The following is a 55150-nucleotide window of genomic DNA, read 5'->3' on the forward strand; positions in this document are numbered from 1 at the left end:
CGTCTTCACCTCGTCAGGCTCATAACCTGAAGGTCAGAGGGTCAAAGCCTAACACCAAAACCAAACTTCTAGATCGGATATCAAACACTTAGCGCCCCAAGAGGCGCTTTCTGCGTTTGAGATGCTCGCGCCCGGTGCTACTGCGGTGCTACGCCAGAGAGCAAAGAACAGCAGCGTTAGCCCGGCGAATCCGGCGCTCCCTAAACCCGAATCTCTCCCCACAAATAAATCCACCACACCTTCACCGTCTGTGCTGTCAGCACCGTTAGCCAATTATACCGTGAGCGTTCGTTTGGCGTTCGGTTTGGCCGAGCCTTCGTTGCTGGTTCCATCGCAGTATAAAAAAGCGTTTTGTGCAGGAATGATAGTTATACTGGACGTGCGAGAATTCACGCTAGATCCAAATTAATATATTATTATCAATATAATAAAGATAATTCGTGGAGATATACCATGCGCCAAATTATGATTTTCACAGTCATTACAGCCCATTTTGTCACAACGGCTAATGCTGAAATGTCTAAAAGTGATCGTGATGAGCTTTTTGACCGCGTGGAGCAAATGTGCTCGAACGCTGACGCTGAGGTTACGCGATACGTAAAATTTGAGGGCGAGGCTGGCGCTCAAGGCATTGTTAAACTGGTAGGCGCTGAAATTTCCGGAGCTGCAACAGTCGAACAGTATGAGAACTTGGAGCAACAACTAAACGACTTCCGAACAAACCCGACGATATGTCAGTTTGAAGCGTTCGAGCTTTTAGCGCCAATCTTCGGTGGGGCGCTCAGCGACGAACAAGGAGCGCTACCAGTGGAGGAACAGTTTATTTGCGATTTTCCAGAAGACCGGCGACACGTTCTTTTTCCGGGTGAAGGCGACACTCCCGATGTACCAGCAGGATTTACTCGAGTTGAGACAAGCGGCAACGATCAAGTACTGGATCTGGAAGACTTGGTTCAAAGAGGGCAGTATGGATTCGCTATTTCGATAACAGCTAACGAGTTTAGGCACGCTGTTAAGAAGTTCGGCAAATACTCAAAGCAAGCATACTATCAAGCTGATAGGTTTTCTTTCGTTCTGAGATCGTTAGGAGATTCCGACGGCCAAGACGTGCAATACGTTCAAGGGTTTTCTGCAGAAAATGAGCTTGAAATGCTCTTGAAGGAATACGGTTCTGAAATCGGGAAGTTCAACTGTATTTCAAGCCAAGAGCCAGCATAGGTGGATTTATTCACCTAAAATAGCAATTCCGCCTTGGATCGTTACCAAAGTGCCTCACATGGACGCTTCGCCGGTTTGATCGCAAGAAATGACCGTCACTTGGTATGGCGAAGTTCGTCAGAGTTTGATGCCCAATATTCTCTCACGAAAACACTGCTTAGGACATCGGATGCGCGTGAAAAGCGAAACAACGCCGGAACTAACGATCCGAGCGCTGTCGCACCATTCACTGTGTTAGACTTCACCGAACGCTCAATTCAATCACCCGCATTCCGGCCTTCCCTTCCCGGCTGAACGCGATGTTTACCCCCTGACGCCGCAACACGGGCTGAACACGGCGCAACGCCGCCCCAAACCGCGCCTCGGACCGGGGAAAGCTCTGGCTGTCCTCTGTCAGCGCTGGAAAGCGAACCCGCAAGGTTTGCTTCAACTCGGTTGCAGTGCCGCTCCAACGCTGACGCCCATCCATCAATGACAGGATTGCCAGTGCAACCGGGTTGGCCTCAACAGCGGCTTGGTCGCTGCGGGCGCGATTGGCCGTGTAGGAGTCCAGAAACGCTCCCTGAGTCCATCTAAGGGTATCTTCGGCGGCAACCACCCATTTTGCGAAATCCGCCATCCTAGGGGCCTCTGAGAGGCTCACCGAGTCTATTCACAGTTCAGGAATGAACCCCATGACAGTTATGAGCAGGCACAACTGAAGGGTCGATGTTTCCAATTCACCGAACGCATAGGTAGAAACTTCGTGTCTCAAAGTGACAGTCGTTGGCAAGGATTTCTGACGAAGAGCGCAAAATTCTGATTCACATTGGCAACATTCTTGTGATTGCTGCAGTTCTGTCTCTTTTCCGCCGAAATTCACGCTGATAAGTGTGAGATTATGTATTGGGGTGGTAGTAAGTGCGAGTGGGCAGATGAGAGCCGGAACAAACGGTCAAATAGCTATTTCGTGGTGTCAGACAGAAATTGACGGGCTTGAGGATGCACCTCTTTCCTGTTTGGCGATCGGAGCAGCATGGTCATGGCGCGGACAGGCAATTGTCCTGAATGCCGTGGCAGAACAAAGCGTCGGGCAAATGGGCAATGCACGGGGTATTGCAACGCATACTAACAGCCACTTCCCGATTATCCGCGAGGTTTCCGGTGAAGTGACCGGTTCCGTTACCTTCACCAACGGGGCGCAGAAGTTTTCGGCCAACCTTGTTGTTGATGGTAAGGATGCCACGCCGACACTCGTGTTCGACGGCGCTTGCCCTCCGCGGGATGAAGAGTTCTGGGTCGTTGACGTGACTACGCTTGTGATGATCCAAAATCCGGCTGCAGAAAGCGGTGCGACCGTCATTTCTTTCCCGACCTGAATCCCAAGCGGCGAAGCGCTGTTAAGCGGCTTCCGATCCGTGCGGCCCCCTGTCTGCGTATCCTGACCGATATTCTGAATAGTGTTGTTTGCCGTGTTGACTCTGCCGGTTTTGCAGATATAAGCGCGGCTTCATTGGTGTTGGTGGCCCCCGCAAGGGGATGCCTGTCATGGGGGAAACCTCAAGAGGACAACGCCCTTCATAGTGGCCCGCAGGGCCTCGACCTAAACGAAGGAGATCAGCCGTGACCAAACGCACGTCTGCCAAGTACAAAATCGACCGCCGGATGGGCGAAAACATCTGGGGTCGTCCGAAATCCCCGATCAACCGTCGTGAATATGGCCCCGGCCAGCATGGTCAGCGCCGCAAGGGCAAACTGTCGGACTTCGGCCTGCAGCTGCGCGCCAAGCAGAAGCTGAAAGGCTACTACGGCGACCTGACCGAGAAGCAGTTCCGCCGCATCTATGCCGAAGCCGTGCGTGTGAACGGCGATACCGGTGAAAACCTGATCGGCCTGCTGGAACGCCGCCTGGATGCTGTCGTCTATCGCGCCAAGTTTGTTGCGACCGTGTTCGCTGCACGTCAGTTCGTGAACCATGGCCATGTCACAGTGAACGGCAAGCGGGTCAACATCCCCAGCTACCGTGTCAAAGAAGGCGACGTGATCGAAGTGCGCGACAAATCCAAGCAACTGGCTGTTGTTCTGGAAGCCGCCGCGCTGGCAGAACGTGATGTGCCTGACTACATCGACGCAGACCACTCGAAAATGACTGCGACCTTCGTACGCGCACCGGGCCTGAGCGATGTGCCGTACCCGGTCGTCATGGAACCGAACCTGGTCGTCGAATTCTACGCGAAGAACTAATCTTCGCCGACAAACAGATTTACGAGGCCGCGCAATCTGCGCGGTCTTTTTCGTTCAGGCCGCGCTCTGTGGTCCGATATCCTGCCGCGGAGACACACCGAATTTGCGCGAATACTCGCGGCTGAACTGGGTCGGGCTTTCATATCCCACATCAAAGGCCGCTTGCGACACGCTGAGCGTGCCGTGGGACAGAAGCCGACGCGCTTCGAGCAACCTGAGATCCTTTTGATATTGCAGCGGCGACTTTGCGGTCACTGATTTAAAATGCGCATGGAAGGCGGAAACGCTCATACCCGCGGTCTGTGCCAAATCGGATACGGGCAGTGGCGTTCGGAAATCAGCTCGTATCAAATCAATCACCCGCGCGATCCGGCTGGCCGCGCTGTCGCGCCACAGCATTTGCCGCAACATTCCACCGTGATCGGCTTGCAACAGTCGATAATGGACCTCGCGGCTGATCATCGGGGCCAAAACCTTTGCGTCCATCGGGTTCTGGCTGGCGCGAAACAGGCGGGTCATGGCATCGATCAGATCGGGCGCGGCCTTGGATACGGCCAGGCTCTGCGCCGCCTCTGTTTCCCCAGGTGCAGATCCAACCTCATCATAGAGGCCCCGCAGGATCGACAGGTCGAGCGAGAATACAAGGCCGACATATGGTTTCTGGCGGCTCGCTTCGGTGACTGCGGCCAGAACCGGAAGCGAATGGCTGACGATCAACGAGTCGCCCGCGCCGAAATGTACCAAGCGATTGCCGATACGTGTTTCTTTCTTCCCTTGTAGAACCAGGCAGACAACAGGTTCATAAACCTGAGCTTCAATGGACTTGGTTTTGACGTCGTGCAAAAGGCCGAACCCCTCCAGCGCAGTTGGGTAAAAAGCCGCATCTTCTGGCTGTCCGCGTACAGATTCGCAAATCTCTGTAATCAGGTCGAACTGTGTCATATCGGGCCTCTTCCTCCCGTACAGCATATTTCGTGGGGGGTGACACTGCCAGTGAAAGTCCCGAACTTCGGAGGATCAGGCAGATCTTGCAGAGAATTCGGCAAGCATGTCGCCGCGCGAGGGACTATCTGACTGTCAGGCTTTTCATAGCGGAGAAAGACTATGGCACAGACCATCCTCATCACCGGCGCGTCGTCGGGTATCGGCAAAGTCACGGCAGAGCTGTTTCAGAAACAAGGTTGGAACGTCATTGCCACCATGCGCAGTCCGGAAAAGGAAACCGAGCTATCGCAGTTGGAAAACGTTCTGGTAACGCGCCTGGACGTGACCGACGAAGCCTCGATCACGGCAGCTGTGGCTGAAGGGATTGAGCGGTTCGGCCAGATCGATGTTCTGTTGAACAATGCGGGGTATGGGGCCTATGGGCCGTTGGAGGCGTTCCCGATGGACCGCATTCGCCGTCAGTTCGACACCAACGTCATTGGTCTGTTGGCCGTGACCAAAGCCGTATTGCCACATATGCGGGCCAATGGGTCGGGCTGCATCGTCAACATCTCTTCCATTGGTGGGCAGATCACATTCCCTCTTGGGGCGCTGTATCACGGCACGAAATTCGCGGTCGAAGGAATTTCGGAATCGCTGCACTACGAACTCGCCGCGGCTGGCATCAAGGTCAAGATTGTTGAACCCGGGCTGATCGCCACTGACTTTGGCGGCCGCTCGTTCGATTTTGTCAACGATGAAAGCATGACCGAATATCAACCCGTGGTTCAGGCCCTGTTCAACACCTGGGGCTCAGAAGAGATGGCGTCCCGCACCTCGCCGCCAAGCGTTGTTGCCGACGTGATCTGGGCTGCCGTGACGGATGGCACCAACGCTTTGCGGTATCGCGCGGGCGCGGATGCGGTTGAGTATCTCGACAATCGCAAAGCTTTGGATGACGCTACCTTTATCGGTGGTATGAAAACGATGCTCGGGCTGGCCTGAGGTCTAAATCGGCAGCGGTCGCCCTTCGGCGATCGCTTCCATCGCGAAATACGACGTGACGCTGTCAAGTTCGACTTTTTCGATCAACCGCTGATAGACCTTGTCATATGACGCCATATCCTGCGTTACGACTTTCAGCTGATAGTCGTAATCCCCGCCGATCCGGTGAAAATCCACAACTTCGGGGATCGTCAGAACATGGCTTCGAAACGCCTGAAGCCACTCGGCCGAATGATGCCGTGTACGCAGCATGACAAAGACCACAAGGCTCAATCCCAGCTTCTCGCGTGCGATACGGGCCGTTGACCCAATCAGAACGCCGTCTTCATTCAAGGCCTTCAAACGCCGCCAGCACGCATTTTGCGACAAGCCGACACGATCCGCCAATTCCCGTTGGGACAGGGTGGCATCCTTTTGCAGTTCTTTCAGAATGCGCGTGTCGATTTGATCTAACTTAGAAGCCATATCTGATCATATGACACAAAAATTCTAAAATCCACGCAAAGATAGGTGAAGTTTCCGCGCTCCAGAAATATCACATTGGTAGGGCAGTTAGGAGCCAATGCCATGACCCTGTCCAAATTTCGTGCGGAACTCTGTTCCACCACTCACAATTCAAACCTGCGCGATGGGCTGATCGGAGAGAATGTTCTGATCCCGGGTCTGCATGGGGACGTGCCGCTTGTCTATGCGGATTACGTTGCCTCGGGCCGCGCCTTGCGGCAGGTCGAAGACTTTGTGGCGCAACATGTTTTGCCGTTTTATGCAAACAGCCACACCGAAGCCTCCTATTGCGGATCTTACATGACACGTCTGCGCCGCGAGGCGCGCGAAGAGATAGCCCGCCTTGTTGGCGCGAGGGGAGAAGACGCGGTGATCTTTACCGGGTCCGGTGCCACGGCGGGGCTCAACCGGTTGGTCAGTTTGTTGGGAGTGGAAGAGGCTGACCAGCCGGTTGTTTTAATCGGACCATACGAGCATCATTCAAACATTCTGCCCTGGCGTGAGAGCAAGGCGCAGGTGATAGAAATCCCCGAAGCCGAGGACGGAGGCGTCGATCTGCACGCGCTGGAAACCGCGCTTAAGGCACATGCGGATGCCGATTTGCTGATCGGTTCATTCTCGGCGGCGTCCAACGTGACCGGTATTATCACCGACCCTGATCCGGTGACTCGATTGCTCAAGTCGCACGGTGCGTTGGCCGTTTGGGATTACGCCGGGGGCGGGCCGTACTTGCCGATGGATATGGGCCCTGCGGATGCGCGCAAGGATGCCATCGTGGTGTCCCCGCACAAGTTTCCCGGTGGTCCGGGCGCGTCGGGAGTGTTGATCGTGAACCAGTTTGCCGTGCAGCGGGAATGCCCCAGCTGGCCGGGTGGCGGCACCGTCAGTTTCGTCTCGCCCTGGCGGCATGACTACAGCGCCGATCTGGCCACTCGGGAGGAGGCGGGAACGCCCAACGTGATCGGAGACATTCGCGCCGCGCTGGCCTTCATCGTCAAGGATGTTGTCGGCACGGACGAAATCGCCCGGCGCGAGGCGCAATTCAACCAGATGGCTCTGGAGGGTTTGAAAGACAACCCGAACCTGACTTTGCTTGGGGTCGATAACCCGCACCGCTTGCCGATCTATTCCTTCCTTGTCCGCGACAATTCCGGTCAGCCCGTGCATCAGCAGTTGTTTACCCGGATGCTCAGCGACATCTACGGCATTCAGGTGCGGGGCGGTTGTGCCTGCGCGGGACCTTACGCGCACCGTCTGCTGGGGATCGACCGCGCCGCGTCCGAGGCGCTTCACACAGCCCTGTCGGCTGGGGAAGAGATGAAAAAGCCCGGCTGGGTGCGGCTGAACTTCTCGTATCTGATGAGCGAGGAAACGGTTCAATTCATCATCGACAGTGTCAATGACCTGTCCCGCCGGACCGAGGAATTCGCGCCCTTCTACGATGCCGACCCGGCGACAGCACGCTTCAAAGCCGCGTGATGGAATTGCCGCTTTTCTCAACCCGTTGAGACAGGTATGAGAGGCCCATTCAACGGAGCCTCTCATGACCAAGATCACCCCACAACCCGGCATTATGGACATCGCGCTCTATCAGGGCGGCCAGTCGCATGTGGCCGGGGTGGAGCATGTGATCAAGCTGAGCTCGAACGAAAACCCGTTCGGGCCAAGCCCCAAGGCGATTGAGGCGGTGCGCAACAGTGCCGCTACTTTGCATCGTTATCCCAGCACGGATCATGCAAGCCTGCGCGCGGCCATCGGCGCGCGTCACGGTCTGGACCCGGCGCGGATCATCTGTGGTGTCGGTAGCGACGAGGTACTGCAATTCATCGCTCAGGCCTATGCGGGTCCGGGGGATGAGGTGATCTATACCGAGCACGGGTTCTCCATGTACCCGATCATCGCCCGCATGGCCGGTGCGACGCCGGTCATGGTGGCCGAGCGGGATCGCAAAGTGGATGTGGATGCCATTCTGGCCGCTGTGACGGGGCAGACGCGGATTGTCTTCGTCACCAACCCCGGCAACCCGACCTCGACCATGATCTCAAATGACGAGTTGGAACGTCTGGCTCAGGGCCTGCCTGACACCTGCCTGATGGTTCTGGACGGTGCCTATGCCGAGTTTGTGGATGGATTCGACGGCGGTGCATCGCTGGTTGATGCCCATGAGAACGTGATCATGACCCGGACCTTTTCGAAAGTGTACGGGTTGGGAGGTATGCGGGTCGGCTGGGGTTATGCGCATCAATCGATCATCGACGTGCTGAACCGGGTGCGCCAGCCGTTCAACCTGTCACTCACCGCCTTGGCCGCGGCTGAGGCTGCGGTAAACGATGTCGACTTCCTGTCCTTCTGCCAATCCGAAAACGCGCGGCTGCGTGTGTGGCTGGCCGAGGAACTGGCGAAAATCGGTGTGCCTTCGGATCCGTCCTGCACCAACTTCATCCTCGCGCGGTTTGCCGATCAGGCCGAGGCCGAGGCTTGCGATGACTACCTGAAAACGCAGGGTTTGATTGTCCGCCGGGTTGCGGGCTACAACCTGCCGAACGCCTTGCGGATTACCGTGGGCGACGAAGAAGCCTGCCGCCGTGTGGTTGCGGCAATCACTGCATTCAAAGAGGGCGCAGCATGAGCCAGATTTACGACCGGGTTGCACTGATCGGGCTGGGCCTGATCGCCTCGTCCATGTTCTGGGCGATCAAACGTGCAGGTCTGGCCGGGGAAGTGACAGGCTATGCCCGGTCCGAGGCGACCCGCGAAACGGCACGCAGGATCGGATTGTGCGATCGTGTGTGCGACACGGCCGGTGAGGCCGTCGAAGGTGCCGACCTCGTCGTCCTCTGCGTCCCCGTGGGGGCCATGGGGCCAGTCGCGGCAGAGATCGCCCCGATGTTGAAGCCCGGCGCAACCGTTTCGGATGTAGGCTCGGTCAAGCGGCACGTGATTCAGGCGGTACAACCGCACATCCCCGAAGGCGTACATTTCATTCCTGCGCACCCTCTGGCAGGGACCGAGCATTCCGGTCCGGAATCGGGTTTTGCCGAGCTGTTCGACAATCGCTGGTGTCTTGTGGTGCCGGTCGAGGGCACCGACCCGGATGCCATCGCCCGTCTGCGCGCGCTGTGGGAAGGCATGGGGTCAAACGTCGATGAAATGGACGCGGACCACCATGATCTGGTTCTGGCCGTGACCTCTCATGCGCCGCATTTGATCGCCTATACGATGGTTGGTGTGGCCGACGACCTGCGGCGGGTGACAGATACCGAGGTGATCAAATACTCGGCCGCCGGTTTCCGGGATTTCACCCGTATCGCCGCATCCGATCCGACCATGTGGCGCGATGTCTTCCTGTCCAACAAGGACGCGACGCTGGAAATCCTGGGCCGCTTCACCGAAGAGCTTTTTGCCCTGCAACGCGCGATCCGCACCGGCGATGGTGAGCATTTGTTTGACTACTTCACCCGAACCCGTGCTATTCGTCGCGGCATCATCGATGCCGGGCAGGACACGGACGCACCGGATTTTGGACGGGGACAGGCAAGTTCATGAGATTGCGCTGGGGGCATTTTCTGATCGGGGTCATGGCTTTCAGCGCCGTGACAACGCAGGCAGCACCCCTGGATCAGTCTCTGGTGCCACTTCCTCGCCCGTCGCTTTCTGAGGATGCCGGAGGCACATCTGTCGTTTCGGACATTGCCAGGCTGCGCCCCCTTTCGCGCCCCGTTTCGCCGCAGGTAACAGCCGCAGCCGCGCGCCCATCGGCATTGCCGTTGCTTGGGCCCGATACTTCGCTGATGCCGTATAAACGGCCCAAGGCTTTGGAGCAGGAGGTGCTGTTCAAAAAGCGCAGGCTGCGTAAGGGATCGGTCTGCGGCGATATCGCCATTCAGGGCAAAGCTGTAGGCAACGTGGGCAGCAAAAACTCGGCCTGTGGCGTCAAGGATGCGGTGCAAATCACGTCGGTTTCGGGCGTGGTACTCAGCCGCCCATCGACGATGGATTGTGGCACGGCCATTGCGCTGAACAAATGGGTCGACAAAACCGTCAAACCCACCTTCAAGCGTCGCGGTCCTGTGGTCGAACTGAAGGTGGCGGCGCATTATGCCTGCCGAACCCGCAACAATCGCAAGGGCGCGCGAATATCCGAGCATGGCAAGGGCCGTGCCATCGATATCTCGGGCTTCAAAATGGCCGATGGTGAGGTGGTGACGGTTCTGAATGGGTGGCGCAAGAACCCGTCCCAGAAGCAGTTGAAAAAGATCTGGCGCGGGGCATGCGGTCCGTTCGGCACCGTTCTCGGCCCAAATTCAGACCGCTACCACCGCGATCATTTCCACTTGGATACGGCCCGCTATCGCAGCGGCACATACTGCCGTTAACGCAGGATCAGGCGCGGGGCAGGGCCCAGAGGCAACGGACCAAGCGCCACAAACCCATCCCGGAAATTCAGTTGCAGGTCCAGCGCGTTGGGGTTTCCGCCCAGCCCTGCCAGAAAGTTCAGTGCACGGGTGACGGGATCTACGGCCTGATCGGGCAGGGCGCCCGCCGCATTTGCCATCGCGATCATGTCGCGCCAATTCTCGGCCTTGACGGCAATCTCTCCGGTCGGGATGCCTTGGGCGTCCACCTCCAGATCGCCGGTCGCAAACAGGCGCAACTCACCCCATTTGATTTCGGCCAGACGCAGGTCGACGGCCACGGGCTGCGGTCGGCTGTCTTCCAGCGCGGAGCGGTCCCAAACCTTGTCGAAGGTGGTAACCATATCCAGTTCCAGCGTTTCAAAGCTTTGCGGCAACGAGGTCGCTGAATGCATCAGCGCCCGCAACTTGTCCCCCGGCGTGAAACCATCCGCGCGGGCAGTGATGGCATAGGCCTCGGGCTGCGGTGTCTGTTCCATGATCAGGCTCAGCGTGTCGCCGGACGCTAAGGCGGTGGTGCTCTCGGTGACCGACCAAGCCCCGGCCGTCAAAGCCATCTTCTCGAGCACAAGCGAAACACCCGGCTGCAACTGCAATTCTGCAAGCAGCTCATCAGCCACAATTGTCGATGTCTGATCGAAGTAAGACAGGCGTTGCGGCGTATCAGCAAACCGCAGCACCTGACGACCGGGCCAGATGGCGGGGCTTTTGAATTCAATCCAATCCGCGCTCCACGCCGTGCCGTTTACCGGATCAGCCAGCGCCGGATTGTTCAGCCGGGTCATGTGGTGGGTCGGATACCCTGCCGTTGCCACATCCGAGAAATCTGCCTGCCAGCCGCGCGCCTCCTGCTGGTCGAACCAACTGGTGATCGCAGTGCGCAGGCCATAGCCGGCCACGAACCAATATGCGCTCCATGCAAGGGTAACAAAAATGAGTACTCGTATCAGACGCATCTGAAATGGCCCTTTTTCCTGCCTCGGAATTGATGTTTATAGGCCCAAACAGGCAAGGACCAGTGCAATGACGATGTGGGTTTTCGGATATGGATCGCTGCTGTGGAACCCGGGCTTTCCGGTGGCACGCAGTGAACGTGCAACGTTGCATGGCTATGCCCGATCCTTCTGCATGAGCTCGATCCACCACCGCGGGACCGAGGAAAAGCCGGGTCTGGTGCTGGCGCTGGATGAACAGGCAACCGCAATCTGCACCGGTCTGGCCCTGGCGGTTGAAGCAGGCCATGAAGACCGCACCCTGCACGAGTTGCGCGAACGTGAGTTGATTTCCTCGGCCTATGTCGAACGCATGCTGGATGTGCATCTGGAAAACGGCGACATCGTCAATGCCGTGACCTATGTGATCGACGCCGACCATGTCCAGTATTGCGGCGGGATGCCGTTAGAGGATCAGGCCCAGATCATCGCCCATGCAGTCGGCGGGCGCGGTCCCAACGACGAATACCTCTACAATACAGCCGAACATCTGGCCGAGATCGGCCTGCGTGATCACGATCTTGAGTGGTTGGCGCAACGGGTGCGCAGTATCACCGCATAAACTCTTGGCGTCACGGGCGGAATTTCGCTAGATTCGCTGCAGAGCAGGCAAATACCGGGAACCACGCGCATGGCGCAGGCACATCAGGGCGCGAGACCCCATTTCTCGCATCCAACGCGACAGATTTTGTTGATGTTGATGGCGATCGGCCTGTCCGGGCTGGGGGTGTTTCTGGCGCTGCCATATGTGATGCCGGTTTTCTTCGCCAATCCGTATTTGAACGGGTTCATCCTGCTGGTGTTCGTGATCGGTGTTCTGGCCTGTTTCTATCAGGTGACGCAGCTGATCGGCTCCGTGCGCTGGATCGAGGCCTTTGTGGGCGGCGTTGTTCGCGAAGACGCCCGTACGCCGCAACTGCTTGCACCGTTGGCCTCATTGTTGCGCGAACGGGGTGCCCGGTCGCAGATCAGTTCGACCTCAACCCGGTCCATTCTGGATTCCGTGGCCGAGCGGGTCGAGGAAGAACGGGAAATCACCCGCTATATTACCAACGTGCTGATCTATCTGGGCCTTTTGGGCACGTTCTTTGGTCTGGCGACAACCGTTCCGGCCATTGTCGACACCATCCGCAGTCTGAACCCGCAGGAAGGTGAAGAAGGGCTCGCCGTTTTCAACCGCCTGATGACCGGGCTCGAGGCGCAGTTGCAGGGGATGGGTGTTGCGTTCGGATCGTCCCTGCTTGGTCTGGCGGGATCGCTGATTGTCGGCCTGCTGGAAGTTTTTGCGGGGCATGGCCAAAACCGGTTTTATCGCGAGCTTGAGGAATGGCTGTCCTCGATCACCCGCGTGGGTTTTGCGGGCGGCGAAGAGGGCGGCGCGGAAATCGCCGTACTGACCCCTGTGCTGGATGCCATGTCTGAACAGATGGATGCATTGCAGAATCTGTTTTCGGCGCAGGAAAGCGAGCGGGCTGAGGTATCGGCCAAACTGGGGCAACTGGTCGATGTGATTGGCGAGATGAACAATCGTCAGGCCAATACCGAAAGCGTCACCTCGGCTTTGGAACGTGTGGCTCTTGGACAGGACGCGCTGCTGGATCACATGCGTGATCACGGTGCGGGTGAGGGCATCGACGCCGAAAGCCGGATGCGCCTGCGCTCGATGGACGTTCAGCTGCTGCGCATTCTCGAAGAGATTTCGGCCGGTCGACAGGAAAGCATGAACGAATTCCGCAAGGATATCGAACTGTTGGTCAAGGCCCTGACCCTACCGCGCGGCGCAGTGCGCACCACGCCGGAAGGAGAGTAACTCATGGCGCTGTCCCGCCGCACCGGTCAACGATTCCAGGGCTCGGTCTGGCCCGGATTCGTGGATGCGATGACGGGGCTTTTGATGGTGCTGACCTTCGTTCTGACCATCTTCATGGTGATCCAATTTGTGCTGCGCGAAACCATCTCGGGGCAGGAAGACGAACTGACAACGCTGGCGGACGAAGTTGCGGCGCTTGCCGGTGCGCTGGGTTTGGAAGAGCGTGAGAACAGCCGGTTGCAGGCGCGCCTCGGGGCATTGAACACAACCTTGTCAGCGGCTGAGGACGATCTGGCACAAGCACAATCACTGATTGCTTCGCTGACCACCGAACGCGACCGTCAGGCCGCCGCGCTGGATCAGGCGCAGACACGGATCACCAATTTCGAAGCGCAGGTTGCGGCTCTGTTGGCAGAACAGGAACAGGCGCTGGGCGATATCACGGCGCTTGAAACGCAGCGCGAACAATTGCTGACCGAGCAGGAGGCGCTGAACCTTGCTCTGGCCCAAAGCCGTGAAGAAATTGATGCGCAGACCGAAGCCGCCCGTTTGGCCGCCGCACGCCGCGAAGCGCTGGAAGCACTGGTGGCCGATCTGGAGCAAAGCGGTGAGGATCGGGCGGCGGAAATCACCGCCCTTGAACAGCAACTGAGTGACGAAGAGGCGGCTCGTCTTGCAGAAGCCGCCGCTGCCGAGGCATTGCGCAACCGTCTTCAGGACGCCGATGCTGAACTGACGGCGATGACATTGGCGTTGGAAGCCCAGCGCAAAGAGGCCGAAGATACGCTGACCCTTTTGGCTGCCGCCCAAGCCGCGCGGGCCGAGCTTGAGCGTCAGTTCGGTGACGTTAACCCTGATGAGTTGCGGGAGCAGCTTGAAGCCGCGTTGCAGGCGCAGACACAAGCGCAGGCAGATGCCGAGGAGCAACGCACTTTGGCTGAACAGCGCGAGGCTCTGCTGGCCCTTGCCGAGATAACGCTGTCGGATGAGAAAGAAATATCTGCCGAGGCACAGCGCGAAGCTGCGCTGTTGAATCAGCAAATCGCCGCCCTGCGCGGGCAGTTGGGATCGTTGCAGGCGCTGCTGGATGATTTTGAGGAACGCAACGAAGCCGCCGAGATTCAAATCCAGACTTTGGGTCAGGACCTGAATGCCGCGCTGGCTCGCGCCGCCTCGGAAGAACGCCGCCGCCGCTTGCTGGAAGAAGCCGAACGCCTGCGTCTTGAGGCCGAAGCCGAAGCACTGGCCGGTCAGAATGAGGAACTGGCGGCGCAGGCAGAAGACCTGCAACGCTATCGCTCGGAATTCTTTGGGCGTCTGCGGGATGTGCTGGGTGATCAGGAAGGCGTGCGGATTGAAGGCGACCGGTTCGTGTTCTCTTCCGAAGTCCTGTTCCCGACAGGTTCCGCCGTTCTGTCCGCGGAAGGTCGGCAAGAGGTCGCCAAGGTCGCCAGCATCCTGCGCAGCGTTGCGGCTGAGATCCCAAGCGGTCTGAACTGGGTGATCCGGGTCGACGGTCACACCGACAACGTCCCGCTGGCCGGAAGTGGCCGGTATCGCGACAACTGGGAACTCAGCCAGGGCCGCGCGCTGTCGGTCGTGCGCTATATGGTCGACGCGCTGGGCATCCCGCCCAACCGCCTTGCGGCCAACGGGTTTGGTGAGTTCCAGCCGGTCAATCCGGCCGACACACCAGAGGCCCGGGCGCAAAACCGCCGGATTGAGCTGAAACTGACCGAGCGGTGATCCTACAATCTGTGATCTAAGCGGTTTTGTTTTAACGGATTTTAATGTTCTGCCTGATGAAATGCAGCAGCCGAACCCTATGTCATAACCATAGGTTGATTGGAGCTGTGCGTGAGAGACAGGACAACGGAAGTAAAGATTGCAGTCGATAACGCTCTGCAAGCACCGCACCAGCGTGTTACGTTGTGCCAGACCGGGCAAGGAGACAGGTTTTGGCTGAAACGTGTCGAACGTTTCGCGCCCCATCTCTGGTTGGTGAAGGGCAAGCCGGAACACGCGTTTGAACGTGAACGATCATCTAACCGTTTTCTGTGGAGTTACGGCGCGCCGGTCCCCAGAATTGTGGCAGAAGGCAAAGAGTATATCGCCATCGAAGACGCCGGGGTCAGCCTGACCAGATTATGCGCAGACAAATCCGTCTCCATGGCGGAAAAGCTCAGGGCGTGCCGTACAGCTGGCCAAGCGCTGGCGCGGTTTCATGCGATGGATCTGGCCCACGGACGCCCGGCGTTTCGGGATATGTGCTGGGATGGACGCCAGATTCGGTTCATCGATTTTGAGTATTTCGTGCCCAAGAAAGCTGGGCGACGTCGCAAGGCACGCGATCTGACCATTGCGATCCTGTCCGCACTGTCTCAGGGCGGTTCCGGACCTCGTTTTGCCTATCGCATTCTGTCCTCCTACTATGCGGCGTGGGGCAGGAAACCAAAGGTCCTGCCGGTGCCATACGCCGTGAGAGTGCGGAAGAGCTAACCTCGTTTCCAACAAAAGAAATAAGAGAACGCGTTGCACACGCGTAAACACACCAAAGGTCCAATCAGCTTAGCGCCTGCCAAATCGAAAACTCTGATCCGGAGTTCCCATGAAACATCGGGGCACCACAGGGTAATCCTCGGTCAGGAAATAGGCATAGGTTCCAGCGGGATACTCGGCTGAAACGGTGAAGGCGCCGTTGCATTGGTCCAGATTGCCGTGACCCTGCACATATGCGTAGTCCTCGTTGAATGTCCCGTCATGCCGCCCGTTCGGTGCGCTGCCACCCGGGCGGTTCCCGGATTTCAAACGAAAAGAGGACGTCATTTCAGTGACTTTGCCGTCTACTACGCCCGTCATCGCGTAGATCGGAAAGCCATCTGCGGCGTACCCGATCAGCGGTGAATGATCAGTCGGGGACCACCCCAGCAACTCGATCAAACCTGTCGGTACACCGTGGTAGTGATACTTCCCGTTGGGCTGCACATGGGCAAAATTGGCATCCAACCCCAGAGAAATAGCCCCACCCAACGCATTGTAGGACCACCCGGATTCTGGATCACCGTGCCAGAACTCGGCAGCCAGCGGGTCAAACACAACCCCGTTGAGAGACACGCCAAAGTTCCAACCCATGCTAAGCGGCGTGATTGCGCCAGTGGCAACGGGTTTCGCGGATACTTTCAGCTTCACCTTCTGCCGTTCGATCTGATGCGGGTTGCCGCGATTGGGAAACTGCCCGACCAGATGATCGGGAATACCATTACCCGTGACCCTGATTGTGCGGCCCTTTTCCTTTACCGAGGCGCGGCTCTTCCCGGGGTCCACGGTAGCGGGCACCAGCTTCAGAGGTTCTGTGGTCGTTTCGTCGTGATAGCGGAACCTGTGCTGCGCCGTTGCAACCGCTGCGATGGTCGAAAGGGCGAAAGTTGCGCCCCAGATGATTGAAATCTTGCTCACGTTCCAGTCCTTGTCCTGTGTTCATCATTGAAGATTACACGCGGCTGAAACCGGGTTCCGTCGCAATTACCCGTATCAGAACTGGAAAAGCCCGACGATGGGGATCGCCGGGCTTTGAAAATATACTGTTTCCAGATCAGTCCGCTGTCAACAACGGAGGCTTGTCGCCCGGAATGCGACGTTGATCCGGACCCAGAATTTCAAGGTCCAGCTCGCCCTTCTTGACCGAGACACGGACCACACCGCCCTTGGCCAGTTTGCCGAACAGCAACTCCTCGGCCAGAGGTTTCTTGATGTGCTCCTGAATGACACGGCCCAGCGGACGCGCACCCATCTTGTCGTCATAGCCTTTATCGGCCAGCCACTCGGCGGCTTTGGGCGTCAGATCGATGGTCACGCCGCGATCCAGCAGTTGTGCTTCAAGCTGCAGAACGAATTTCTCGACCACTTGCAGGATGACCTCCTTCGGCAGCGGCGCGAAGGAAATCACAGCATCCAGACGGTTGCGGAATTCCGGAGTGAACATACGTTCAATCGCGGCGGTGTCCTCACCTTCACGACGGTCGCGGGCAAAGCCGATGGCGGCCTTGGCCTGTTCCTGCGCGCCCGCGTTCGAGGTCATGATCAGCACCACGTTGCGGAAGTTTACTGTGCGGCCGTTGTGATCGGTCAGTTCCCCGTGATCCATCACCTGCAACAGAATGTTGAACACGTCCGGGTGGGCCTTTTCGATCTCGTCCAGCAGCAACACACAATGCGGATGCTGGTCGACACCGTCGGTCAGCAAACCACCCTGGTCAAACCCGACATAACCCGGAGGCGCGCCGATCAGACGGGAAACCGCGTGTTTCTCCATGTATTCCGACATGTCAAAGCGCAGCAGTTCCACGCCCAGCGTATCCGCCAGCTGTTTCGCCACCTCGGTCTTGCCTACACCGGTCGGACCGGCGAACAGGTAGTTGCCGATGGGCTTTTCAGGCTCACGCAGACCGGCACGGGCCAGTTTGATCGCGCTGGACAGCGCCTCGATGGCCAGATTTTGACCAAACACCACCCGTTTCAGCGAGGCCTCGAGGTCTTTCAACACCTCGGCATCGTCCTTGGTGACGTTCTTGGGCGGGATGCGGGCGATCTTGGCGACAACGGCCTCGATCTCTTTCACGCCGATGGTCTTGCGCCGCTTGCTTTCCGCGACCAGATGCTGCGCCGCGCCGGCCTCATCGATCACGTCGATGGCCTTGTCGGGCAGTTTGCGGTCGTTGATATAGCGCGCCGAAAGTTCAACGGCGGTCTTGATCGCATCGGCGGTGTATTTGATGTCGTGATGCTCTTCGAAATAGGGCTTCAAACCACGCAGGATTTTCACGCTGTCCTCGACCGAAGGTTCATTCACGTCGATCTTCTGGAACCGGCGGCTCAGCGCGCGGTCCTTCTCGAAATGCTGACGGAATTCTTTGTAAGTGGTCGAACCCATTGTACGCAGCTTGCCACCCTGAAGTGCAGGCTTCAGCAGGTTCGAGGCGTCCATCGCCCCGCCCGAGGTCGCACCGGCACCGATCACGGTGTGAATCTCGTCGATGAACAGCACCGCGTCGGGGTGATCTTCCAGCTCGGTCACAACCGCTTTCAGGCGCTCTTCGAAATCACCGCGATAGCGGGTTCCGGCCAGCAGTGCGCCCATGTCCAGCGAATAGATCGTGGTGTTGGCCAGCACATCGGGGGCCTCGCCGCCGACGATCTTATGCGCCAGACCTTCTGCGATGGCAGTTTTGCCCACGCCCGGATCACCCACCAACAGCGGGTTGTTCTTGCGGCGGCGGCACAGCACCTGAATGCAGCGCTCCACCTCGTCCGAACGCCCGATCAGCGGATCAACATCGCCCGCGCGCGATTTCGCGTTCAGATCGATGCAATATTTTCCAAGCGCGCTTTCCTTCTGTTCGGCTTCGCCAGACGTGGTCTGGGCGTCTTCTTCCACCTGATCCGCGCCCGAAACCGAGCGGCTCTCGCCATAAGCCGGGTCCTTGGCCACGCCATGGGCGATGAAATTGACCGCGTCGTAACGGGTCATGTCCTGTTCCTGCAGGAAATAGGCGGCATTGCTTTCGCGTTCGGCGAAAATTGCGACCAGTACGTTGGCGCCGGTCACTTCGGTCCGGCCCGAGCTTTGTACGTGGATCGCGGCGCGCTGAATGACGCGCTGGAACGCGGCCGTTGGAACGGCTTCGGACCCGTCGATATCCGTGACCAGGTTCGAAAGATCCTCGTCGATGAATTCCACCAGAGTGCTGCGCAGTTCGTCCAGATCGACACTGCACGCTTTCATGACGCGCACCGCATCGGGTTCTTCCAGAAGTGCCAGCAGCAAATGCTCCAGCGTTGCGAATTCATGGCGCCGTTCATTCGCAGCCGCCAGGGCCGCGTGGATGGCTTGTTCCAATGTGCTCGAGAATGAAGGCACGCGGGTGCTCCTCTGTCTTGGGTCAGAAGGGGGCGGGCTTTCGGCCGGATCCCCATCCCAACCATGTCCTCATACTATTAGAGTTTGGTTGATCGTGGCCCGGCTTCAAGGGTTTTCTTTCACTTGACAGTCACATTTGTTGTAACCGTGTCCGTGAAGAGGGGCAAATAAGCATCAGAACCGGTCTTTTCTAGCCCGAATTTCGGCAAAAACGGCCACGGGTTCTGCGCCTGTCATGTCAAGATGTGCCTGAATCGCGGGGTCCGTGGCCCTCAGGAACGGGTTTGTGGCCTTTTCGAGGGCCAGAGTCGACGGAACGGTGGCTTTTCCAGCGGCGCGCGCGCGCTCGATATCAGCCATGCGATCTTTCAGGGCCTGGTTGTCAGGATCGACGGTAATGGCGAATTTGGCGTTGGATTGTGTATATTCATGGCCGGAACAGACCAATGTGTCGTCCGGCAGAGCGGTCAGTTTGTTCAAAGACCCCCACATTTGCGCCGGAGTGCCCTCGAACAGACGCCCGCAACCAAGCGCCATCAGACTGTCGGCGGTGAACACGGCGGCGCTCTGCGGCATGTAAAAGGCAATATGCCCGTCCGTGTGCCCCGAGACGTCCAGAACCTGAACAGGCTCGCCGCCGATTTCAAAACTGTCGCCCTCTTTGACTTGCTGATCCAATGGCGGCAGGCGATGCGCGTCTGCGGCGGCCCCGATGACTTTCGCCGGGTGTTTGGCCAGTATGTCCGCCAAGCCGTCCACGTGATCCCAGTGATGGTGGGTCAGCAGCACGTGCGACAATGTCCATCCCCTATCGTCCAGCGCTTTCAGAATCGGCGCAGCCTCGGGCGCGTCGATCAGGGCGGTCTGGCCATTGACGGCGTCATGCGCCAGAAAGGCGTAATTGTCGCTGAGGCATGGGATTGTAACGATTTCAAGAGGCATGGCCTTTTGCCCTTTCATTGCTAGACTGCGCCCAGCTAAGCCGATTGACCGGATGTCCGCAATGCATCTTGATGTGCAGGATCTGAGGAATTTCTACTACCGCAGCACCCTGGGGCGTGCCGCGCAAGCGGCTATTCGCGGGCGTCTGACCGAGCTTTGGCCCGAAGCAAAGGGCCAGACGGTCGCGGGATTCGGTTTCGCCGTACCTTTGCTGCGCCCTTACCTGTCAGATGCGCGCCGGGTCATCGGGCTGATGCCGGGCCCGCAAGGCGTGATGCCATGGCCAGCGGGGATGCCCAATGTTTCGGTTCTGACCGAAGAAACTCTTTGGCCGATTGAAACCGGTCACGTGGACAAGCTTGTGGTGATGCACGGTCTGGAAACGTCGGAACGGCCGGCACAGTTGCTGGATGAGTGCTGGCGGGTGCTGGGGCCGGGCGGACGGGCCGTTTTCGTTGTCCCCAACCGCGCGGGTCTTTGGTCGCGCTCGGACAAAACGCCGTTTGGATTCGGCCGCCCGTATTCTGCCACTCAGCTGGAAAACCAGCTCAAGGCGCATCATTTCCTGCCCGAGACACATTGTTCGGCGTTGTACATGCCACCGTCATTTCGGCGGTTCTGGCTGAAATCCGGCAGTCTGATCGAAAAAACCGGGCAGCGGATGCCGACCGTCATGGCGGGCGGTGTGCTGATGGTCGAAGTCAGCAAACATATCCAACCGCCCAGCGGCAGCGTGACCAAGGATGCGGTCAAAAAACCAATCAAGGCGCTGGATGGTTTGTTGAAGCCTGCATGACAATCACGTGCATTCTCATGCGGTATAAATGCGGGAAATAAGTCACAGGAATCGCAAAAACCTGCATATTCGTAACATTTTTCAACCGGGTCGATGGGTTCAAACCGTCGCACTTGTCGTAAGTGTATGAAAACGCACACTTTGTGGATAATTCTGTTACCGCTATAGCGTATTGCTTGGTTGGAACACCTCTGCTACATCCCCGGTGATTTTGATCCCCGCCCTAAATGGACGGGGTTTCCTCACGCCCCAAGGTAGCGGCCGCTACTCAAAATCGGGGCCTCAAATATCGGAAGGGTGGACGTGTCCGAACCAGCTTCGATTTCCACAGGCATCGCCGAGCGCTATGCCACCGCGATCTTCGAGATCGCCAAAGAGAATAATGACCTTGCAGGTCTGGAATCCGGCATCAACGATCTGGCAGCCGCACTGGGCGACAGTGCCGAGCTGCGCGACCTGATCGCATCTCCGCTGGTTTCGCGCGCCGAACAGGAAGGCGCGATCACTGCGATTGCCGACAAGATGGGCCTGAACGCCATCCTGCGCAACACGCTGGGTCTGATGGCGCAAAAACGCCGCTTGTTCGTCGTGCCGCAGCTGGTGCAGGTTCTGCGCGACATGCTGGCAGATGAGCGCGGCGAAGTGACTGCCGATGTCGCGTCGGCCAAGGCGCTGACCAAGACCCAGATGGAAAAACTGTCCAAAACGCTGTCCGAGCGTGTGGGCAAGACCGTGACAATCAATGCGACCGTTGATGAAAGCCTCATCGGCGGTCTTGTCGTTAAAGTGGGCTCGAAAATGATCGATAGCTCGATCCGTTCGAAGCTCAACTCCCTACAGAATGCAATGAAAGAGGTCGGATAAATGGGAATCCAAGCCGCAGAGATTTCTGCAATCCTGAAGGACCAGATCAAGAATTTTGGTCAGGAAGCCGAAGTGGCCGAGATCGGCCGCGTGCTGAGCGTCGGTGACGGGATTGCCCGTGTATACGGCCTGGACAACGTGCAAGCGGGTGAGATGGTCGAATTCCCCGGTGGCATCATGGGCATGGCGCTGAACCTGGAAAGCGACAACGTCGGTGTCGTTATCTTCGGTTCCGACCGTGACATCAAAGAAGGTGACACCGTCAAGCGCACCAACTCGATCGTGGACGTTCCGATCGGTGACGAACTGCTGGGCCGCGTTGTTGACGGTCTGGGCAACCCGCTGGACGGCAAAGGTCCGATCAACGCAACCAAGCGTGGCGTTGCAGACGTTAAAGCACCGGGCATCATTCCGCGTAAATCGGTTCACGAACCGATGGCAACCGGCCTGAAGTCGGTTGACGCGATGATCCCGATCGGCCGTGGCCAGCGTGAGCTGATCATTGGTGACCGTCAGACCGGTAAAACCGCCGTTGCTCTGGACACCATCCTGAACCAGAAAGTTTACAACGACGCAGCAGGCGACGACGAGTCGAAGAAACTGTACTGCGTCTACGTTGCGGTTGGCCAAAAGCGTTCGACCGTTGCGCAGCTGGTGAAGAAACTGGAAGAGTCCGGCGCGATTGACTACTCGATCGTTGTTGCTGCGACCGCGTCCGACCCGGCGCCGATGCAGTTCCTGGCACCCTACGCCGCGACCGCGATGGCCGAGTACTTCCGTGACAACGGCCGCCACGCTCTGATCATCTATGATGACCTGTCGAAGCAGGCTGTTTCGTATCGTCAGATGTCGCTGCTGCTGCGCCGTCCGCCGGGCCGCGAAGCGTATCCGGGTGACGTTTTCTACCTCCACTCCCGTCTGCTGGAACGTTCGGCGAAGCTGAACGAAGATTTCGGTGCAGGCTCGCTGACCGCTCTGCCGGTTATCGAAACTCAGGGTGGTGACGTTTCGGCGTTTATTCCGACCAACGTGATCTCGATCACCGACGGTCAGATCTTCCTGGAAACCGAACTGTTCTATCAGGGCATCCGTCCTGCCGTGAACACCGGTCTGTCGGTTTCGCGTGTGGGCTCCTCGGCTCAGACCAACGCGATGAAATCGGTTGCCGGTCCGGTGAAACTAGAACTGGCTCAGTACCGCGAAATGGCTGCGTTTGCGCAGTTCGGTTCAGACCTCGACGCCGCGACCCAGCAGCTGCTGAACCGTGGTGCCCGTCTGACCGAGCTGATGAAACAGCCGCAGTACTCGCCGCTGACCAACGCGGAAATCGTCTGCGTCATCTTCGCGGGTACCAACGGCTACCTCGACAAGATCGACGTATCGGATGTTGGCCGCTATGAGGCCGGTCTGCTGGCGCACTTGCGTGGCAAACACGCGGACTTGCTGAAGTGGCTCACCGACGAAGATCCGAAGATCAAAGGTGAAGCGTCCGACAAGATCAAGGCAGCGATCGACGAATACGCCGCGACCTTCGCTTGATAGGAGGTTCCGATGCCTAGTCTGAAGGACCTTAAAAACAGGATCGAGTCGGTCAAATCGACCCGCAAGATCACCAAGGCCATGCAGATGGTCGCGGCCGCAAAACTGCGCCGCGCCCAGGAATCTGCCGAAGCCTCGCGCCCCTATGCCGAACGGTTCAATGCCGTGATGGCGGGGCTGGCGGCTTCGGTCGGGGGCAGCGACAGCGCCCCCAAGCTGCTCCGTGGTACGGGCAGTGATGATGTCCATCTGCTGGTTGTCATGACAGCTGAACGCGGCCTCTGCGGCGGCTTCAACTCGAACATCGCAAAGCTGGCCCGTCAAAAGGCGGAAGAGCTGCGCGGCAAGGGCAAGACGGTCAAGGTTCTGACCGTTGGCAAGAAAGGCCGCGACGCGCTCAAGCGCGATTTGGGCGATCTGTTCGTCGGGCATGTTGACCTGAGCGAAGTCAAACGCATTGGTTACACCAACGCGCAAGATATCGCGAAGGACATCCTGTCTCGCTTCGACGGGGGCGAGTTCGACGTTGCAACGATCTTCTACTCGAAGTTCGTCAACGTTGTGACTCAGGTCCCGACGGCACAGCAGATCATTCCTGCCTCGTTCGAGGACGAAGCAGCGGGTGACGACAGCGGTGCCATTTTCGACTACGAGCCCAGCGAAGAAGCCATTCTGGCCGACCTGCTGCCTAAGGGGGTTGCGACTGCGATCTTCTCGGCTCTGCTCGAAAACGGAGCGTCTGAACAGGGTGCACGGATGTCCGCGATGGACAACGCGACACGCAACGCGGGTGAGATGATCGACAAGCTGACGATCCAGTTCAACCGCTCACGTCAGGCCGTGATCACCAACGAGCTGATTGAAATTATTTCCGGCGCCGAAGCGCTGTAAGAAAACCGGAGACGAAACATGGCGAATGCAAAAGGCAAAGTCACACAGATCATCGGGGCCGTCGTTGACGTGCAGTTCGAAGATCAGCTGCCTGAAATTCTGAACGCGCTGGAAACCACCAACAACGGCAAGCGCCTGGTGTTGGAAGTTGCTCAGCACCTGGGAGAAAACACTGTCCGCACCATCGCGATGGACGCGACCGAAGGTCTGGTCCGTGGCGAGGTTGTAACCGACACCGGCGCACCGATCTCGGTTCCGGTTGGTAACGCAACTCTGGGCCGCATCCTGAACGTTGTTGGCGAGCCGATCGACGAAAAAGGCCCGGTTGAAGCAACCGAAGCCCGCGCGATCCACCAGCCCGCACCCGAGTTCGACGAACAGTCGACCGAGTCGGAAATCCTGGTGACCGGCATCAAGGTTGTTGACCTGCTGGCCCCCTACGCCAAAGGCGGTAAGATCGGTCTGTTCGGCGGCGCCGGCGTTGGTAAAACCGTTCTGATCATGGAACTGATCAACAACATCGCAAAAGTGCACTCGGGCTTCTCGGTGTTCGCGGGTGTTGGTGAACGGACCCGTGAAGGCAACGACCTGTACCACGAGATGATCGAATCGAACGTTATTAAGCCTGACAACCTGTCTGAATCGCAGGTTGCGCTGGTTTACGGTCAGATGAACGAACCTCCGGGTGCGCGTGCGCGTGTTGCTCTGACCGGTCTGACCCTGGCCGAGCAGTTCCGCGACCAGTCCGGTACCGACGTTCTGTTCTTCGTCGACAACATCTTCCGCTTTACGCAGGCGGGTTCCGAGGTTTCGGCTCTGCTGGGTCGTATTCCGTCAGCCGTGGGCTACCAGCCGACACTGGCCACCGACATGGGCGCCTTGCAGGAACGCATCACCTCGACCAAGTCGGGCTCGATCACATCCGTGCAGGCGATCTACGTGCCTGCGGACGACCTTACCGACCCCGCGCCGGCAACATCGTTTGCTCACCTGGATGCGACCACCGTTCTTAACCGTGCGATCTCGGAAAAGGGTATCTACCCTGCGGTTGACCCGCTCGACTCGTCGTCGCGTCTGCTGGACCCGGCCATCGTCGGTGAAGAGCACTACGGCGTTGCAACCGACGTTCAGCAGATCCTCCAGCGCTACAAGTCGCTGCAGGACATCATCGCCATCCTCGGCATGGACGAACTGTCGGAAGAAGACAAACTGACCGTGGCCCGTGCCCGTAAGATCGAGCGCTTCCTGTCGCAGCCGTTCGACGTTGCCGAAGTCTTCACCGGTTCGCCGGGCGTTCAGGTTCCTCTGGACGTGACCATCGCATCGTTCAAGGCCGTTGTGGCTGGCGAATACGATCACCTGCCCGAAGCGGCCTTCCTGATGGTTGGCGGCATCGACGAAGTGATCGCCAAAGCGGAGAAGATGGCCGCAGAAGCCGCCTAAGGAGTATCCCTGATGGCAAACACGATGCAATTCGACCTCGTCAGCCCCGAGCGGAGCCTTGCTTCGCTCAGCGCGACAGCGGTCCAGATTCCCGGCGCGGACGGGGACATGACGGCAATGCCTGATCATGCCCCCACCATCACCACGCTGCGCCCGGGCATCCTGAAGGTCGAGGCACCCGAAGGGTCCAGCGAATACCTGGTCACCGGCGGGTTTGCCCAGATCAACGGCGATGGCCTGTCGGTTCTGGCCGAAAAGGCCATTCCGGTGGCGGAAGTGACCCGGTCGCATCTGGACGACCTGATCGCCGAGGCTCGCGCCTCGCACGAGGCCGCCAAGGCCGGTGACGATCAGACCATCGTCGACGATGCCGCCAAGCTGCTGGCCGACATGGAAGCCCTTGGAACGCATATGAGCCTGTAACCGGCTTATCGACGAAAGATTTGAACGGCCTCGCATTTGCGGGGCCGTTTTTTTTTGTCGTGCTTTTGCCGGCAAGCCGGGATAAGTTGCGGGAATTGAAGAATAATGATGATAAAATGAAAAAGTTCCTAACCCATCCGATTGGAATCGATCAGGGCGAAGATGTGCTGTTTTCGGAATTTGCCGAAGGCGGAGAGATGTGGACAGGGCAGGGCCCGCGCGAACGTCGCACCCCCATCCGGTTCAAAGAACCGTTTCGCACCCCTCCAATGGTTCAGATCGGAATATCGCTCTGGGATGTCGACACATCCTCGGCGCTGCGGGCCGAAGTGCAGGCCGAAAACATCACCACCGAAGGGTTCGACGCGGTGTTTCGCACATGGTCCGACACGCGGATCGCCCGCATCCGGGCAAGCTGGACCGCGATAGGAGAGGTGGCGCATACGGATGATTGGAATATTTCCTGATCCGGGTTGAACGCTTCCGGCTCTGAAGAAGCGGAGCCTTTAGTTGTCCTGCGCTTCGATCATATCCACCCGCGTGGCGTGGCGGCCGCCTTCGAACTCGGCGCCCAGAAACGCGTCCACGATATCCAGCGCCTGACCTTCACCGACAACGCGCGCGCCGATGGACAGCATGTTGGCGTCGTTGTGCTGGCGGATCATGCGGGCCGAGAACGCGTCTGAGCAAACGCCGCAGCGAATGCCCGGCACTTTGTTTGCCGCCATCATGATACCCTGACCGGTGCCGCACAGGATGATGCCCAAACCGCAATCGCCCGAGGCGACAGCCTGCGCCGCAGCCTTGCCGTGCTTGGGGTAATGGGTGCTCTCAGGCGTTGTCGGGCCAATATCCACCACGTCCCAGCCCTGCTGGGCAATGTGTTTGGCCACGGCCTGACGCAGCTCGATCGCGGCGTGGTCACTGGACAGAACAATGCGTTTGTTTGCGGTCATTGAGGTCGTTCCCCTCTTTCGCGGATCCACGCGCAGGCCGTTAAGAGGCAATCAGCGCGGATCGGTGGTTCGAAACGTAAAAGGGCGGCTTGTTTGGCCGCCCTGACAAACTCAGTCCATCTGGTACATGGATTCGTAGATCGGCGTCAGCGTCTTGTCTTCGAACAGCGACGACACGCTGGTGCCGTTCCAGATGTTCAGGATCGCCTGGGTAAAGATCGGCGCGGTTGGCACGATGCGGATGTTCTTGGCGTTCAGAATCTCTTTGGTCGGCTGGATCGTATCGGTCAGAACCAACGACTTCATCACCGAGTTCGTGACGCGCTCAACCGCAGGGCCGCTCATGACGCCATGCGTGATGTAGGAATGAACCTCTTTCGCGCCGTTATCCAGCAGAACCTGCGCCGCCTTGCACAGCGTTCCGGCGGTGTCGCACATATCGTCCACGATCAGGCAGATCTTGTCTTTGACGTCACCGATCACGGTCATCTCGGCCACTTCGCCCGCTTTTTCGCGGCGTTTGTCGACGATCGAAAGCGGGGCGTTGATGCGTTTGGCCAGCTCGCGCGCACGGGCCACGCCGCCCACGTCGGGCGACACCACCATGATCTCATCCAGATTGTCCTTGAACTGGTTTTTCACATCCAGCGCAAAGATCGGCGAGGCATAGAGGTTGTCTACCGGGATATCGAAAAAGCCCTGAATCTGGGCTGCGTGCAGGTCCATGGTCAGAACCCGCTCGATCCCGGCGCCGGTCAGCATATTGGCCACCAGTTTTGCAGAGATCGGCGTGCGCGCCTTGGTGCGGCGGTCCTGACGGGCATAGCCGAAATAGGGGATCACAGCGGTGATCCGCTGGGCCGAAGACCGGCGCAGCGCGTCGGCGATGATCAGAAGTTCCATCAGGTTGTCATTGGCCGGATTCGAGGTCGGCTGGACAATGAACATATCCTCACCGCGGACATTTTCGAACACTTCGACAAAGATCTCGCCGTCATTGAACCGTTCGACCCGCGCATCGACCAGACCCTGGTCAACGCCGCGATACAGGCTCATGCGGCGAGAGATGGCTTCGGCTAGCGGACGGTTGGCGTTCCCAGCGATGAGCTTGGGTTCGTGGAGTGTTGGCATCGGCTGATTATCCCCGGGCAGCAATGGCAATGTGACAGATTCGTGATGTTGACACCGCTTAGCATGGCCTTACCGTCCCGCAAAGATAACGCAGCGGAGAAAGTGAACATGACCCAGATTGACTACTATTTTGCGACAATTTCGCCTTACAGCTATCTGGCTGGCACCCGGTTGGAGGAGGTCGCCGCGAAACACGGCGCAACGATCAACTACAAGCCGCTGGACATTATGGCACTGTTCGCGCGCACCGGGGGAACCCCGCCGAAGGATCGCCACATCTCGCGCATTGAATACCGCGCTCAGGAACTGTTGCGCCAATCCAAAAATCTGGGGATGGAGTTCAATCTGCAGCCCGCGCATTGGCCCACCAACATGGCCCCTTCCTCTTACGCTGTCATTGCTGCGATCAAGGATGGTTCGGGTGATGTTGGCAAGCTGAGCCATTCCATTCTGCGTGCCTGCTGGGCCGAAGAAAAGGATGTGGCACAGGACGATGTAATCCGCGACTGTCTGGCCAATGCCGGGTTTGATCCCGATCTGGCCAACAGCGGCCTGCTGGTCGGGGCGGAAACCTATGCCGCCAATCTGGAAGAGGCCGTGGATCGCGGCGTGTTCGGCGCGCCGTTCTACATCACGCCTGACGGTCAGAGGTTCTGGGGGCAGGACAGGCTGGACGATCTGGACCGCCATCTGGCGGCGATGAACGGGTGACTGCTTTGGCTGCCACACCGCAATCCGCCTTCGTCAGACGGTTGGCAGAGGGTGGGCGCAAACTGCTCGCCCTTCACTGCACGATTGCGCATTCCGGGGCGTGGTCTGGTCTGGCCACGGCGCTGGAGGGCCGCGCGTCTCTTGTCGCCCCGGACATGCTTTCGCATGGGCGCAGCCCGGATTGGGACGGGCAGAGCGATTTCTTCGACGCGGTGACAGGGCAGGCGGCGGCCCAGTTGACCGAACCAATGGACCTGATCGGTCATTCCTTTGGGGCGATTGTCGCGCTCAGGCTCGCCATTGAGACCCCGGAACGCGTACGCAGTCTGACCCTGATCGAGCCTGTTTTCCTTGCTGTTGCAAAACAGGATGCGCCCCAGGTGTTCGATCGGCACCTACAAGAGACCCAACCGATTGACGCTGCCTTTAACGCAGGTGACACGGCCTTGGCCGCGCGACTGTTCAACCGGATGTGGAGCACTGGCATCAGCCCGAAATGGCCCGATTTGCCCGAACGGACCCGCACCAGCATGGTGCGGGGGATACATGTGGTACCTGCGTCGCATCCCGTGCTGTACGCTGACAGGGCCGGGCTTCTTGACCCCGCGAAGCTCAAACGCGTGTCGATGCCAACCCTGTTGCTGAGCGGATCAGAAACCAACCCGACGGTACCGGTTATTTGCCAGGGCTTACAACGCCGCTTGCCATGCGCGTGGCATGAAGTGGTGCGCGGCGCGGGGCACATGCTGCCCATTTCGCACCCCGACGAAACCAGCGCGCTGCTTCAGGAGTTCTGGAAAGCCAACCCCGCGACGGGCATCACAACAGGTTGAGGAACTGATCGATTTCAGCCGCGCCGATGGACCAGTCGCAGACCAGCCGGCAGGCAAGGTTCTCGTTGTCATCCTCGCCTTCCAGTTCAGCGCCCCAGAGGTGATAGATCGCCCCGGCCTCATGCAGTTGCTTGTGCTTGGCGCGCGAGAACGAGGCAAAGATCATATTGGCCTGCGGCTCATGCAGGAACTCCGCACCCTTGTCGCGCAAACCATCGGCCAGCCGGGCACAGTTGTCGTTCGCCTGACGCGCCAATCGCAGCCACAGATCGTCTTCCAGATACGCAGCCATCTGCGCGGACAGATAGCGGTGCTTGGAAAACAGATGCGCCCCGCGTTTGCGCCGCAGCTCGAATTCCCAGGCTTTGCTTTCGTCAAAGAACACCACCGCCTCAACGCCCATCAGGCCGTTCTTAGTGCCGCCAAAGCTGACAGCATCCACGCCCGCTTTCCACGTCATGTCAGCCGGAGAGCAATTCAACGCAACCAGCGCATTGGTGAACCGTGCTCCGTCCAAATGCACAGGCAGGTCAAATTCCTTGGCCACGCCACACAGTGCCTGCAACTCTTCCAGAGAATAGACCGACCCGCGCTCGGTGACCTGAGTGATCGACACCGGCCCGCGCTGCGGCCCATGCACCCCGCGGGTTTCTTCACCCAGGATTGATCCGCGCAAAGCCTTGGGGGTCATCTTGTCGCCGCCGGGCACCAAAGTCAGCTTGGCACCGCTGTAGAACTCGGGCGCATTGCATTCATCCTCGTGGATATGCGCGACCGGAGAACAGAAGATCGTCTCCCAAGGGTTCGACAGCGTCGCAAGTGCCAGCGAATTCGCCGCCGTCCCCGTCGCCACCAGATAGACCGCCGCGCCCGGTGCCTCAAAGATGCTGCGGATACGGTCGCGCACCTCGTTCATCAACGTGTCGGCACCATAGGCCATCTGATAGCCCTGATTGGCCTCGGCCAGCTTGGCCATCACCTGCGGGTGCACCGGCCCGGAATTGTCAGAGGCGAAATACATCAGCTTGGCTCCTCGATAATGTAGTCTTCCCACTCTTCCATGGGGGTTTCGAACTCGGACACCGTGCGCCCCTGAATTGACACACCTGCCGCGTGCACGCTGTTCGGCGTACCGGATATCAACGGATGCCAGTCGTAAAGGGGTTTGCCTTCCCACAACAGACGATAGGCGCAGGTTTGCGGCAGCCAATAGGCATGTTCGTCAATGTTATCGGGGGTCATGACGATGCATTCAGGCACGAATTGGTGCCGAATGTCGTATTGCGTGCAGCGGCAGCTTTCATCGTCCAGCAAGCGGCAGGCAACGCAGGTCAGGGCAACCTCGCCCGAGTCTTCGTCTTCCAGCTTGTTCAGGCAGCATTTGCCGCAACCGTCGCACAACGCCTCCCACTCGCGCTGGTTCATCTTGCGCAGGGGTTTACGTTCCCAAAACCGGGCGGGCAGGCCGGTGCGTTCAATCGGGTCAGCGCTCATAGTGCGGCCAGAATGCCTCGGGCTTTTTCGCAATCGGCATCCATCTGTGCGATCAGACCGCCCAGCCCGTCAAATGTCAGTTCCGGGCGCAGGAAATCGATCAGGCCCACCGACAGGGTCGCGCCGTAAAGGTCGCCGGAAAAATCGAACAGGAAGGTTTCAATATTTGGCACTTCGCCCTGGAACATCGGGCGCACCCCGACCGAGGCCGCGCCATGGTAACTGCCCTTATGTGGCCCATCCAGCACGTCGACCAGAACGGCATAGACCCCGAACTTGGGCGGGTGCAGCCCTTCGATGGACATGTTCGCGGTCGGAAAGCCCAGTTCCCGCCCGCGCTGCTCGCCGCCGACCACTTCGCCTTCGATTCTGTGCCAATGGCCCAGCATCGCCGCGGCGTCCCGGGGGCGGCCCTCGCTCAATGCGGTTCGGATGGCGGTGGAAGAAACCACATTCTCGGACCGTTCCATCAAAGGTGCAATTGTCACGCCAAACCCCATTTCCTGCCCGAACCGAACCAGATCGTCGGCGGTTCCGCTGCGGCCTTTGCCAAAACAGAAATCGGCCCCCACCACAATATGCGACAGGCCCAACCCGTCACAGATCACATTGCGCGCAAACTCTTCCGGGGAAAGTCCGGCCAGCCCCGCGTTGAACGGCAGCTCATACAGTTTCTCTACGCCCAGCTTTTCCAGCCGATGCGCCCGCGCATTCCCCCGCATCAGCCGGAACGGAGGGGACTCCGGCGCAAAATACTCACGTGGATGCGGCTCGAATGTCATAACACCCAGCGGCGCGTCGGGCGCTGCCTTGCAGGCCAGTTCGATGACCGACTGGTGCCCGACATGGACGCCGTCAAAATTCCCGATCGCCACGCTGGCGCCGCGATCTTCTGGCTCGACAAACTGGAAATCCCGGATGATGTGCATAGGCGATTGCGTAGCGTTGCGCCGCGATTTGTTCAAGCCGCAGTTTGAAGCCCGCGACCGTGCCCCTCTGATTTAGCCCGAAATCGATCACGAGGCGTCAAAAACACGCAAGACCCTCCACCGCATATCACGTCGCGCACAGCCAACCGCTTGATTCAAAAAAAATCCTGAGTGTAGACTGAACATCCGGCCCTCAGGACTTACTGCGAACCGGATGACGGCCCGGTCAGGTTCAAATGAACCCAGCACAGGAGGCAGACCCATGTATCGATTGCGACTGTTCGCGATTCGTCATGCCCGCACGTTCGAATGGATATACAAATGTGTCGAACGCGGCATGGTCGCGATGGACCCTGTCTTTGCAAAGATCGGTTACAACCGCGTCGAACGCCCCATCGCACTGGTCGAAAAAGGCGTCAAAACCCTGTTGTTCGACTGCAAGATGTGCGGGCAATGCGTGTTGTCATCGACCGGCATGTCCTGCCCGATGAACTGCCCGAAACAGCTGCGCAACGGTCCGTGTGGCGGTGTGCGCCCCGGCGAGTTCTGCGAGGTGAAGCCTGACATGAAATGTGTCTGGGCTCTGGCCTGGAACGGAGCCAGCCGTATGAAGCACGGGGGTGACAAGATAAAAGAGGTTCTGCCGCCGGTGGAACACACGTTGAAAGGATCGTCCTCCTGGCTGCGGGTCAGCCGCGAGATCGCCACGCAGGAACGCGAGGCCCGCGACGCCGCCCGCGCAACTTTGGCAGAGGCCTTCCCGGAGGCGCGCGAAAATGAACCCTCGGCGGCACCCCTTGCTGCCGAGCCCCCCAACGCGGTCAACCGGGAACTGAAGAAATGAACGATGCTCATCGTAACGAGGTCGAGCCGATCGGCTATGTTCCGGTTCGCGAAGGGTACGTGTCGCACAGCCGGTTAGAGAGGGTGTTACGCTCGGGCCGTTTTGCCGTGACGGCCGAGTTGAACCCGCCAGACAGCGCCGACCCCGAGGATGTTTTTCAGGCCGCGCAGCCGCTGGGTGAAGTGGCGGATGCGATCAACGCAACTGATGCGTCGGGCGCGAATTGCCATATGTCCTCGATCGGAATCTGTGCCCTGCTGACCCGCGCGGGATATTCGCCCGTCTATCAGATCTCGTGCAGAGACCGGAACCGGATCGCCATTCAGGGCGATGTTTTGGGGGCTGCGGCGCTGGGCGTCAGCAATGTGCTGTGCCTGACCGGTGATGGTGTCGGGGTTGGGGATCAACCGGGTGCAAAACCGGTGTTCGACTTCGATTCTCTGACTTTGCTGCGCACGATCCGTACGATGCGCGATCAGGGAAAGTTCCTTTCGGGCCGCAAGATCACGCGCCCGCCCCAGCTTTTTTTGGGCGCGGCCGAGAACCCCTGCATACCGCCATACGACTGGCGTCCGGATCGTCTGGCCAAAAAGGTCGAGGCCGGGGCCGAATATATTCAGACCAATTACATCTACGACATTCCACTGTTCGAAAAATTCATGAACCGGGTGCGGGATTCCGGTCTGGACAAGAAAGTTTTCATTATCGCAGGCGTAGGCCCCATCGCCTCGGCACGCGCGGCGCGTTGGATGCGCAGCAATGTGCCCGGAATTCACATCCCCGATCAGGTGATCGAGCGGATGGAAAAAGCGGAAAAACCTGCCGAAGAGGGCAAAAAGATCTGCATCGAACTGATCCAGCAGATCCGCGATATCGCCGGGGTTTCCGGGGTTCACGTGATGGCCTACAGGCGCGAACATGTGGTGTCCGAGATCATTCTGGAATCCGGCGCATTGAAGGGCCGTAAACGCGCCCGATCTTACTGACGGCCACGGGCAAAATCACTGTCCAAACAAAAAAAGGCGCCGGCCGGGCGCCTTTTACGTGGATGTAATTGCCAATCAGTCGAACTTGCGCGACGGGGCCAGCACCATGGCCTCGCCAATCAGCACCTTCTTGCCATCGACCGAGCAATGGCAGTCCAGCTTGACCCGGCGCTTGGCAAAGTCGATGTCGGTCACCTTCACCTCGGCATAGACCATGTCGCCCGGGCGCACGGGGGCCAGGAACTTCAGCGACTGCCCCATGTAAACTGTGCCATGACCCGGCAGTTGCTCACCAATCACGGCCGAGATCAGACCCGCCGTCAGCATCCCGTGGGCAATGCGGCCTTCGAAGATCGTATCGCGGGCATAATCATCATCCAGATGCACCGGATTCCGGTCGGTTGAAACCTGCGCGAACATCTCGATGTCTTCATCCGTCACCACTTTGCGCAGGTGGCGGGACATGCCCATTTCGATGTCTTCGATACAGATCGTTCCGCGTGGAAGATTGTCCAACATGTTGCCCTCACTCGAAATCGGCCGTGAAAGAAAAAACCATCATCAGGCCAAGGTTGGCAACTTTATTACTTCGCAACTGCAGAAAATCAAGTCTTTTCTTGCTACCTCAAGCGGCCGATTGTGAAGGTTGGATTGATCTTTTCCCTTTTAATATAGTCGGTTAGGGATTCGTGGTGCGGATGATGCGACGTTTTTGTCTCTGCGGCCGCAAGCCCGCCCGAGATGAACAGAGAATCAATGCCCTCTCCCATGCCGCCCAGAATGTCCGTATGGGGGCCGTCACCGATCACCAGAATGTCGCTGTCGGGGATATCGTGACCCAGTTCCTGCAACCTGCGGCGGGCCAGATCATAGATCGGCGGGTGCGGTTTGCCGAAATACAGGCTCTCTCCTCCCATTTCGGTATACAGCCTGGCCAAAGCACCGGCGCACCATTCGCGCACCTCTCCGCGATCCACAACAATATCGGGGTTCGCACAGAGCAGTTTCATGCCCATCTGCTTGGCGTAAAGGAAATCGGGCCGGTTCACATCCGGGTCAGCCATCGGGTCGAACGGGCCGCAGCAGACAATACCTTCGGCCTCCTTCAGCGGTACGCGTTCGATGTGGATCGGGTGATGCAACAGTTTCAGCGGCTCGAAAAAGCCCGCATCGCGCTGCCATTCCCCCATGAAGTAAACCTTGTGCCCGACAGCGCCCCGGAACATCGCCGACCGCGCCGAATCCCCACTGGTGGCGATGGTGTCATAGGCGTCTGCGGGTACGTTGAACTGGCCCAATTGCTCTGCCACGCCGGCGCGGGGTTTGGGGGAATTCGTGACCAGCACAACGATCCCACCCTTTGCGCGATAAGCCTTCAGCGCCGCGACGGCTTCGGGATAGGCGGTGATGCCGTTGTGAACGCAACCCCAAAGGTCGACGAACAATGCCTTATAGCGGTCGGAAATCTCGGCAAGCGAGGAAACGATCTGGGTCATGGGGGCCTCTGGGTCTGATGTCGCGCTTGCGACAGCTATGGCAAAGCTTGGACCCGAACACCATCCCGCATTTTTGCACTCAGGAAAGGACAAAGCTGCTAATCGTCTTCAGCGACGTCCGTCACATCCGGGGCTTGCTGGACGTTGTCCGTTCCCAGAATGACCTGGGCTCCAATCCGGGTCTGATACCGGATGATGGCCAGATATCCGGGTCCGAGTTCCCCTTGCAATACGTCGACAAGGGGTGTTTCCCGCAGCTGCTCCGGCAGCAACCCAGCAACGGAAGAGACCTTGAATTGGGCCTCGGCGGGCAAGTCAACGATCAGCCAGACCTCGGCCCGCTTGCGCTGGGCGTTGACATCGATGCGAATGATTTCCACGGATATCGGATCAGCCCATTCCCGAATGGCATCAGCAAGCTGGGCCTCGGTCCGCGTCTCCAGGTAACGGTTATAGGTGGATTTCCCGAGTTGCAGAACGACGACGACCAAAAAGGCGATCGCGACGAACACACTGGCTGTAAAGTTCAGTTTACGTTTGCCCTTGCTGAAGACCACCGACCGTGCCGCATAGACCAGATAGACCGCACAGGCGGACAGAATGATCGCACCAAGGTTTGTCGCGAAAAGCAGCCCCGCCTCATAAGCCTCGGCGGGTTCGCCAAAATACAGCAATATGCCCGAAGCCGAGAGCGGCGGAACCAGCGACACGCCAATGGCCGCGCCGGGCAGAAGGCTCAGTTCGGATTTGTTGATCTGAACATAGGCCCCGGCAACCCCGGCAGCGAGGGCGACGATCAAATCCTCAGTGCCGGGATCGGTGCGCGCAAGAACCTGATCCGGGATCAGAATGCCGCGTGGAACGTCTGCTACATAGACCAGAAACCATGCCATCAGAACGCAGGCTACGGCAGCCAGACAAACCGTAAGGGCAAGGAACATGGCCCGTTTCAGCCACCCCATGACCATAGCAGCTGCCACGCCGAGGATTGGGGTCATTAGGGGTGCCACCAGCATGGCGGCAATCACAACCGCCCCGGAATTGCGCAGCAAACCCATGGTGGCGATCACAACCGACAGGGTCAGCAACATCGCAAAGCGCCGCCAATACGCAGCCTTGTCCGAGCCCTCAAAAAGAAGGATGCCCCGGGTCGTGCTGAGTTTTCGAACGGCCATTGTGTTTGCCTGACACGGTTTGAACTTCGTACCCACCGTCAGACTAACAACCGATACCGTTTCCGCAAATGGCCGGTCAGAAAGAAAAAAGGCGGCCGAACGGACGCCTTTTTGTTTTGCGTGGTTAAGCGATCAGACTTTCAGGTTCGGAATGATCTGCTTTTTGCGGCTCATGATGCCGGGCAGTACAACGGCGTCTCCGTTCACGGTTGCGTCAAAGCTCTTCTCGGCAACGGTTTTGACCAGATCGTTGGGCACCAGCAGGGTGGCTTCTTCGTTCAGGATATCGACCACGAACAGCAGCACCTGATCGACGCCGTCTTCTTTGGCAACATCCACCATCGATGTTGCCAGGCTTGCCTTGCGGTCCAGCACAACGCCGGGGGCCGTGGTTTCCAGAACCGAGACGCGGAACTTGGTGCCGTCGACCTCGTATTCCTTGCTGTCCATGCGGATCAGTTCAGCGTCCGAGAAGGACGAGACATCCGATTTCGCCGCGAACATGTCCGCCGCATAGGCCGAGATGTCCAGTTCCAGCTCAGCCGCCAGGCGCTCTGCAACTTCGCGGTCATGCGCGGTGGTCGTGGGCGAGCGGAACTCCAGCGTGTCCGACAGGATGCAGGTCAGTGCCGCGCCTTTGATGGCGTCGGGCATTTTGGCTGCATCTTCACCCATCAGGTCAACCATGATGGTTGCGGTGCAGGCCAGCGGGCGCACGGTAATGTCGATCGGACCTTTGGTTTCCAGACCGCCGACCAGCTTGTGGTGGTCGATGATGGCGCGGATATCGGCGTCGTTGATGTTGGCGGGCAGTTCCGCCGGGTTGTTGGTGTCAACGATGACCACCGGAGTGTCCGCGGCCAGATCGCCGAGGATGCGCGGCTTGGGCAGGTCCCAGTTTTCCAGCATGAAGGCCGCCTCGGTGTTGGGCTCGCCCAGCAGCACGGGTTCAGTCTGCTCACCTTTGACTTCGTTCAGGTACCAGGACCACAGGATCGGCGAGCCTGTGGAATCGGTGTCGGGGGATTTGTGGCCAAATACGAGCGTGGTCATGTCAGCATCCTGCGGATTGGAATTTTGCGCGCCTTATAGGGCGGGTAAACGCTCTTGTCACGTTGCAGCAACCATTCTGCGACGCTTGGTCTGAAAACCGCCGCGACAGCCTAGAATGCGGCGCGTGTCAGAGTGTACCCGGCCTGTTCCAGCTGGTTCAGCAGACCGTGATCGTCACTCAGATGTCCGGCACCAACAGCGATGACAACCTTCTGATCGCTGATGTCCAGAATATGCTCCATCCAATTGGCATTGCGCTGCACCAGCAATTGCTGTTCGAACCCCTGCCATTCCTCATCAAACACCTCGGGGCTCAGACCCGATTGTTCCAGCCCCTGAAGGCGGGCAAACTGCATGATCTCGGCGTGTTTCTCTTCCAGATAGGCGTTGGCCATGGTGGCCAGCTGGTCGTCATTGCTCTGCATCGCGCCGGACAGGCGCACCAGCGACTCGACCTGTTCTTCCAGCGGATGGCTGTCGAACATGGCCATCAGGTCTTCGATCCGTTCCAGCGAGTGCAGCGGAATACCGTTTTCGACGGCCAGATCGTTCAGGCGGGCGTCCATTCCGTGGGTTGCGTTGGGATCTTCCATCATGCAGGGCGGGATGCTCAGCATCATGGTCAGGAACCACGGGCGCATTTTCGCCGCCATCCAACCGGGGATGCCACGCTGGGCCAGCGCGCCGGACAGCGCGGCCCAATCCTCTTCCGCCATCATGTCGATCAAGGTCGGCCCCGAGGTAATCATCACCGCGCTCAGGTCGTTGGCCATGTTCTTTTCAAAGGCGTCCATTTCCGCCTGCGTGACTTCGAAATAGAACGCATCCGCCTTGCTCAGTTCGGGCCACAGGCGATCTATGATGTCCTCCATGCGCGGATCGAACGAGTGCATTGTACCAATGAGGTGAAGAACGGTGTTGCCCTTGCGTGCGATCCAGTGATTGCCCTCGGGATAGGGGATATCGGCCACGGCGCTTTCCAACTCGGCCCGGGTTTCATCGGACAGTTGCGATCGCAGGTCCACACCTTCGCACGCGGCCTGAGCCGAGATCGGAAGCAGAAGAAAAGCAAGAAAGGCCAAAAAGCGCATGAAACCTGCCCAAGATAAGTCAAAGAGTTGAACCCAGACATAGCCATGCCACCCTCTGATGTTCAAGCGGCCCGTCTGGTATTCCCCGATAATCCGCGTAGCATGGGCGCATGAACCGCGAGCAGGATCTCTATCCCCCGATCAAAGCGCTGCTTGAGCGTCAGGGATACATCGTCAAGGGCGAGGTCGGCGCGGCCGATATCGTTGCAGTGCGCGATGGGGATGAGCCCGTGATTGTCGAACTGAAGCTGCGGTTCACGCTGGCCCTGTTTCATCAGGCGATCACAAGGTTGAAACTCACGGATCAGGTTTACATCGCCGTCAGCAAACCCACGGGCCGAACGGCACGGCGCGCGCTCAAGGACAATCTGGCGCTGTGTCGAAGGTTGGGTCTGGGTCTGATCACCGTGCGCGCTGATGGTACGGTTGAGGTGCAATGCGACCCCGGCCCTTATGCGCCGCGCAAGAACAAGGCCAAGGCCGCGCGGCTGTTGCGTGAATTCGACCGATTGGAAGGGGACCCCAATGCAGGCGGTGCAACGCGCCATGGCATTGTGACGGCCTATCGGCAGGACGCGCTGAAATGCGCGGCGTTTCTGGCCGAGTATGGCCCGACCAAAGGGGCCGAAGTGGCCAGATCGGTTGGCGTCCCCGTCGCCACCCGGCTTATGCGCGAAAACCACTATGGGTGGTTTGAGAAGGTTGAAAAGGGCATCTACGGTCTTACATCTCGGGGGGCGGAAGGATTAAAGCACTGGGCCTACAGCTGGGAACAGGCCGACTGATCCAAGCCGCAAAAAAATCCCTCACAACTTGTTGACTCGGAGTTTTAGACTCCCTAGCTATGCGTCGTTATCACTCACACACCCCGAGTGCTAACGCCTCGCCAGACGGCGAGGGGAGGATAAACAAACTTTGAGCCCAAGGAGCTGCAAAGATGGCATTGAAACCGCTTCATGACCGCGTGCTGGTTCGCCGTACCGAAAGCGAAGAGAAAACCGCAGGCGGCCTGATCATTCCCGACAGCGCAAAAGAAAAGCCCAGCGAAGGCGAAGTCGTTGCAACCGGCGAAGGCGCACGTAAGGACAGCGGCGAACTGATCGCAATGGCTGTTAAAGCTGGCGACAAGATCCTGTTCGGCAAATGGTCGGGCACCGAGGTTCAGGTCAACGGCGAAGAGCTGCTGATGATGAAAGAAAGCGACATCATGGGGATCATCGAGTAAGCCGCGCGCTTCCTCTGATCTTCATTCCAATACATTTTCTCAAGGAGAAACGACATGGCTGCAAAGGACGTCAAGTTCGACACCGATGCCCGTAACCGCATGCTGGCAGGTGTGAACATCCTGGCCGATGCTGTTAAAGTGACCCTGGGCCCCAAAGGCCGCAACGTGGTTCTGGACAAATCCTTCGGCGCACCACGCATCACCAAAGACGGTGTTTCGGTTGCCAAGGAAATCGAACTGGAAGACAAGTTCGAAAACATGGGCGCGCAGATGGTGAAAGAAGTCGCCAGCCGCACCAATGACGAAGCCGGCGACGGCACCACCACCGCGACCGTTCTGGCCCAAGCCATCGTTCGCGAAGGTCTGAAGCAGGTTGCTGCTGGCCTGAACCCGATGGATCTGAAGCGCGGCATCGACCTGGCAACTGCCAAGGTTGTTGAAGGCATCAAGTCGGCTTCGCGCGAAGTCAAAGACTCGGCCGAAGTTGCTCAGGTTGGCACCATCTCGGCCAACGGCGAAGCCGAAATCGGCCAGCAGATCGCAGACGCGATGCAAAAGGTTGGCAACGAAGGCGTTATCACCGTCGAAGAAAACAAAGGTCTGGAAACCGAGACCGATGTTGTCGAAGGTATGCAGTTCGACCGTGGCTACCTGTCGCCTTACTTCGTCACCAACGCAGACAAGATGATCGCAGAACTCGACGACTGCATGATCCTGCTGCACGAAAAGAAACTGTCCTCGCTGCAGCCGATGGTTCCGCTGCTGGAACAAGTGATCCAGTCGCAGAAGCCGCTGCTGATCATCGCGGAAGACGTTGAAGGCGAAGCGCTGGCGACTCTGGTTGTCAACAAACTGCGTGGCGGCCTGAAAATCGCTGCTGTCAAAGCACCGGGCTTCGGCGATCGCCGCAAAGCCATGCTGCAGGACATCGCGATCCTGACCGGCGGTCAGGTCATCTCCGAAGATCTGGGCATGAAGCTCGAGTCCGTGACCATGGACATGCTGGGCACCGCCAAGAAAATCGAAATCACCAAAGACGAAACCACCATCGTCGACGGTGCTGGCGAGAAAGCCGAGATCGAAGCACGTGTTGCTCAGATCCGCACTCAGATCGAAGAAACCTCGTCGGACTACGACCGTGAGAAGCTGCAAGAGCGCGTTGCCAAACTGGCAGGCGGTGTTGCCGTGATCCGCGTCGGCGGCATGACCGAAGTTGAAGTGAAAGAGCGTAAGGACCGTGTGGACGATGCTCTGAACGCAACGCGCGCTGCCGTTCAGGAAGGCGTTGTTGTGGGTGGTGGTGTTGCTCTGGTTCAGGCCGGTAAAGCACTGGAAACTCTGGAAGGCGCAAACGCTGACCAGAACGCAGGCATCAACATCGTTCGCAAGGCCATCGAAGCACCGCTGCGCCAGATCGCCGAGAACGCAGGAGTTGACGGTGCGGTTGTTGCGGGCAAAGTCCGTGAATCCGCTGACGCAGCATTCGGCTTCAACGCGCAGACCGAAGAATATGGCGACATGTTCTCGTTCGGCGTGATCGACCCGGCCAAAGTTGTCCGTACCGCTCTGGAAGATGCGGCATCGGTTGCTGGCCTGCTGGTCACCACCGAAGCGATGGTTGCCGACAAGCCGCAGAAAGACGCACCTGCTGCCGGCGGCATGCCCGACATGGGCGGCATGGGCGGCATGATGTAAGCACGGCGAGTTTCCGTCAGGAAATTCTGCTGGCCCCGACGGGTGCCTGACCCAAATGTCAGGTTGTCTAAAGGGAAAGCCGTAACGCACTATCTTCGAGGTCGCCTTCGGGCGGCCTCGTTTCGTTTGGAATGCCCGCTGCGCGGCCATGCCTCCGGCGGAGGTATTTTTGAACAGAAGAAGATTTGGCTGCGCCTGCGGGAATGTGAGTGTGCAAACCCGGCGGAACCGGCTATGCGGTTGGAATGAGATTGTTCCTGTTGACCGCGCTGACCATGTGCGCCTTTGCGGCGAATTCCATCCTGAACCGGTTGGCCATCGACAGCGGGGCCAGTGATCCGGCGGGATTTGCGATCATGCGGGTTTTGTCCGGAGCGGTAGTTCTGGCCGCATTGGTGCTGGCACGTAAAGGGCAGTTGCCCTTGCGCAACCGACGGAGGGTTGTCGGGGCCGGTTCGCTGTCGCTTTATATGATCGGGTTTTCGCTTGCCTACCTGACGCTGGATGCGGGTCTGGGGGCTTTGATCCTGTTCGGCGTGGTGCAGGTCACGATGTTCACGATCACGGCGCTGTCCGGGACGGTTCCGACACTTCGGCAGGTGGCCGGGGCAGGGGTCGCACTTGTTGGTCTGGCCTTCGTTCTGTGGCCCTCCGGCGCGGTCCAGGTTGACCTTGTAGGTGCGGCCCTGATGGTCGCTGCCGGTTTCGGGTGGGCCAATTATTCGATAGCGGGACGGTCCGAGCCGGATGCGCTGGAAGGGACGGCCGCCAATTTTATCGTCGCCTTGCCAGTTACGGCCCTGGCTTTGCTTGTCACGGGCGCTGCCTGGCACATGAACGGAACAGGGTATCTTCTGGCAGCTCTGTCCGGTGCGGTTACATCCGGGTTGGGGTATGCATTGTGGTATCGCGTCTTGCCACAACTCGCCCCGTCCGTGGCGGCCGTCGTACAGCTCAGCGTACCTGTGATCGCAATTCTGGGCGGTGTGGCCCTGCTGGGTGAGGCTGTCGGAGCACGGCTGATCATGGGCGCCGCGCTTGTTTTGGGCGGTATCGCGCTGGCTGTGCTGCGACGTCAACGAGGCTAGGGCTTTTATCAGGCGCTCATAGGTTCTATTTGGCGATTATGAGATTTCTGATTGCCTTGCTCGTTTGCCTTGTTCCCGCCGCGGCCAGCGCGAAATGCGTGATCCTTCTGCATGGACTTGCGCGAACCGAGGCCTCGTTCACCGTGATGGAGCAGCTGTTCAAAGCCCATGATTACACAGTCGTGCGCCCCGGCTATCCGTCGACCGAAATCGGAATTCCGGAATTGGCGGAGCAGACTATCCCGGATGCCTTTGCCGCCTGCGGTGAAGACAAAGCCAATGTTGTGGCGCATTCCATGGGCGGCATCCTGCTGCGCTATTGGTTGCAGGATCACAGCCCCGAGAATCTGGGCCGCGTTGTCATGCTCGGCCCGCCAAACCAGGGCAGCCAACTGGTCGATGAACTCAGCGCATGGGAAGTGTTCGGGTATCTGAACGGCCCCGCGGGCCTGCAGCTGGGTACAGGCCCCGAAGGTATCCCACGCCGCCTGCCGCCGGTTAACTTTGAACTGGGCGTGATCGCCGGGGAAAACTCACTTAACCCACTATTTTCCTCTCTGATTGACGGAAAGGACGACGGCAAGGTTTCGATCGAAACTACCAAGGTCGAGGGGATGAGCGATCATCTGGTTCTGCCTGTGACCCACACCTTCATGATGAACAATCCCCGGGTTATGGCCCAGGCGTTGCATTTCATTGAATTTGGCCGGTTTGATCCGCAGATCACTTGGCTGGACGGTGTGATGGACGTAATTGACGAGATCTGTATCGGGCAGGATTGCTCGGAACCTGACTCGGAGCCCACACAATGACCGCATTGAACCTGACTTTGACCGGCGCAGAGGTTCTGTTGCCAGGGGACGGTTTGTCGCGTGCCGATCTGACCATCGCGGAAGGCGTGGTGCAACAAGAGCCACACGGGCGGAGGATCGATCTGACCGGCTATTTTGTCCTGCCCGGCATCATCGACTTGCATGGCGATGGGTTCGAACGCCATATCGCCCCACGCCGCGGTGCCATGAAGCAGATGAATGAGGGTATACTGTCGGTTGAGGCCGAACTGGCCGCCAATGGTATTACCACGGCAGTTCTGGCTCAGTTCTACAGCTGGGAAGGCGGCGTGCGCGGCCCGGAATTCGCCGCGCAGGTGTTCGAGGCCATCGCCGCAGTCAAGGACAGCACCGTCACCGATCTGATCGCGCAATTGCGGTTTGAGACCAACATGCTTCGGGATTACGACGGTCTGGCCCGCCGCATCGCCAAATGGCAGGTACCTTACGTCGTATTCAATGACCACCTGCCGCATGACCGATTGGCACAAGGCAAGAAGCCCCCGCGCCTGACGGGGCAGGCGTTAAAGGCTGGACGCAATCCGGACGCGCATTTTGAGATGTTGCTCGACATGCACGCCCGCAGAAACGAAGTGCCCGCCGCAGTCGAAACGCTCTGCGCTGAACTCGCCGATATGGATGTGCGTCTTGGCAGCCACGACGACGCAACCGCCGAGACCAGGGCATGGTGGCGCGACCACGGTGTGCGCATTGCGGAATTTCCCGAAACGCTTGAGGCCGCCGAAGCCGCGCGTTCCGCTGGGGATCACATCATCCTTGGCTCTCCCAACGTTGTGCGGGGTGGATCGCACAAGGGGAATGCCAGCGCCGTCGAACTGATTGCCATGGGCCTCTGTGATGCATTGGCCTCGGACTACCATTACCCCAGCCCGCGCCGCGCGGCTCTGATGCTGGCCAAAACCGGCCTGCTGGATCTGGCCGGAGCCTGGGCGCTGATCTCATCCGGGCCCGCGCGGGTTCTGGACTTGCAGGACCGGGGCACGCTCGCCCCCGGCAAACGCGCAGATCTGGTCATCCTGGACGCGGAAACCTATCGTGTCGCGGCAACCATGGCCGCTGGGCGCGTCAGCTATTTGTCAGGTGACATCGCCGCCCGGTTCCTAAGGTAGACCCGCAAACCCTTCATCTTTTCCCAAATACTCTCGCCGAAGGTGTCGCGCGCAGGCGCGACACCCTTACCGCTTGATCCGGTTGAAATGGCCCATCTTGCGACCGGCCTTGACCTCGGCCTTGCCATAAAGATGCAGCGCCACGTCCCGCTCGCGGGCCAGTTCAGGCACACGGTCCATGTCGTCGCCGATCAGGTTCTCCATAACCACGTCCGAATGGCGTTGTCCGTCCCCAAGGGGCCAGCCCGCTACGGCGCGGATATGCTGTTCGAACTGATCCACGGCGCAGCCATTCTGCGTCCAATGGCCCGAGTTATGAACGCGCGGCGCAATCTCGTTCACGATCAGCCCGCCGGGTGTCACGAACAGCTCAACCCCCATGACGCCGACATATTCCAGCGCGTTCAGGATATTTGCCGCCAACAGGATCGCATCGGTGCGCTGTGCAGGGGACAGGCGGGCAGGAATGGTGGTGGTGTGCAGGATTCCATTGCGGTGCACATTCTCACCGGGATCGAAACAGGCCACCTGACCGTCCAGCCCCCGCGCTGCGATGATCGAGACTTCGTGCGAGAACTCCACGAACCCTTCCAGAATGGCAGGCGCACCGGCCATATCGGCCATAGCAGCCTCGGCATCCGCAGGGTTGCGCAGCCGGGCCTGCCCCTTGCCGTCATAACCAAAGCGACGGGTTTTGAGGATGGCAGGCGTCCCGATCTGCTCGACCGCCGCATTCAGGCTGTCTAGGTCGGTGACATCCGCAAACGGGGCCGTCTTTAGACCCAGCTCTTGCAGAAAGGTTTTCTCGGTCAGGCGATCCTGACTGACCCGCAGCGCCTCGCGCCCGGGGCGGATCGGACGGTGGGCTTCCAGAATATCCAGCGCCTCGGTCGGGATGTTTTCGAACTCATAAGTGATGACATCCACCGCATCGGCAAAGGCTTTCAGCGCCGCGACATCGTCATAAGCCGCTGTCGTGACCCTGTTCGCAACCTGCCCGGCGGGCGGGTTCGCGCCCGGCTCGTAGATATGGCTGACAAATCCCAGCCGCGAGGCCGCCACCGACAGCATCCGGCCCAGCTGACCGCCCCCCAGAATCCCGATCACTGCACCTTGGTCGAGCATTTCCGCCATCTTCAACTCTCCAAACGTTTGCCAATTGCGCCAAGCGCCGAACGCAACGCTTCATGCGCGCCCTGATCCTTCAAGGTCTCTGTCATCTGCAGGCTCAGCGTGCCCTCGGTCGCAAGTGCGTCGCGTTCCTGCGCCAGCTTTCCTGCGCTGCCTTTCTCCATCGTGGTCAGAAAACCTGCCATCAACTGTGTGGTATAGAATTCTGCCCTGTCGGGATCACCGGTCACATCACCCAGCCATTTGGCACCCGAGGCCATCAGGTCCAAAACACCGGGAACCATGGCGCAAATGGCGAAATGCGCGTTCAGCGCCGCTTCGTCGGTCACCTTGACCACCGGGTTCTCAGGCTCAAACAACTCGGCAAGCAGGCGATCATTGCCAAAGGCCGCCATCGGGCAGCCGCCGGTTTCCAGAAAACCCAAGGGGATGGTCTGCACGAAATCCGATGCCGGGGCGCAAAGCTCGGCAAGTTGCTCGGTCGAAACCGCCGCCATGACCGACACGATCTGCTGATCGGCGCGGAATGTAAGCGGGGCCAGTACCTCGGCCGCGATATGCGGGCGCAGGCACAGAAACACGATATCCGAGGCATCGATCACGGCCTGCGGCGCGGCAACGGTCGCGCCCAACTCCGCCTTCAAGGCGGCCGAGACGTCGGTATTGCGCTCGGTGACGCTGATCTCATGTCCTTTGGCCGCCATCAGCCGCGCAATTGGCGCAGCGATATGGCCGGTGCCAATGAACCCGATACGGCTCATCCCTGCGGTTCCTCGGGGATCGAAGCCGACAGCGCCGCGCGCCAATTGTCCAGGCGTTCGGCCAGAGCGCTATCCTGCAGCGCCAGAATACCCGCGGCCATCAGACCGGCATTGGCCCCGCCAGCGGATCCGATCGCCATGGTTGCCACCGGAAAACCCTTGGGCATCTGCACGATGGAATAGAGCGAATCCACGCCCGACAAGGCCCGCGTCTGCACCGGCACGCCAATCACCGGCACCCGTGTTTTCGACGCCATCATGCCCGGCAGATGCGCCGCGCCACCTGCACCCGCGATAATCACCTGCAATCCGCGCGACACCGCGGTCTTGCCATAATCCCACAGCCGGTCCGGCGTGCGGTGGGCCGACACGATGCGCGCCTCGTAGGCGACACCCAGTTCATCCAGAATATCTGCGGCTTCCTTCATCGTGGGCCAGTCCGACTGGCTGCCCATGATGATCCCCACTTTCACATCGCTCATCCGCTTCCGTCCCTGCGCTCAGAAAGAGCGCGCACTATAGCCAAATCCGGTTGTCTGGCAATGCGGTACAGGGCGTTCAGGCAATGATATCGGGGGTCAGACGGTCTTCGATCAGCCGGATGATGTCTTTCAGGCGCAGTTTCTCTTTTTTCAGACGCCGCAAGGTCAGCTGATCGGCCGTTCCTTTGTCATGCAATGCCTGAATCGCCTCGTCCAGATCGCGGTGCTGACGGCGAAAAACCTCCAATTCAACGCGCAGAACTTCATCGGTTTTCATGGAAAGGTCAGTGGGCGCGTTCATTGGCGACTCGGGCTTGTTGTGGTGCTTACCCAACAAGATAGTGTGTCAGACGTTATCGCGCCAGACCTTGTGGACATCCTGGTTTCTTCCCATATTCTATTACAGGCGGTTGCCGAAACGGGGCCGCACACCACGTCGCTTTGACAATGAAGGACGAAAATACGTGTCGAAACTTACCTTGGGCTCATACCCGCATCTTTTGGGGTTCGAGCAATTGGAACGCCTTCTGGAACGGTCTGCAAAGGCCGGAAATGAAGGGTACCCGCCCTATAATATCGAACAGACCTCGGATTTTTCCTATCGCATCACCCTCGCGGTGGCCGGGTTCGCCGAAGAGGATCTGTCGATCACCATCGAGGATCGCCAATTGGTGATCCGGGGCCGTCAACGCGACGACAGCGAGGGGCGCATATTCCTGCATCGTGGCATCGCGGCGCGTCAGTTTCAGCGCATGTTCGTGCTGGCCGACGGGGTCGAGGTGGGCGAGGCGATCATGGAAAACGGTCTGCTGCATGTGGACCTGACCCGCGCCGTGCCGGAAACCGTGGTTCAGACAATCAACATACGGAAGGGGTAAGAGCAATGAATACAGCGATTGAAATCAACGCCGAAGGCGACCGTATCGTTTATGTCAAAACGGTCGACGTATCTGAACTGCCTCGGGAAGTCCGTGAACAGGCGGGCGATCTGGATCAGCTCTATGCCGTCCACGATTCCGACGGGCAGCAACTGGCGCTGGTCGCCGACCGCAAGCTGGCTTTTGTGCTGGCGCGCGAACATGACCTGTCTCCGGTGGCCGTTCACTAGGCCACCCAAAAATCTGCCGAATTGACGTGACATTTCCTGCCTCTGCGGTGATCGTGCCGCAGACGGTAAGGCAGGAGTATGCTTCATGGGCTGGTTTGACTTTGACTGGGTAGACGCATTCAGTGATCGCGCATTTGGGGGCAACGGATGTGCCGTGGTCCATGGGGGCGCACATCTTTCCGAAGTGGTCTGCATGGCCTATGTGCGTGAAACCTCGCTGGTTGAATGCACCTTTACCGGCCCGTCCGATGTGGCTGATATTCGCGTTCGCTATTATCTGGCCAGCCGTGAAATCCCCTTCGCCGGACATCCGACCATCGCCACCGTCGCCGCAATGCGATCCCGTGGCATGATTGCGGGCGACAGTCTGACGCTGGAAACCGGTGCCGGGCTTGTGTCGATCCGGCTGCAGGGCGAGCATATCGAAATGACCCAGGTCGCACCACAGTTCGGCGTTCATGTCCCGCCGGAGTTGGTGGCCGAGGCGATCAGTCTGCCGCAGGACGCCATCATCTCACCACCTCAGATGGTCTCAACAGGTCTGCCGTTCTGCGTCACCGTTTTGCGGGATCATGAGGCCTTGCGGGCAGCCAAACTGGTCGAAGGTCCGTTGCGCCAAGTGGCTGAGACGGCGGGTTTTTCTGGCTCGGACATGGCCGAGCCCTTTTTGGTCACCCTCAAAGGGGCCACCGAGGCAGGCGATACATTCTCCCGCCTGCTGCTGGCCCCGCCCAGCCCGCCCGAGGATCCCTTTACCGGCTCCGCTACCGGCGCGATGGCGGCCTATCTGTGGAAATACGGCTTGATGGCCAAAGACAGTTTCATTGCCGAGCAGGGGCACGACATGGGTCGACCCGGACAGGCCTCCGTCACGCGCGTTGGCCCGTCGGATGCCATGACAGGGATCAAGGTCGCAGGTCAGGGGCATATCCTGATGCGCGGGCAGGTCGATCTGCCGGAGATCGGGTAACAGGTTGGCAGGCCATCTATCGAGGGCTGCCCGATAGGTTCTGAGGAAACGCTGCAAGCTACATCCAGCCCAGCGGCTGAATCGGGGCTGCCCTTGGGTCGATCCCGTGTCGATCACACAGCCTGTGCAGGTAAGACCCCAAAGCCGGTAGCCCGGCCATCTTGTTGGCCATCAGTTTCTTCTGATGGCCGTAGATATGAACGGAATACACGGCCTCAGCTTCAACCTGTTCCGCCGCGATGCGAAGATCGTGCAGTTTCCACAACTCTTCCGGGGCCAGTGGATAAAAGGTTTCAGCAGGCATGGCATGTCTGTCCTCGCCGGTCTGACGCAGGAAATGCTGAAAGGCCTTGGGCCCGGAACTGCCCCAGGGCAGGGATTCGATGCCCCAGCTTTCCCCCTTGGCGACACGGTCCCGATTGTGCCGACGCAACTGGCGCCCGCGCCAGGGTTGGCTCGGGTTTGCTGACGTCACAAACTCCAGCATCGCCTCTAAAACCTGCGATTCCTTCGGCAGGCGCAGAACACCTGTCGGGAAATCGCCTTTCTTTGAGCACCCAAACACAAAATCCGTCGAAAAGCGGAACGCCCGCACGCAATAGGCATCCAGATCGACCCAGATCGCCTCGCTCCGCCGCATCAGATGCAGTCGGAAGATGTCAGAGAACACGGCGACGCCCTGCCGGTCTTCTGCTTTCATCGCAAAAGGCGGCGGCCAGAAAATGTCGCTTGCGCGGCGGGTCGCGACTCCTGCGGGGATGCCTTGGACCTCATGCGCAAGGTACAGGACAAACGGGTGCCCCTGATCCAGAAAGGACTGGATACACAGCCGCTCCAACCAGCTCAGATCGGACCCGAACCAGAAACTGGCAATGGTTGGCAATTTACCTGTCATCTCAGCCGCGTACCCGTTTTGGACCCTGCGAAAAGCACCAAGGCGGGCGGCCATTGTCAATCCAGAGATGCAAAACGGCCCCCGGTGAACCCAGCGGCCGTTCAATAATGTCATCTAAGACCCGTGATCAGGTCGCCGCGATCAGACCCATGCTTTCCAGCTTCAGAAGAACCTGATGGGCGCAGTTGTCGACCTCGACATTCTCGGTCTCGACGCTCAGCTCGGGGTTCTGAGGCACATCGTAAGGGTCAGAAATCCCGGTGAATTCCTTGATCTTGCCTTCACGCGCCAACTTATACAGGCCCTTGCGGTCGCGGCGTTCGCATTCCTCGATGCTGGTGGCGACATGGACTTCGCAGAAAGCGCCAAACTGCTCGATCTCTTCGCGCACGGCACGGCGGGTGGTGGCGTAGGGTGCGATCGGGGCACAGATGGCGATGCCGCCGTTCTTGGTGATCTCACTGGCCACATAGCCGATACGGCGGATGTTGAGGTCGCGGTGTTCTTTCGAGAAGCCCAGTTCCGACGACAGGTTTTTCCGCACGATATCGCCATCCAGCAGAGTGACCGGGCGGTCGCCTGTTTCCATCAGCTTGACCATCAGCGCGTTGGCGATGGTTGATTTGCCCGAGCCCGAGAAACCGGTGAAGAACACGGTAAAGCCCTGCTTGGACCGCGGTGGGAAGCGGTTGCGCAATTCCTGAACGACTTCGGGGAACGAGAACCATTCGGGAATCTCCAGCCCCTCGCGCAGACGGCGGCGCAATTCGGTGCCCGAGATGTTCAGGATCGTGACATTGTCCTTATCCAGAATCTCGTCATTCGGCTCGTACTGGGCGCGTTCCTGCACGTAGACCATATGTTTGAAATCGACCATCTCGACACCGATCTCATCCTGGTATTTGCGGAACAGGTCCTGCGCCTCGTAAGGCCCGTAGAAATCCTCACCAGCCGAGTTCTTGCCGGGGCCAGCATGGTCGCGGCCCACGATGAAATGGGTGCAGCCATGGTTTGCGCGGATCAGCCCGTGCCAGACCGCCTCACGCGGGCCAGCCATGCGCATGGCCAGGTTCAGCAGCGACATCGAGGTGGTCGAGGCCGGGTATTTGTCCAGCACCGCCTCATAGCAGCGGACACGGGTAAAGTGATCCACATCTCCCGGCTTGGTCATGCCGACAACCGGGTGGATCAGCAGGTTGGCCTGGGCCTCTTTCGCGGCGCGGAAGGTCAGTTCCTGATGCGCGCGGTGCAGCGGGTTGCGGGTCTGGAAGGCCACGATACGGCGCCAGCCCAGCTTGCGGAAAAAGGCGCGCATCTCGTTCGGAGTGTCGCGACGGGCCTTGAAATCATAATGCACAGGCTGCTGAATGCCGACCACGGGGCCACCCAGATAAACCTTGCCGGCCACGTTGTGCAGGTAGTTGACGGCCGGGTGGGCTTCGTCGTTTGCGCCAAAAACCTTCTCGGCCTCGCGCGCCTTGTCCGGGGTCCAGCGGTCGGTCACGGTCATGGTGCCGAGGATCACGCCCTCCTGATCACGCAGGGCGATATCCTGACCCAGTTCGATCCGATCCGCGAAATCCTCGCTGACATCCAATGTGATGGGCATCGGCCACAGGGTGCCGTCGGCCAGGCGCATGTTCTCGACGACATTGTCGTAATCGGCCTCGCTCAGGAACCCCTTGAGCGGGCTGAACCCGCCGTTCATCAGCAGTTCCAGATCACAGATCTGGCGCGGGCTCAGATCCCAGCTGGTCAGATCCGCGGCTTCCACCTTCAGCTTTTGGGCCGATTCATATGATACATAGAGTTCGGGGATCGGGGCCAGATTGCTTAACATCGTCATCGGAATACTCTTGTCGAAGTGTTGAATTGCCTGCCATTCATGGGCGTTTCAATGGCATGTGCCCCGACAGTTTCGCAAAGTCTACCTGTGTCAATCAAACAAAGGACGATATGTGTCGTTTTTTTCGGAATCAGAAGAAATTTCCAACTCTTGCCGAAAATTGACGATCCGGTTCGCCGCAAATGCGAAAACCGGTTCTGGTGCAGTATGCCTGTTCCGGTTTTCTAAGCGCTCTGCCCAAGCTCAGAGGCCCGTGTAACGGGCAGGGCGGGAATCGCCCGGGATACCCCGCGCAGTTGGAATTCCCGGATGTCTTCGCGCGGCACAGTCACACCGGCGGCGTTCAGCAACTCTTCTGACACCAGCAATTCCACCCCCAGCGCCTTGGTCTCGCTTTCCAGTCGGCTGGCGACATTCACCGCATCACCGATGATCGTTTTCGAGGCGTGCCCCTGCGCCCCGATCTCACCCAGCACCAGATCACCAAGATGCAACCCCATCCCGATGCGAATGCCGGGGCTGCCTTCGGCCTCAAGCTGTTCATTCAACGTGTCGAGGGCGCGGCTGATGTCGATCGCCGCTTTCAGACCGGCGCGTGCGGAACCGGCGGCATCGGGTCGGTCAAACACCGCCAAAAGCCCGTCCCCCATATACTTGTCGACGCCGCCGCCTTCTTTCGTGATGGACGGCACGACTGCGTCGAAAAACCGGTTCAGCAGAAACACGATATCATAAGGCAACTGGCCTGTTGTGCGGGCGGTAAAGCCGCGCATGTCCAGAAACAGGACCGCAAGCTGGCGCTCCTGACCCTGGCTGGCATGCCCGCGAATACGCCCGCCATCCGGTTGAAAGACCCGAAAAACGGTGGTGGGTTCCGTCGGGCGTATCTGGCAGGCCAGCCGCGTCTGTGGCGAGGCACTCACGGCGGCCAGGCTGCGGGCCTCGACATCGCTGGGCGGGGGCAGGGCGTCGCCGCCCTCCTCAACGATCACCCGGCAGGTGGTGCAGCGTCCCTTTCCGCCGCACAAGGCGGCGTGCGGCACACCATTGGCCTGAGAAATCTCAAGCAGAGTCATCCCTTTTTCAGCGACGACATCCGGCCCTTTGGCATAGCTGACGCGGACCGAATGCCTGCGCCGCCATAGTTTGCGTCCGACAAAAATCAGCCCCGTTGCCGCCAAGGCCAACCAGAAGGTCAGAAGGCCATAGTCTTTTACACTGAACAGAGCCCGGAAGGTCTCAGGCGACGGCCAGTTGTAGTGCTCGATATATTGCTCGCGCAGGAACTCATCCGCGAAGTCGGCCCATATGCGGCGGCCTTCGGTCAGCAGACCTGCAAGCGCGAACACTGGAACAAACACAGCAACACCGATCAGATAAGGTGCGGTCGTGGACCACCACTGTGTCAGCCGCAGCCACATATGCAGGCCGATGCATCCATGTACCCAGACGATCAGCAACAGGGCGCTTTGCATCCACACGGCGATGTTGGGCCACATCAGGATGATGATGTATCCCATCTCGTCATTGACGTCGTAGATTTCGTGCGCGACCCGCGTCTGGACGATGTGCGAGATCAATTGCAATGGGATCAGCAATCCCAAAACAACCTGCAAGGCTGTGCTGAACGGCATACGCAGGGTTCTGCGCTGCGCGATAGAGGTCAGGGCCAGACCCGCATGGGTGAACAGCGCAACGTAGAGAAGCACACTCATGACATCGTGGCGTGTCACCATTTTTCGACCGTCCTGCATCCCATGCAGGAAATCGGTGTGAAACAGGCCCAGACCTATGTTGATGAAATGGAAAAACGCAAAGACAAACAGGATTAGACCACTGCCGATCCTGAGTCGGGTTGACCACCCGCCGCGCCAAAGAGCGTTGTTCAAAAGCTCACCCGTCTTTCGCTTTGCCCAGGATAATCCTGATACGCTGCCGCCTGAGGGTCAAGAGAAGGGCAGTTTTCGTTTGGTCTTTCACCGATTTCGGTGAAGGTTGCGCCATACAGTGCCCCTTGAACCCTCGGGGCACTGTGATCGTAACTTTGTTTGTCGACGGACGCGAAGTCTCTGGTTCAGTCGTAAGACTTCAGTGAACCCGTTATTCGTTTTCCGCCAGGAACCGTTCGGCATCCAGCGCAGCCATGCAGCCCATACCAGCGCTTGTCACCGCCTGACGGTAAACGTGGTCCGTCAGATCGCCGGCCGCAAACACACCCGGAACCGAGGTTTCGGTGGTTCCCGGCTTGGTAACGACGTAGCCGCCCATGTGCGTTTCCAGCGTGTCCTTGACCAGTTCGTTCGCGGGCGCGTGGCCAATCGCGACAAAGACGCCTTTGCACGGAATTTCGGTGATCTCACCGGTTTTGACATGTTTGACGCGCACGCCTTCCACGCCCAAAGGCGCATCGGTGCCGATCACTTCTTCCAGCTGGTGGAACCACAGCGGTTCGATCTTTTCATTCTTCATCAGCCGGTCCTGCAGGATCTTTTCCGCCCGCAATTCGTCACGACGGTGGATCAAGGTCACCTTGCTGGCGAAATTGGTCAGGAACAGGGCTTCTTCCACGGCGGTATTGCCGCCGCCGATGACCACGATTTCCTGCCCGCGATAGAAGAACCCGTCGCATGTGGCGCAGGCCGAGACGCCAAAACCCTTGAATTTCTCTTCCGACGGCAGGCCCAGCCACTTGGCGCGCGCGCCGGTGGCCAGAATGACCGCGTCTGCGGTGTAGGTCGTGCCGTTGTCGCCCTTGGCGGTAAAGGGACGCTGGTTGAGGTCCAGATCACTGATGATATCTCCGATTACTTCGCAGCCCATGGCCTTAACATGATCCTGCATCCGCACCATCAGGTCGGGCCCCTGTACCTCGGTGTCGCCGGGCCAGTTCTCGACCTCGGTCGTTGTCGTCAACTGACCGCCGGGCTCGATCCCCTGCACAAGAATGGGTTCCAGCATGGCACGGCTTGCGTAAACGCCCGCAGTGTACCCTGCGGGCCCCGATCCGATGATCAGAACCTTGGTGTGTCGTGTGTCGGCCATGGTAACCCCGCTCGAATTGCCTGAATTGGGCTTTTGCCCGTCGCTTCGATATAGCGACCGACCGACCCGGCTTAAAGCCCCTTACTGATAATGACCCCTGCTCGGGGGAAGTTGGGAAATGAGAGATTTGAAAACAAAGAAAATTGCGCGTGTACGAAACATTATTGCGCGCACTTGGGGGGCTGATATAAGAACCGCAAAAATCAGGAGCATTTGATGGTCACGACTCGGCTGGATGATATTGATCGCAAGATTCTGGCGGAACTGCAGGCCGACGGTCGCATGACCAATGTCGAACTGGCCAAACGGGTCGGTATCTCGGCTCCGCCCTGTCTGCGCCGT

58 protein-coding genes (1 of these 58 cut by a window edge) are annotated in these 55150 nt (G+C 59.0%); 33 read left to right on the forward strand and 25 right to left on the reverse strand.

Annotated features, from left to right (window positions below; all coding sequences use genetic code 11):
- Positions 1–453: 453 nt before the first annotated feature.
- On the forward strand, positions 454–1218 hold the full coding sequence (locus ACR0LF_RS13080) for a hypothetical protein (protein WP_480578673.1): 765 nt from the start codon (positions 454–456) through the stop codon (positions 1216–1218).
- Between the two features lie 241 nt (positions 1219–1459).
- Here the strand turns inward: ACR0LF_RS13080 and ACR0LF_RS13085 are convergent, their stop codons facing one another.
- Positions 1460–1837, reverse strand: a complete 378-nt coding sequence (locus ACR0LF_RS13085) for a hypothetical protein (protein WP_480578675.1) — start codon at positions 1835–1837, stop codon at positions 1460–1462.
- Positions 1838–2132: 295 nt separating this feature from the next.
- Here ACR0LF_RS13085 and ACR0LF_RS13090 point away from each other — a divergent pair, with 295 nt between their 5' ends.
- Both ACR0LF_RS13090 and rpsD read left to right on the forward strand, forming a co-directional pair.
- On the forward strand, positions 2133–2576 hold the full coding sequence (locus tag ACR0LF_RS13090; RefSeq protein WP_480578677.1) for a hypothetical protein: 444 nt from the start codon (positions 2133–2135) through the stop codon (positions 2574–2576).
- Between the two features lie 244 nt (positions 2577–2820).
- The gene (gene rpsD, locus ACR0LF_RS13095) at positions 2821–3441 is read left to right on the forward strand and encodes a 30S ribosomal protein S4 (protein ID WP_480578679.1); all 621 of its coding nucleotides are present in this window, start codon (positions 2821–2823) and stop codon (positions 3439–3441) included.
- Positions 3442–3495: 54 nt separating this feature from the next.
- Here the strand turns inward: rpsD and ACR0LF_RS13100 are convergent, their stop codons facing one another.
- Positions 3496–4383 (reverse strand): AraC family transcriptional regulator, encoded by an 888-nt coding sequence (locus tag ACR0LF_RS13100; protein WP_480578681.1) that lies wholly within the window; start codon positions 4381–4383, stop codon positions 3496–3498.
- Between the two features lie 162 nt (positions 4384–4545).
- Here ACR0LF_RS13100 and ACR0LF_RS13105 point away from each other — a divergent pair, with 162 nt between their 5' ends.
- Positions 4546–5370 (forward strand): SDR family oxidoreductase, encoded by an 825-nt coding sequence (locus ACR0LF_RS13105; RefSeq protein ID WP_480578683.1) that lies wholly within the window; start codon positions 4546–4548, stop codon positions 5368–5370.
- 3 nt (positions 5371–5373) lie between these two features.
- Here ACR0LF_RS13105 and ACR0LF_RS13110 read toward each other — a convergent pair whose 3' ends face one another.
- Positions 5374–5835, reverse strand: a complete 462-nt coding sequence (locus ACR0LF_RS13110) for an Lrp/AsnC family transcriptional regulator (RefSeq protein WP_480505878.1) — start codon at positions 5833–5835, stop codon at positions 5374–5376.
- 102 nt (positions 5836–5937) lie between these two features.
- Between ACR0LF_RS13110 and ACR0LF_RS13115 the strand changes: the two genes are divergently transcribed.
- The 4 genes from ACR0LF_RS13115 (at position 5938) to ACR0LF_RS13130 (ending at position 10250) form a co-directional block, all read left to right on the forward strand.
- The gene (locus ACR0LF_RS13115; protein WP_480578685.1) at positions 5938–7353 is read left to right on the forward strand and encodes an aminotransferase class V-fold PLP-dependent enzyme; all 1416 of its coding nucleotides are present in this window, start codon (positions 5938–5940) and stop codon (positions 7351–7353) included.
- 64 nt (positions 7354–7417) lie between these two features.
- Positions 7418–8503 carry a histidinol-phosphate transaminase gene (hisC, locus tag ACR0LF_RS13120; RefSeq protein WP_480578687.1) on the forward strand — a complete coding sequence of 362 codons (1086 nt, stop codon included), beginning with the start codon at positions 7418–7420 and terminating at the stop codon, positions 8501–8503.
- On the forward strand, positions 8500–9420 hold the full coding sequence (locus ACR0LF_RS13125) for a prephenate/arogenate dehydrogenase family protein (RefSeq protein ID WP_480578689.1): 921 nt from the start codon (positions 8500–8502) through the stop codon (positions 9418–9420). The genes hisC and ACR0LF_RS13125 overlap by 4 nt, the downstream gene beginning before the upstream one ends.
- Positions 9417–10250 (forward strand): extensin-like domain-containing protein, encoded by an 834-nt coding sequence (locus tag ACR0LF_RS13130; protein ID WP_480578691.1) that lies wholly within the window; start codon positions 9417–9419, stop codon positions 10248–10250. The genes ACR0LF_RS13125 and ACR0LF_RS13130 overlap by 4 nt, the downstream gene beginning before the upstream one ends.
- Here ACR0LF_RS13130 and ACR0LF_RS13135 read toward each other — a convergent pair.
- Positions 10247–11245 (reverse strand): DUF2125 domain-containing protein, encoded by a 999-nt coding sequence (locus ACR0LF_RS13135; protein ID WP_480578693.1) that lies wholly within the window; start codon positions 11243–11245, stop codon positions 10247–10249. The two genes, ACR0LF_RS13130 and ACR0LF_RS13135, sit on opposite strands and share 4 nt — an antisense overlap.
- A 67-nt stretch (positions 11246–11312) precedes the next feature.
- Here ACR0LF_RS13135 and ACR0LF_RS13140 point away from each other — a divergent pair, with 67 nt between their 5' ends.
- The 4 genes from ACR0LF_RS13140 (at position 11313) to ACR0LF_RS13155 (ending at position 15590) form a co-directional block, all read left to right on the forward strand.
- Entirely contained in the window at positions 11313–11843 is a 531-nt protein-coding gene (locus ACR0LF_RS13140) for a gamma-glutamylcyclotransferase (RefSeq protein WP_480578695.1), read from the forward strand.
- Positions 11844–11912: 69 nt separating this feature from the next.
- On the forward strand, positions 11913–13091 hold the full coding sequence (locus ACR0LF_RS13145; RefSeq protein WP_480578697.1) for a biopolymer transporter ExbB: 1179 nt from the start codon (positions 11913–11915) through the stop codon (positions 13089–13091).
- 3 nt (positions 13092–13094) lie between these two features.
- Positions 13095–14837, forward strand: a complete 1743-nt coding sequence (locus ACR0LF_RS13150) for a peptidoglycan -binding protein (RefSeq protein WP_480578699.1) — start codon at positions 13095–13097, stop codon at positions 14835–14837.
- Between the two features lie 111 nt (positions 14838–14948).
- Positions 14949–15590, forward strand: a complete 642-nt coding sequence (locus ACR0LF_RS13155) for a phosphotransferase (protein WP_480578701.1) — start codon at positions 14949–14951, stop codon at positions 15588–15590.
- 69 nt (positions 15591–15659) lie between these two features.
- Here ACR0LF_RS13155 and ACR0LF_RS13160 read toward each other — a convergent pair whose 3' ends face one another.
- The 3 genes from ACR0LF_RS13160 to gloB all read right to left on the reverse strand — a co-directional run bounded on the left by ACR0LF_RS13160 (position 15660) and on the right by gloB (position 19950).
- The gene (locus ACR0LF_RS13160; RefSeq protein ID WP_480578703.1) at positions 15660–16547 is read right to left on the reverse strand and encodes a YHYH protein; all 888 of its coding nucleotides are present in this window, start codon (positions 16545–16547) and stop codon (positions 15660–15662) included.
- A 136-nt stretch (positions 16548–16683) separates the two neighbouring features.
- Positions 16684–19008: an ATP-dependent Clp protease ATP-binding subunit ClpA gene (gene clpA / locus ACR0LF_RS13165; protein WP_480578704.1), complete on the reverse strand. Its 2325-nt coding sequence runs from the start codon at positions 19006–19008 to the stop codon at positions 16684–16686.
- A gap of 174 nt (positions 19009–19182) precedes the next feature.
- Positions 19183–19950 (reverse strand): hydroxyacylglutathione hydrolase, encoded by a 768-nt coding sequence (gene gloB, locus ACR0LF_RS13170; RefSeq protein WP_480578706.1) that lies wholly within the window; start codon positions 19948–19950, stop codon positions 19183–19185.
- A gap of 61 nt (positions 19951–20011) precedes the next feature.
- Between gloB and ACR0LF_RS13175 the strand changes: the two genes are divergently transcribed.
- The 7 genes from ACR0LF_RS13175 to ACR0LF_RS13205 all read left to right on the forward strand — a co-directional run bounded on the left by ACR0LF_RS13175 (position 20012) and on the right by ACR0LF_RS13205 (position 26373).
- Positions 20012–20746, forward strand: a complete 735-nt coding sequence (locus ACR0LF_RS13175) for a class I SAM-dependent methyltransferase (RefSeq protein ID WP_480579181.1) — start codon at positions 20012–20014, stop codon at positions 20744–20746.
- Positions 20747–21049: 303 nt separating this feature from the next.
- Positions 21050–21610, forward strand: a complete 561-nt coding sequence (locus ACR0LF_RS13180; protein ID WP_480578708.1) for a F0F1 ATP synthase subunit delta — start codon at positions 21050–21052, stop codon at positions 21608–21610.
- Positions 21611–23149 carry a F0F1 ATP synthase subunit alpha gene (gene atpA, locus ACR0LF_RS13185; RefSeq protein WP_480578710.1) on the forward strand — a complete coding sequence of 513 codons (1539 nt, stop codon included), beginning with the start codon at positions 21611–21613 and terminating at the stop codon, positions 23147–23149. It begins immediately after the preceding gene.
- Between the two features lie 12 nt (positions 23150–23161).
- Complete coding sequence (locus ACR0LF_RS13190) at positions 23162–24040, forward strand: F0F1 ATP synthase subunit gamma (protein ID WP_480578712.1); 879 nt, start codon at positions 23162–23164, stop codon at positions 24038–24040.
- 18 nt (positions 24041–24058) lie between these two features.
- Entirely contained in the window at positions 24059–25483 is a 1425-nt protein-coding gene (atpD, locus tag ACR0LF_RS13195; protein WP_170374622.1) for a F0F1 ATP synthase subunit beta, read from the forward strand.
- A 12-nt stretch (positions 25484–25495) separates the two neighbouring features.
- Positions 25496–25906: a F0F1 ATP synthase subunit epsilon gene (locus ACR0LF_RS13200; RefSeq protein WP_480578714.1), complete on the forward strand. Its 411-nt coding sequence runs from the start codon at positions 25496–25498 to the stop codon at positions 25904–25906.
- A gap of 116 nt (positions 25907–26022) precedes the next feature.
- Positions 26023–26373, forward strand: a complete 351-nt coding sequence (locus tag ACR0LF_RS13205) for an H-type lectin domain-containing protein (RefSeq protein ID WP_480578716.1) — start codon at positions 26023–26025, stop codon at positions 26371–26373.
- Between the two features lie 39 nt (positions 26374–26412).
- On the opposite strand, the gene rpiB is transcribed toward ACR0LF_RS13205, so the two are convergent.
- Together rpiB and ACR0LF_RS13215 are read right to left on the reverse strand one after the other, a co-directional pair.
- Positions 26413–26862 (reverse strand): ribose 5-phosphate isomerase B, encoded by a 450-nt coding sequence (gene rpiB / locus ACR0LF_RS13210; RefSeq protein WP_480578718.1) that lies wholly within the window; start codon positions 26860–26862, stop codon positions 26413–26415.
- Between the two features lie 111 nt (positions 26863–26973).
- Positions 26974–27993 (reverse strand): ribose-phosphate pyrophosphokinase, encoded by a 1020-nt coding sequence (locus ACR0LF_RS13215; protein WP_480578720.1) that lies wholly within the window; start codon positions 27991–27993, stop codon positions 26974–26976.
- Positions 27994–28101: 108 nt separating this feature from the next.
- On the opposite strand from ACR0LF_RS13215, the gene ACR0LF_RS13220 reads away from it, so the two are divergent.
- Both ACR0LF_RS13220 and ACR0LF_RS13225 read left to right on the forward strand, forming a co-directional pair.
- Positions 28102–28704, forward strand: a complete 603-nt coding sequence (locus ACR0LF_RS13220; protein ID WP_480578722.1) for a DsbA family protein — start codon at positions 28102–28104, stop codon at positions 28702–28704.
- Positions 28701–29537, forward strand: a complete 837-nt coding sequence (locus ACR0LF_RS13225) for an alpha/beta fold hydrolase (RefSeq protein ID WP_480578724.1) — start codon at positions 28701–28703, stop codon at positions 29535–29537. The genes ACR0LF_RS13220 and ACR0LF_RS13225 overlap by 4 nt, the downstream gene beginning before the upstream one ends.
- Here ACR0LF_RS13225 and ACR0LF_RS13230 read toward each other — a convergent pair.
- From ACR0LF_RS13230 to ACR0LF_RS13240, 3 genes are read right to left on the reverse strand one after another with little or no spacing between them, the layout of a single operon-like run.
- Positions 29524–30558, reverse strand: coding sequence for a threonine aldolase family protein (locus ACR0LF_RS13230; RefSeq protein WP_480578726.1), 1035 nt, complete (start codon positions 30556–30558; stop codon positions 29524–29526). The genes ACR0LF_RS13225 and ACR0LF_RS13230 overlap by 14 nt on opposite strands.
- The gene (locus ACR0LF_RS13235; RefSeq protein WP_480578728.1) at positions 30558–31031 is read right to left on the reverse strand and encodes a YcgN family cysteine cluster protein; all 474 of its coding nucleotides are present in this window, start codon (positions 31029–31031) and stop codon (positions 30558–30560) included. Before ACR0LF_RS13235 ends, ACR0LF_RS13230 begins: the two co-directional genes overlap by 1 nt.
- Positions 31028–31960, reverse strand: a complete 933-nt coding sequence (locus ACR0LF_RS13240) for a bifunctional riboflavin kinase/FAD synthetase (protein WP_480578730.1) — start codon at positions 31958–31960, stop codon at positions 31028–31030. Before ACR0LF_RS13240 ends, ACR0LF_RS13235 begins: the two co-directional genes overlap by 4 nt.
- Positions 31961–32222: 262 nt before the next feature.
- Here ACR0LF_RS13240 and ACR0LF_RS13245 point away from each other — a divergent pair, with 262 nt between their 5' ends.
- Both ACR0LF_RS13245 and ACR0LF_RS13250 read left to right on the forward strand, forming a co-directional pair.
- Positions 32223–32804 (forward strand): methylenetetrahydrofolate reductase C-terminal domain-containing protein, encoded by a 582-nt coding sequence (locus tag ACR0LF_RS13245; protein ID WP_480578732.1) that lies wholly within the window; start codon positions 32223–32225, stop codon positions 32802–32804.
- Positions 32801–33790 carry a methylenetetrahydrofolate reductase gene (locus ACR0LF_RS13250; protein WP_480578734.1) on the forward strand — a complete coding sequence of 330 codons (990 nt, stop codon included), beginning with the start codon at positions 32801–32803 and terminating at the stop codon, positions 33788–33790. Before ACR0LF_RS13245 ends, ACR0LF_RS13250 begins: the two co-directional genes overlap by 4 nt.
- Positions 33791–33865: 75 nt before the next feature.
- On the opposite strand, the gene ACR0LF_RS13255 is transcribed toward ACR0LF_RS13250, so the two are convergent.
- From ACR0LF_RS13255 to ACR0LF_RS13275, 5 genes are all read right to left on the reverse strand, one after another.
- On the reverse strand, positions 33866–34309 hold the full coding sequence (locus ACR0LF_RS13255; RefSeq protein ID WP_480578736.1) for a MaoC family dehydratase: 444 nt from the start codon (positions 34307–34309) through the stop codon (positions 33866–33868).
- Positions 34310–34410: 101 nt separating this feature from the next.
- A complete protein-coding gene (locus ACR0LF_RS13260) occupies positions 34411–35286 on the reverse strand; it encodes a TIGR01459 family HAD-type hydrolase (RefSeq protein ID WP_480578738.1) in 876 nt (291 codons plus the stop codon).
- A gap of 98 nt (positions 35287–35384) precedes the next feature.
- The gene (locus tag ACR0LF_RS13265; protein WP_480578740.1) at positions 35385–36461 is read right to left on the reverse strand and encodes a DUF389 domain-containing protein; all 1077 of its coding nucleotides are present in this window, start codon (positions 36459–36461) and stop codon (positions 35385–35387) included.
- Positions 36462–36593: 132 nt separating this feature from the next.
- Complete coding sequence (locus ACR0LF_RS13270; protein WP_480578742.1) at positions 36594–37514, reverse strand: manganese-dependent inorganic pyrophosphatase; 921 nt, start codon at positions 37512–37514, stop codon at positions 36594–36596.
- A gap of 110 nt (positions 37515–37624) precedes the next feature.
- Positions 37625–38605, reverse strand: a complete 981-nt coding sequence (locus ACR0LF_RS13275; RefSeq protein ID WP_480578744.1) for a TraB/GumN family protein — start codon at positions 38603–38605, stop codon at positions 37625–37627.
- Positions 38606–38715: 110 nt separating this feature from the next.
- Here ACR0LF_RS13275 and ACR0LF_RS13280 point away from each other — a divergent pair, with 110 nt between their 5' ends.
- From ACR0LF_RS13280 to ACR0LF_RS13305, 6 genes are all read left to right on the forward strand, one after another.
- The gene (locus tag ACR0LF_RS13280; protein ID WP_480578746.1) at positions 38716–39390 is read left to right on the forward strand and encodes a DUF2161 domain-containing phosphodiesterase; all 675 of its coding nucleotides are present in this window, start codon (positions 38716–38718) and stop codon (positions 39388–39390) included.
- A gap of 152 nt (positions 39391–39542) precedes the next feature.
- Positions 39543–39830 (forward strand): co-chaperone GroES, encoded by a 288-nt coding sequence (gene groES, locus ACR0LF_RS13285; protein ID WP_039523824.1) that lies wholly within the window; start codon positions 39543–39545, stop codon positions 39828–39830.
- 54 nt (positions 39831–39884) lie between these two features.
- Positions 39885–41525, forward strand: a complete 1641-nt coding sequence (gene groL / locus ACR0LF_RS13290; protein WP_480530393.1) for a chaperonin GroEL — start codon at positions 39885–39887, stop codon at positions 41523–41525.
- Between the two features lie 245 nt (positions 41526–41770).
- Positions 41771–42613 (forward strand): DMT family transporter, encoded by an 843-nt coding sequence (locus tag ACR0LF_RS13295; protein ID WP_480578748.1) that lies wholly within the window; start codon positions 41771–41773, stop codon positions 42611–42613.
- 38 nt (positions 42614–42651) lie between these two features.
- Positions 42652–43425 carry an esterase/lipase family protein gene (locus tag ACR0LF_RS13300; protein ID WP_480578750.1) on the forward strand — a complete coding sequence of 258 codons (774 nt, stop codon included), beginning with the start codon at positions 42652–42654 and terminating at the stop codon, positions 43423–43425.
- Complete coding sequence (locus tag ACR0LF_RS13305) at positions 43422–44573, forward strand: alpha-D-ribose 1-methylphosphonate 5-triphosphate diphosphatase (RefSeq protein ID WP_480578752.1); 1152 nt, start codon at positions 43422–43424, stop codon at positions 44571–44573. Before ACR0LF_RS13300 ends, ACR0LF_RS13305 begins: the two co-directional genes overlap by 4 nt.
- Positions 44574–44639: 66 nt before the next feature.
- Here the strand turns inward: ACR0LF_RS13305 and ACR0LF_RS13310 are convergent, their stop codons facing one another.
- The 4 genes from ACR0LF_RS13310 to ACR0LF_RS13325 all read right to left on the reverse strand — a co-directional run bounded on the left by ACR0LF_RS13310 (position 44640) and on the right by ACR0LF_RS13325 (position 47248).
- Entirely contained in the window at positions 44640–45707 is a 1068-nt protein-coding gene (locus ACR0LF_RS13310) for a 5-(carboxyamino)imidazole ribonucleotide synthase (protein WP_480578754.1), read from the reverse strand.
- A gap of 2 nt (positions 45708–45709) precedes the next feature.
- On the reverse strand, positions 45710–46465 hold the full coding sequence (locus ACR0LF_RS13315; RefSeq protein WP_480578756.1) for an NAD(P)-binding domain-containing protein: 756 nt from the start codon (positions 46463–46465) through the stop codon (positions 45710–45712).
- Positions 46462–46947: a 5-(carboxyamino)imidazole ribonucleotide mutase gene (purE, locus tag ACR0LF_RS13320; RefSeq protein WP_480578758.1), complete on the reverse strand. Its 486-nt coding sequence runs from the start codon at positions 46945–46947 to the stop codon at positions 46462–46464. The genes ACR0LF_RS13315 and purE overlap by 4 nt, the downstream gene beginning before the upstream one ends.
- Before the next feature lie 76 nt (positions 46948–47023).
- Positions 47024–47248 (reverse strand): YdcH family protein, encoded by a 225-nt coding sequence (locus tag ACR0LF_RS13325; protein WP_152458986.1) that lies wholly within the window; start codon positions 47246–47248, stop codon positions 47024–47026.
- A gap of 163 nt (positions 47249–47411) precedes the next feature.
- On the opposite strand from ACR0LF_RS13325, the gene ACR0LF_RS13330 reads away from it, so the two are divergent.
- From ACR0LF_RS13330 to ACR0LF_RS13340, 3 genes are all read left to right on the forward strand, one after another.
- A complete protein-coding gene (locus tag ACR0LF_RS13330) occupies positions 47412–47825 on the forward strand; it encodes an Hsp20 family protein (RefSeq protein WP_058275530.1) in 414 nt (137 codons plus the stop codon).
- Between the two features lie 5 nt (positions 47826–47830).
- Positions 47831–48055: a DUF1150 family protein gene (locus ACR0LF_RS13335; protein WP_480578760.1), complete on the forward strand. Its 225-nt coding sequence runs from the start codon at positions 47831–47833 to the stop codon at positions 48053–48055.
- Between the two features lie 85 nt (positions 48056–48140).
- Entirely contained in the window at positions 48141–49025 is an 885-nt protein-coding gene (locus ACR0LF_RS13340) for a PhzF family phenazine biosynthesis protein (protein ID WP_480578762.1), read from the forward strand.
- A 58-nt stretch (positions 49026–49083) separates the two neighbouring features.
- Here ACR0LF_RS13340 and ACR0LF_RS13345 read toward each other — a convergent pair whose 3' ends face one another.
- The 4 genes from ACR0LF_RS13345 to trxB all read right to left on the reverse strand — a co-directional run bounded on the left by ACR0LF_RS13345 (position 49084) and on the right by trxB (position 54808).
- Positions 49084–49920 (reverse strand): glycosyltransferase family 32 protein, encoded by an 837-nt coding sequence (locus ACR0LF_RS13345; protein WP_480578764.1) that lies wholly within the window; start codon positions 49918–49920, stop codon positions 49084–49086.
- Between the two features lie 127 nt (positions 49921–50047).
- Positions 50048–51766, reverse strand: a complete 1719-nt coding sequence (locus ACR0LF_RS13350; RefSeq protein ID WP_480578766.1) for a bifunctional sulfate adenylyltransferase/adenylylsulfate kinase — start codon at positions 51764–51766, stop codon at positions 50048–50050.
- Positions 51767–51990: 224 nt separating this feature from the next.
- A complete protein-coding gene (locus tag ACR0LF_RS13355) occupies positions 51991–53655 on the reverse strand; it encodes an adenylate/guanylate cyclase domain-containing protein (protein ID WP_480578768.1) in 1665 nt (554 codons plus the stop codon).
- A gap of 211 nt (positions 53656–53866) precedes the next feature.
- A complete protein-coding gene (gene trxB, locus ACR0LF_RS13360; protein ID WP_480578770.1) occupies positions 53867–54808 on the reverse strand; it encodes a thioredoxin-disulfide reductase in 942 nt (313 codons plus the stop codon).
- A 216-nt stretch (positions 54809–55024) separates the two neighbouring features.
- On the opposite strand from trxB, the gene ACR0LF_RS13365 reads away from it, so the two are divergent.
- Positions 55025–55150, forward strand: partial view of an Lrp/AsnC family transcriptional regulator gene (locus ACR0LF_RS13365; RefSeq protein WP_480578772.1) — the start only. 375 nt of this gene lie beyond the right edge of the window; only the first 126 of its 501 coding nucleotides appear in the window; it begins with the start codon at positions 55025–55027; its stop codon lies off the right edge, out of view.

This window comes from Ruegeria sp. E8 (assembly GCF_056533985.1).

Bases quoted from the DNA above. Each gene is read 5' to 3' on its own strand.
- ACR0LF_RS13080 (WP_480578673.1), top strand. From the start codon at position 454: ATGCGCCAAATTATGATTTTCACAGTCATTACAGCCCATTTTGTCACA.
- ACR0LF_RS13085 (WP_480578675.1), bottom strand. From the start codon at position 1,837: ATGGCGGATTTCGCAAAATGGGTGGTTGCCGCCGAAGATACCCTTAGA.
- ACR0LF_RS13090 (WP_480578677.1), top strand. From the start codon at position 2,133: ATGAGAGCCGGAACAAACGGTCAAATAGCTATTTCGTGGTGTCAGACA.
- ACR0LF_RS13100 (WP_480578681.1), bottom strand. From the start codon at position 4,383: ATGACACAGTTCGACCTGATTACAGAGATTTGCGAATCTGTACGCGGA.
- ACR0LF_RS13105 (WP_480578683.1), top strand. From the start codon at position 4,546: ATGGCACAGACCATCCTCATCACCGGCGCGTCGTCGGGTATCGGCAAA.
- ACR0LF_RS13110 (WP_480505878.1), bottom strand. From the start codon at position 5,835: ATGGCTTCTAAGTTAGATCAAATCGACACGCGCATTCTGAAAGAACTG.
- ACR0LF_RS13115 (WP_480578685.1), top strand. From the start codon at position 5,938: ATGACCCTGTCCAAATTTCGTGCGGAACTCTGTTCCACCACTCACAAT.
- hisC (WP_480578687.1), top strand. From the start codon at position 7,418: ATGACCAAGATCACCCCACAACCCGGCATTATGGACATCGCGCTCTAT.
- ACR0LF_RS13125 (WP_480578689.1), top strand. From the start codon at position 8,500: ATGAGCCAGATTTACGACCGGGTTGCACTGATCGGGCTGGGCCTGATC.
- ACR0LF_RS13130 (WP_480578691.1), top strand. From the start codon at position 9,417: ATGAGATTGCGCTGGGGGCATTTTCTGATCGGGGTCATGGCTTTCAGC.
- ACR0LF_RS13135 (WP_480578693.1), bottom strand. From the start codon at position 11,245: ATGCGTCTGATACGAGTACTCATTTTTGTTACCCTTGCATGGAGCGCA.
- ACR0LF_RS13140 (WP_480578695.1), top strand. From the start codon at position 11,313: ATGACGATGTGGGTTTTCGGATATGGATCGCTGCTGTGGAACCCGGGC.
- ACR0LF_RS13145 (WP_480578697.1), top strand. From the start codon at position 11,913: ATGGCGCAGGCACATCAGGGCGCGAGACCCCATTTCTCGCATCCAACG.
- ACR0LF_RS13150 (WP_480578699.1), top strand. From the start codon at position 13,095: ATGGCGCTGTCCCGCCGCACCGGTCAACGATTCCAGGGCTCGGTCTGG.
- gloB (WP_480578706.1), bottom strand. From the start codon at position 19,950: ATGCCTCTTGAAATCGTTACAATCCCATGCCTCAGCGACAATTACGCC.
- ACR0LF_RS13175 (WP_480579181.1), top strand. From the start codon at position 20,012: ATGCATCTTGATGTGCAGGATCTGAGGAATTTCTACTACCGCAGCACC.
- atpA (WP_480578710.1), top strand. From the start codon at position 21,611: ATGGGAATCCAAGCCGCAGAGATTTCTGCAATCCTGAAGGACCAGATC.
- ACR0LF_RS13190 (WP_480578712.1), top strand. From the start codon at position 23,162: ATGCCTAGTCTGAAGGACCTTAAAAACAGGATCGAGTCGGTCAAATCG.
- atpD (WP_170374622.1), top strand. From the start codon at position 24,059: ATGGCGAATGCAAAAGGCAAAGTCACACAGATCATCGGGGCCGTCGTT.
- ACR0LF_RS13200 (WP_480578714.1), top strand. From the start codon at position 25,496: ATGGCAAACACGATGCAATTCGACCTCGTCAGCCCCGAGCGGAGCCTT.
- ACR0LF_RS13205 (WP_480578716.1), top strand. From the start codon at position 26,023: ATGAAAAAGTTCCTAACCCATCCGATTGGAATCGATCAGGGCGAAGAT.
- rpiB (WP_480578718.1), bottom strand. From the start codon at position 26,862: ATGACCGCAAACAAACGCATTGTTCTGTCCAGTGACCACGCCGCGATC.
- ACR0LF_RS13215 (WP_480578720.1), bottom strand. From the start codon at position 27,993: ATGCCAACACTCCACGAACCCAAGCTCATCGCTGGGAACGCCAACCGT.
- ACR0LF_RS13220 (WP_480578722.1), top strand. From the start codon at position 28,102: ATGACCCAGATTGACTACTATTTTGCGACAATTTCGCCTTACAGCTAT.
- ACR0LF_RS13230 (WP_480578726.1), bottom strand. From the start codon at position 30,558: ATGTATTTCGCCTCTGACAATTCCGGGCCGGTGCACCCGCAGGTGATG.
- ACR0LF_RS13235 (WP_480578728.1), bottom strand. From the start codon at position 31,031: ATGAGCGCTGACCCGATTGAACGCACCGGCCTGCCCGCCCGGTTTTGG.
- ACR0LF_RS13240 (WP_480578730.1), bottom strand. From the start codon at position 31,960: ATGCACATCATCCGGGATTTCCAGTTTGTCGAGCCAGAAGATCGCGGC.
- ACR0LF_RS13245 (WP_480578732.1), top strand. From the start codon at position 32,223: ATGTATCGATTGCGACTGTTCGCGATTCGTCATGCCCGCACGTTCGAA.
- ACR0LF_RS13250 (WP_480578734.1), top strand. From the start codon at position 32,801: ATGAACGATGCTCATCGTAACGAGGTCGAGCCGATCGGCTATGTTCCG.
- ACR0LF_RS13255 (WP_480578736.1), bottom strand. From the start codon at position 34,309: ATGTTGGACAATCTTCCACGCGGAACGATCTGTATCGAAGACATCGAA.
- ACR0LF_RS13260 (WP_480578738.1), bottom strand. From the start codon at position 35,286: ATGACCCAGATCGTTTCCTCGCTTGCCGAGATTTCCGACCGCTATAAG.
- ACR0LF_RS13265 (WP_480578740.1), bottom strand. From the start codon at position 36,461: ATGGCCGTTCGAAAACTCAGCACGACCCGGGGCATCCTTCTTTTTGAG.
- ACR0LF_RS13270 (WP_480578742.1), bottom strand. From the start codon at position 37,514: ATGACCACGCTCGTATTTGGCCACAAATCCCCCGACACCGATTCCACA.
- ACR0LF_RS13275 (WP_480578744.1), bottom strand. From the start codon at position 38,605: ATGCGCTTTTTGGCCTTTCTTGCTTTTCTTCTGCTTCCGATCTCGGCT.
- ACR0LF_RS13280 (WP_480578746.1), top strand. From the start codon at position 38,716: ATGAACCGCGAGCAGGATCTCTATCCCCCGATCAAAGCGCTGCTTGAG.
- groES (WP_039523824.1), top strand. From the start codon at position 39,543: ATGGCATTGAAACCGCTTCATGACCGCGTGCTGGTTCGCCGTACCGAA.
- groL (WP_480530393.1), top strand. From the start codon at position 39,885: ATGGCTGCAAAGGACGTCAAGTTCGACACCGATGCCCGTAACCGCATG.
- ACR0LF_RS13295 (WP_480578748.1), top strand. From the start codon at position 41,771: ATGAGATTGTTCCTGTTGACCGCGCTGACCATGTGCGCCTTTGCGGCG.
- ACR0LF_RS13300 (WP_480578750.1), top strand. From the start codon at position 42,652: ATGAGATTTCTGATTGCCTTGCTCGTTTGCCTTGTTCCCGCCGCGGCC.
- ACR0LF_RS13305 (WP_480578752.1), top strand. From the start codon at position 43,422: ATGACCGCATTGAACCTGACTTTGACCGGCGCAGAGGTTCTGTTGCCA.
- ACR0LF_RS13310 (WP_480578754.1), bottom strand. From the start codon at position 45,707: ATGGCGGAAATGCTCGACCAAGGTGCAGTGATCGGGATTCTGGGGGGC.
- ACR0LF_RS13315 (WP_480578756.1), bottom strand. From the start codon at position 46,465: ATGAGCCGTATCGGGTTCATTGGCACCGGCCATATCGCTGCGCCAATT.
- purE (WP_480578758.1), bottom strand. From the start codon at position 46,947: ATGAGCGATGTGAAAGTGGGGATCATCATGGGCAGCCAGTCGGACTGG.
- ACR0LF_RS13325 (WP_152458986.1), bottom strand. From the start codon at position 47,248: ATGAACGCGCCCACTGACCTTTCCATGAAAACCGATGAAGTTCTGCGC.
- ACR0LF_RS13335 (WP_480578760.1), top strand. From the start codon at position 47,831: ATGAATACAGCGATTGAAATCAACGCCGAAGGCGACCGTATCGTTTAT.
- ACR0LF_RS13340 (WP_480578762.1), top strand. From the start codon at position 48,141: ATGGGCTGGTTTGACTTTGACTGGGTAGACGCATTCAGTGATCGCGCA.
- ACR0LF_RS13345 (WP_480578764.1), bottom strand. From the start codon at position 49,920: ATGACAGGTAAATTGCCAACCATTGCCAGTTTCTGGTTCGGGTCCGAT.
- ACR0LF_RS13350 (WP_480578766.1), bottom strand. From the start codon at position 51,766: ATGACGATGTTAAGCAATCTGGCCCCGATCCCCGAACTCTATGTATCA.
- trxB (WP_480578770.1), bottom strand. From the start codon at position 54,808: ATGGCCGACACACGACACACCAAGGTTCTGATCATCGGATCGGGGCCC.